Below are 41,930 nucleotides of genomic sequence, written 5' to 3'. Positions count from 1 at the left end.
GGCGCGCCGGGACAGCCCGGCGCCCCCATGGCGGCCGCGCCTCGCGGCGCTCCCGGCCAGCCCTCCCAGCCGGCGAGGCCGCCGGTCGATCCGCGCACGCTGCGCCCCACCTCCACGCAGGCGGTCGTCATCTCGCGGCCGCTCGTGCCGGTGCGGCGCGTGACGCCGCCGACGGGCGCGCGCCAGCAGTTCCCCGCGGCGCCGGGCCCGCGCGCGCTCGGCGAGGTCCGCGAGCTCAAGGTCGTCCCCGGCTCGCTCGGGCGCGAGCGCGAGTTCATCGACGTCTCCCGCGACAAGCGCCGCGGCCGGACCCCGGGACGCCCGGTGTCCGAGGAGCAGGCGAAGAGCCTCTCCGGCAAGGAGCTGCTCCAGGCCGCCATCACCGACCGCGCGTACATCCCGATCCGCGGCAAGAAGAAGAAGCCTACGAAGAAGGGGGCGAAGACGCAGATCACCGAGCGCGCCGAGCACAAGAAGGTCATCCGGGTCGAGGAGTCCATCTCGGTCTCGGAGCTGTCCCAGGCCATGGGCGTGAAGGCGTCCGACCTCATCCGCAAGCTGATGCAGGGCGGCACCATGGCGACCATCAACCAGCAGATCGACGCGGACACCGCGGCGTTCCTCGCCTCGGAGTTCGGGTTCACCCTCGAGAAGAAGGGCTTCGAGGTCGAGGAGTACATCCCCGAGATCGAGGTGGACGAGTCGAAGCTCGTCATCCGCCCGCCGATCGTGACCGTCATGGGCCACGTCGACCACGGCAAGACCTCGCTCCTCGACGCCATCCGCCAGGCGGACGTCGCCGCGGGCGAGGCGGGCGGGATCACCCAGCACATCGGCGCCTACTCGGTGCAGACGCCGCAGGGGCCGATCACCTTCCTCGACACCCCCGGTCACGAGGCGTTCACGGCGATGCGCCAGCGCGGCGCGCAGGTCACCGACCTCGTCGTCCTCGTCGTGGCCGCGGACGACGGCGTGATGCCGCAGACCATCGAGTCGATCAAGGCCGCCAAGGCCGCCGGGGTGACGATCCTCGTCGCCATCAACAAGATCGACAAGCCGGGCGCGTCGCCCGAGCGCGTCATGCAGCAGCTCACCGAGTACGAGCTCGTGGCCGAGCAGTGGGGCGGCACGACCATCATGCTGCCCGTCTCCGCCCGCACGAAGCAGGGCATCCCGGAGCTGCTCGAGTACATCGCGCTGCAGTCCGAGGTGCTCGAGCTCAAGGCCAACCCGGAGAAGCTCGCCTCGGGCCGCGTCATCGAGGCGAAGCTCGAGAAGGGCCGCGGCCCGGTCGCGACCGTGCTCGTCGAGGAGGGCACCCTCCGCGTCGGCGACGCGCTCGTCACCGGCATCCACTACGGCCGCGTCCGCGCGATGATGAACGAGCGCGGCGAGCAGGTGAAGGAGGTCCCGCCGGGCTATCCGGTCGAGGTCCTCGGCCTCTCCGGCGTGCCGATCGCGGGCGACGAGTTCGACGTCGTCGAGGACGAGAAGGCGGCGAAGGAGGTCGCGACTCACCGCGCCGAGAAGCAGCGCCAGAAGGAGCTCGGCACGACCCGCAAGGCGACGCTCGAGGATCTCTTCGCCAAGGCGAAGACGAGCGGCGCGAAGGTCCTGAACGTCGTCATCAAGGCGGACGTGCAGGGCTCCTCCGAGGCCGTGTCGCAGGCGCTCCAGAAGGCCGCCACGAAGAAGGTCGGGGTGAAGGTCCTCGACGCCGGCGTGGGCGCGATCACCGAGTCCGACGTCCTCACGGCGGCGGCCGGCACCGGCATCATCGTCGGGTTCAACACCAAGCCCGAGACGAAGGTCGAGCAGATCGCCAGCCAGCAGGGCGTGAAGATCCTCCTCTTCGACATCATCTACGAGGCGGTGGACAAGATCCGCGAGGAGATGGCCAACCTCCTCGAGCCCATCATCCGCGAGAAGCCGCTCGGCAAGGCGGAGGTGCGGGCGGTCTTCAACATCCCGAAGATCGGCGCCATCGCCGGCTCGGCGGTGACGGAGGGCGTCATCAAGCGGGCGGCGCACGTGCGGGTGCTCCGCGATCGGAAGGTCGTCCACACCGGCAAGATCGGGTCCCTGAAGCGCCTCAAGGACGACGTGCGCGAGGTGCAGTCCGGCTTCGAGTGCGGCATCGGGGTCGAGGGCTTCGGAGACGTGAAGCCGGGCGACATCATCGAGGCGTACGAGCTGGAGGAGATCCGCCCGTCGCTGGATTAGCCCGGGACCTCGGCGCTCGCGGCGGACTGGCCCTCCGTGGCCGGTCCGCCGGCCGTGCCCGACGCAGAGGCCCGAGCCGAGGTCGGGCGCGCGAGGAGCGAGCAGCGCAGCCGTACTGCTTCCGTACGGCGAGCAGCACAGCGACGAGCCCGCCCGAGATCGGCCGGGATCCTGCGTCGGAGCTCACATGTTCGTCGGAGTGTTGAGGCTCACCCTGCACCTCCCCGCGCCGGGGTCGCTCAAGTCGAAGCGGCACCTGGTGCGGTCCGCCATCGACCGGGTGAAGGCGAAGTTCAACGTCTCGATCGCCGAGGTGGGCGAGAACGACCTCTGGCAGCGCAGCGTCATCGGCGTGACCGCCGTGGGGAACGACCACGGGTTCGTCAACGAGACGCTCGACAAGGTCGCCAACTTCGTCGCGTCGATGCACGGCGGCCAGATCCAGCTCACCGCGCGCGACCTCGAGATCGTCGCGTACGGCGATCACCTCGGCCAGGACGGCGGCCGGACGCTGGCCGACGTCGAGGCGGAGCGCGAGGCGGAGGACGAGCAGGACGAGGGCTGGGTCGGCGACGACGCCGAGGGCGGGGAAGAGGACGAGGACGAGGAGACCCGATGAGCACGCACAGCCGGCCCGCACGCGTCGCCGAGGAGTTCCGTCACGGGCTCGCGGACGTGATCGCGCGCGGCCTCAAGGACCCGCGCGTCACGGGGTTCATCACCGTGACCGGCGCGAAGATGTCGCCCGACCTCAGGGAGGTCACGGCCTACGTGTCGATCCACGCCGAGGAGACGGAGCGGGCCCGCACGCTGGAGGGGCTCCAGGCGGCCGCGCCGTACCTGCAGCGCGAGGTCTCGCGCGGCCTCCGGCTCCGGCACACGCCGCACCTCCGGTTCGTCTACGACGAGTCGGTCGCGCGCGGCGATCGCATCGAGCGGCTCCTCAAGGAAGCGCGGGACAAGGACTCGCAGCGCGAGCCGTGAGCCGCTCCGGCGTCCTCGTCGTCGACAAGCCGGCTGGGCCGACCAGCTTCGACGTCGTGCAGCGCGTGCGGCGGCTCCTGGGGGCGGCGCGGGCCGGGCACGCCGGCACGCTCGATCCGGCCGCCACCGGCGTCCTCGCGGTGTGCGTCGGGGACGCGGTGAAGCTCCAGCAGTACCTCGCCGACGCCGACAAGGCCTACGAGGCGACGGTCGCGTTCGGCGCCGCGACGGAGACGGAGGACGCGGAGGGGCGGGTGATCGAGACGGGCGATCCGTCCGGGCTCGACGCGGACCGGATCCGCGCGGCGCTCGCGCGCTTCGTCGGCGAGATCGAGCAGGTCCCGCCCATGTACTCCGCCGTCCGCGTCCGCGGCCGCCGGCTCCACGAGGCCGCCCGCGCGGGCGAGTCGGTCGAGCGGGTGCCGCGGCGGGTCCGGGTGGACGCGCTCGAGCTCCTCGCGCTCGACGCGCCGGGCGAGCCGGGCGAGCCGGAGACCCCGCCGGCCGAGGGCGGGCCCGGGCCGCGGGTCCGCCTCGCCCGCCTCGCCGTGCGCTGCGGGAAGGGCACCTACGTGCGGACGCTCGCGGCGGATCTGGGGAGGGCGCTCGGCGTGCCCGCCCACCTCGCCGCGCTCCGCCGCACCGAGGCGAGCGCCTTTCGCGTCGAGGAGGGGATCGCCCTCGCGGAGGCGGAGGCCCTCGGGCGCGACGCGCTCGCCTCGAGGATCATCCCCATGGGGGACGCGCTGCGGGTGGTCCCGCCGGTCGCCGTCGACTGGCACGAGGCGCGTGACCTCGTACACGGCCGCGCCCTGGAGCGCGACGCGCCCGCCCCGCTCGTCCGCGCCCTGGCGCCGGACGGGCGGCTCGTCGCCATCTGCTCGCTCGGGGAGCGGGGGCTCAGGCCTCAGCGCGTCTTCCTCGGCCCCGGGGACCTCGGCGCGGCCCGCGCCGAGGAACGTTGACTCGTCCGGGCGGATGGCTTAAGACCCCGCTTTCACACGAACGCCCACTGTGGCCCGAGGCGCGCGCCTTCGCCCTCGCTGCGGTGGAGCGAACCCACGAAAGGAAGTCCCTATGGCGCTGGTGCAGGAGCGGAAGCAGGAGCTGGTGACGAAGTACAAGCGGCACGAGAAGGACACCGGCTCGCCCGAGGTTCAGGTGGCCCTCCTCACGGAGCGGATCGCCTACCTCACCGAGCACTTCAAGACGCACAAGAAGGATCACCACAGCCGCCGCGGCCTGCTGAAGCTCGTCGGGCAGCGCCGGCGCCTGCTCGACTACCTCCGCACGATCGACCAGGGTCGCTACAAGACGCTGATCGAGCAGCTCGGCATTCGCAAGTAGGCAGTGGAACCGAAGCGCCTCGGCAATCTCGCCGGGGCGCTCGCGCTTTCCGGCGACGGAGGCGCGGAGCAGGGCAACGCGCCCGCACGGGCCGGGGCCGCGACGAGACCGCGAGGTCGCTTCCGTTTCCGACTGGGCCGCCTCTCCACGGAGGGGCGGCGGAGTGAGGAACAGAGGCACCTCCCGATCCCGGCGGCGGCAGCGGCGCGCGCGGGACAACGCGGCGACGGACGCCAGGCGTCCTCGCGCGCAAGGAAGGTGCACATGAATCCGATCCAGAAGACCGCCCGCGTGGGCGACCGCGAGATCCTGCTCGAGACGGGCAAGGTCGCGAAGCAGGCGCACGGCGCCGTGTGGGTCCGCATGGGCGACTCGATCGTGCTCGTCACGGTCGTCTCCGCCGCGGAGAAGAAGGAGGGCATCGACTTCTTCCCCCTCACCGTCGACTACCAGGAGAAGCTCTTCGCCGCGGGGCGCATCCCCGGCAGCTTCTTCCGCCGCGAAGGGCGCCTGACGGAGAAGGAGACCCTCACCTCCCGCGTCGTCGACCGCTCCTGCCGGCCCCTGTTCCCCGAGGGCTACGGCAACGAGACGCAGATCATCGCGACGGTCATCTCGTTCGACCAGGAGAACGACACCGACGTCCTCGCGCTCACCGGCGCGTCCGCGGCGCTGCAGGTCTCCGACGTCCCGTTCAACGGCCCCATCGCCGGCGTCCGCGTCGGCCGCGTCGCCGGCCAGCTCGTCGCGAACCCCACGCTCGCCCAGCGCGCCGAGGCGGACCTCGACATCCTCATGGCCGCCTCGCGCGACGCGATCGTGATGGTGGAGGGCGGTGCGAAGGAGGTCTCGGAGCAGGTGATGGTGGACGCGCTCCTCTTCGGCCAGGCGGCCGTGAAGGAGCTGCTCGAGGCGCAGGAGGCCCTCGCGAAGGCGGCCGGCGACAAGCCGAAGCGCGCGTTCGAGCCGCCGAAGAGCGACGCCGCGCTGAAGGAGAAGGTCAAGGCGCTCACCTGGGAGAAGGTGAAGGAGGCCTACGCGCGCGACGAGAAGCACGACCGCTACGGCCGGCTCTCCGAGATCAAGAAGGAGCTCCTCCAGGCCCTCAAGGACGAGGCGGCCGGCGACGCGCAGAAGCTCGCCGCCGTCACGACCCGCGAGAAGGAGATCAAGGGCTACTACGAGGACGTGAAGTACGAGTACATGCGGAAGATGATCACCGACGAGCGCCGTCGCATCGGCGGCCGCGGTGAGGCGGACATCCGCAAGATCTGGTCCGAGGTGGGGCTCCTCCCCCGCGTGCACGGCTCGGCGCTCTTCACGCGAGGTGAGACGCAGGCGCTCGTCGCGACCACCCTCGGCACCGCCGAGGACGAGCAGCGCGTGGAGATGCTCACCGGGATGCACTTCCGGAAGTTCATGCTGCACTACAACTTCCCGCCGTTCTCGGTCGGCGAGGCGAAGTTCCTGCGCGGCCCGGGCCGGCGCGAGATCGGTCACGGCGCCCTCGCCGAGCGCGCGCTGCGCCAGGTGATGCCGGCCGAGGACAAGTTCCCGTACACGGTCCGCATCGTCTCCGACATCATGGAGTCGAACGGCTCGTCCTCGATGGCCTCGGTCTGCGGCGGCTGCCTGTCGCTCATGGACGCGGGCGTGCCCATCAAGGCGCCGGTCGCCGGCATCGCGATGGGGCTCATCAAGGAGGGCGAGAAGATCGCCATCCTCTCGGACATCCTCGGCGACGAGGATCACCTCGGCGACATGGACTTCAAGGTCTGCGGCACCGCCGAGGGCATCACGTCGATCCAGATGGACATCAAGATCGGCGGCGTGACCCGCGAGATCCTCGAGCGCGCGCTGGCGCAGGCGGCCGACGGGCGCAAGCACATCCTCGGCGAGATGGCGAAGGCGCTCTCCAAGCCGCGCGAGTCGATCAGCGCCTACGCGCCGCGCATCACGACCATCAAGATCCGGCCGGAGCGCATCAAGGACATCATCGGCCCCGGCGGCAAGACCATCAAGGACATCACCGCCCGCACCGGCACCTCGATCAACATCGAGGACGACGGCTCGGTGTCGATCGCGAGCCCGAGCCAGGACAAGGTCGAGGCGGCGATCAAGATGATCCGCTCGCTCACGCAGGAGGCGGAGGTCGGCAAGACCTACCTCGGCACGGTCCGCAAGATCGCCGAGTTCGGCGCCTTCGTGGAGCTGTTCCCGGGCACCGACGGCCTCATCCACATCTCCGAGCTCTCGGACAAGCGGGTGAAGAGCGTCTCCGACGTCCTCTCCGAGGGCGAGGAGGTGCTCGTGAAGGTCATCTCCGTCGACCGGGCGGGGAAGATCCGGCTCTCGCGCAAGGAGGCGCTCGCGGAGGCCGCCGGCAAGAAGCCCGAGGGCGCCGCCGAGACCAAGGGCGAGCCCGCCAAGTAGGGCGTGACGTACCGCGCGCCGGGGCCCCTCGGGCCCCGCGCCCGCGGGGGAGAGGCCGATGCCGGTGACGGTGAAGGTGCGGCGCGTGGGCCAGCGCGGTCCGCCGCTCGAGCTGCCCCGCTACGAGACCGACGGCGCCGCGGGGCTCGACCTGCGCGCCGACGAGCCGGTCGCGCTCGCCCCCGGCGAGCGGCGGCTCGTCCCCACCGGCCTCGCCCTCGAGATCCCGCCCGGCCACGAGGGCCAGGTGCGCCCGCGCTCCGGGCTCGCCGTGCGCCACGGCGTGGGGATGGTGAACGCGCCGGGCACCATCGACTCCGACTATCGCGGCGAGGTGTGCGTCGTGCTCGTGAACCACGGGCAGGCGCCCGTCGCGTTCGCGCGCGGCGATCGCATCGCCCAGCTCGTCATCGCGCCCGTCGTCCGGGCCGAGCTCGTGGTGGCCGGGGAGCTCTCCGGCAGCGGGCGCGGCGACGGCGGCTTCGGCTCGACCGGCCAGTGATCCCGAGGTGACCCCATGATCCCGCGCTACACCCGGCCCGAGATGGGCCGCATCTGGACCTCCGAGCGGCGCTACCGCATCTGGCTCGACGTCGAGCTCGCCGCCTGCGAGGCGATGGTCCGCCTCGGCCAGGTCCCGCCCGAGGACTACGAGGCGCTGCGCCGCGCGTTCGAGGGCTTCGAGTTCACCGCGGCGGACGTGGCCCGCATCGAGGAGATCGAGCGGACCGTCAAGCACGACGTCATCGCCTTCCTCACCTTCGTCGAGGAGCGGGGCGGCCCCGCCGCGCGCCACCTGCACAAGGGGATGACCTCCTCCGACGTGCTCGACACGACGCTCGCGGTCCAGCTCCAGGAGGCGACCGGGCTCCTCCTCGCCGGCGTGGACCGGGTGATGGCGGCGGTGAAGCGGCGCGCCCACGAGCACGCGCGCACGCCGATGATGGGCCGCAGCCACGGCATCCACGCCGAGCCCGTCACCTTCGGCCTGAAGCTCGCCGGCTGGTACGACGCCTGGAGCCGCCGCCGCGAGGCGATCGCGCGCGCCGGCAGGACCGTGGCGGTGGGCAAGATCTCCGGCGCCGTCGGTACGTTCGCGAACGTCGATCCGCGCGTCGAGGCGTTCGTGATGGAGCGGCTCGGCCTCGCCGGCGGCGAGGGCGCGGCCACGCAGGTCGTGAACCGCGACCGCCACGCCGAGCTCTTCACCGCCCTCGCGGTGGCGGGCGGGACCCTCGAGCAGCACGCGACGGAGGTCCGCCACCTGCAGCGCACGGAGGTGCGCGAGGCGGAGGAGCCGTTCACGGCGGGCCAGAAGGGCTCGTCGGCGATGCCGCACAAGCGCAACCCCATCCTCTCCGAGAACCTCACCGGCATCGCGCGCCTGCTCCGCTCCTACGCGCTCGCCGCCCTCGAGGACGTCGCGCTCTGGCACGAGCGCGACATCAGCCACTCGTCCGTCGAGCGGGTGATCGCTCCCGACGCCACCATCGCCCTCGACTTCGCGCTGCACCGCTTCGCCGGGATGATCGAGAACCTGCGCGTGTACCCCGAGCGGATGAAGGAGAACCTGGAGCTCACGGGCGGCCTCTACGAGGCGCAGCGCGTGCTCCTCGCGCTCGTCGGCAAGGGCGTGGCGCGGCAGGAGGGCTACGTCTACGTCCAGCGCAACGCCATGAAGGTCTGGGAGGAGAAGGTCGACTTCCGGACCGCGCTGAAGCGGGATCCGGACGTGAAGCGGGTGCTCTCCGACGAGGAGATCGACGCGTGCTTCGCGCTCGAGTACCACCTGAAGCACGTGGACACGATCTTCCAGCGCGTGTTCGGCGCGCCGTAGCCCGCGGCGATGGTGCGGATCGAGCGGAGCGCCGGCGGGCTGGTCCTCGCGTCTCGCCTCGCGCGGCCGCGCGTGCTCGCCGTCCTCGCCGCCGCGTTCATCCTCGGCGCCGCCGGCCTGCGGGGCGCCGCCCCGCGGGCTGCCCTCGGGCTCGCGGCGGTCGCCGCGCTGGTGGTCCTGCTGGGCGGCCGCTCGGTGCGGGCGACCTTCGCGCGCGGGCGGGTGCGGGTGAGCGGCGCCCCGCCGCTGCGCCGGCAGGACCGCGGGCTCGCCGAGTTCACGGGCGTGCAGATCGAGACGGTCGGCGAGGCGCGCGCGCGCCGCGCGGAGCGGCTCGCGCACGGCTACCGGGAGCGCAGCGGCTCGGCCGCGCCCTCCTGGCTCGTGCCCGCGCCGGCTCCCGGCACGAACGACCACCTCCGCCGCCTCGTCCTCCTGGCGCGCGAGGGCGAGCCGCTGCCGGTGACGACCTGGCTCGCGCCCGAGGATGACCTCGAGCCAGCGCGCGCCGAGGTCGCCGCGCTGTTCATCTAGCGGGGGCTGCGCCCCCGCCCCGACGAGCAGAGCGCGTCGTGTGCAGCCGGCCACATGGGTGACACTCTAGCCCGGCGACATGGGTGACACTGTTCACCGGTCGGCCGAGCGGCGCACCGCGCGCTCCGGGTGGGCATCGACGGGTCGGCGCGCGCGCGCCGGGAACGCTCCGGGCGGAGCACTGCGGGTGGCAGAGCGGTGAGCGTCACCGGGGGGGGCGCAGGGGTTCGGAAGCCCGGAAGTGCCGAGCTGCGAGTCGACGGTCAGCCGCGTGCCCATGCGAACCGGCTCTCCGTTCTGCCCGGAGGTCCGGCCAGCTCCGTGGCGGCCGCGAATCACGACGCCCACATTCCGAGCTGCATGACGGGGCGCAGAGGCGCAACGTCAGCGCGCGCGGGCGGCGTCGGCCCGTCGCTCGCCTCGCGGCGGAAGCGATCCATGTGCTCGCGCCCGAAGGTGCTCTCTGCGTGAAGCAGGTTGTGAGCTCGGCAGGCGAGCCGAAGATTCTCGACCGTGGGCGGTCCCCCGAGGGCGGCGGGCTGGATGTGGTCGAGCTCGAGCTTCCAGCGGCTGTTGCAGCGGCAGCCGTCCGGGCCGACCCAGGCGCAGCGCCCCCCGTCGCGCTTCCACACGGCGCGGCGCACTATCGCCGGGATCGTGGACCTCGCCGCCGACGGCTTGACCGCGGCCATATTCGCCGCTGCCTCATTCGAGGCGGCCTGCTTCGCGCCCTTCGTCTTCCGCTCCGGCGCGACCGCGCCCTTCCGCTTGCCGTGCTTCTCGATGGCGCAGCGGATCGCCTCGCGGAGCACCGCCGCGAGGTCGCCGTCCGGGACCTTGTGCGACAGGAGCGACCGGAGCGTCTCGAGGTCCTCCTTGCAGGCACGGTCGAGGGTGACCCGGAGCGACCAGTGGGTCTCCGAGACGGCGAGGGTCTCGGCCCTTCGCTTCGGCTGCGCGAGGATCGGTGGGGTCGCTGGGAGCGGACCGGTGGTGGGTCCCGGATCGAGAGCCGGCTCCGCGGGGCCGTGCGCCGTCGCCATTTCGGCCCGCTCCGATCCCGAGAGGGGCAGCGCTGCGCTCGCCGCGGCGGGGGCGCGCTCGGCCAGCTTGCGGAGGCCTGCGCGCGGAGCGGTGCGCGCCTGGATGGAGGCGACGAGGTGCTCGACCTCTGCCCGGGTCCTGAAGGCTGCGCGAGCGAGGAGGTCGTCCACGTTCTCCTCGGTGAGCACCTGGCCGAGGAGCGCCACGGTGGAAAGGCAAAGGCGCCCATCGCGCAGCGGAGCCTCGAGGACCGGGAAGCGGCGCAGCACGCGCATGGCCTGGATGCGCCGGCCTGCGGCGCCCTCCCGCAGGTGGAGCGCCTCCAGGCAGTAGCTCCAGAGAGACGCATGGCCGGCCTCGACGAAGGCGCGGCGCTGATCGAACTCGTCGAGGTGCAGGAGGAAGTCGACCTGGACGTTCCGTTCCTCTCCGGCGAGCTCGCGCAGGCGGATCGCGAGCGCGTTCGATTCGAGAGAAGCGGGGGCGAGCGCAGACATGGGGGTGCACCTCCAGTACATCCTTCGTAGCACGCGATTTCCGGAGCTCCGGAGACGCTCCAGGTCCGCGTCTGGCCGCCGTTCTCCGGCGCTCCCTCGTCAATGCCCCAAGGCGACCGGCGCGTGCTTCACGCGCGAGAATCGTGCGCGAGAGCGGCCTTTCCGCGCCGCCCGTATGCCCGAGGGCGATCGAGGCGAGAAGGCGTCAATGGGAAATGTTTCACCCGCCGCATCTGGGACGTCTTGCCTCGTCGCGAGAAGAGCCGCGGCACCGGGCGGCACTACCGCTGGCGATAGTTGTCGCCCAAGGTGAATACGGTCGACCTCGAGCTGCGGAAACGCCTTCGAGAAGTCCGCGCGCACCTCGCGCGAAGTCACGCCGTCGCCGCGCCCGGTTCGACACGACGAGACGCTCGCCTGCTCCGCCGCCTTCCCGCGTTCATCGGGGTCGAGCACGAGCGCGTGCGCCGACCCCGTCGATGCTCCGAATCCGTCATGCGCACGGAAGCCGTGGTCGAAACACCCGCCGCTCGTCCGGCGAGTACCCGCACTTGTGACGAATGATGAGGGCTTCGCCCCTCCCGCGCTTCGCGCGGGGCCCCTCCCGCGAAGGGCCGTTCGACTGTGCGACCACCCTCCCGTGCTGCGGCTAGGCTCTGCGACCCCGCCCCGGCGCGCGCGGGCGTGCCACGACGCGGGCGGCGAGCTCCTCGAGGTGCGCGAGGCAGGCGTGCGGGGCGCGCTGAAGGATCATGTGCGGCGCGTCGACCTCGACCACCTCCGCGTCCGGGCGCAGCGAGAGGAGCTCCTCGCCGACGTCGGTGCGGATGAGCCGGTCGCGCCTCGGCGAGAGCACGAGGATGGGCGCGTCGACCTGCAGGAGCGCGTCGCGCACGTCGACGCGGAGCGCCTCCATCGCGCGGAGCGCCATCACCTCGGGCGCCGTGCTCCCCACCGCCGCCTGCACCTCGCGGACGAGCGCGTCGGGCGCGTCCCAGCCGGTCATGAAGTGGCGGACGAGGAGGGCAGGCATCGGCAGGCCGAAGAGCCGGGCGCCGACGAGCCCGCGGATCGGGTGGAGGAGCGGGTGGAGCGGCCGGTGCAGGAACGTCGCGGCGAGCACGAGGCCGGCGAGGCCGCGCGGCCGCTCGGCCGCGAGCCGGATCGCGATGGGACCGGAGAACGACTCCGCCACCAGCAGGAACCGGCCGGGCGGAAGGGTCGCGCGGAGGCGATCGACGAGCGCGTCGTAGCCGAGCGGCGCGTCGGGAGGGAAGGGGACCACCACCGGCGCGATGCGCCGCGGCGCGGCGGCGAGGAGGGGCGCGAAGAGCCGGCCGCTCCCGTCGATGCCCGGGAGGAGGAGGGCGGGCAGGACGGCGCGAGGGCGCCGCGCCTCGCTCGCCACGCGCGTCGTCCGGCCCCGGCTCAAGCGCGGCCGGCTAGCCGAGGTAGCCCTTCGCGCGGAGGTTGCGCTGGATCCGCTCCTCGACCGAGCCCACGTCCGACGCGAACGTCTGGCCGGTGAGCCGCTCGAAGACCTCGATGTACTTCCGCGCCAGCATCACCCGCACGTCGTCGGAGAGCGCCGGGGGCGTGCCGTGGCCGGAGAACCCGTGCTCCTTGATGAGCCACTGCCGGATGTTCTCCTTGTCGAGCATCTCCTGCTCGGCGCCCTTGGCGAAGCGATCCTCGTAGCCGTCGGCGACCCAGTAGCGCGAGCTGTCGGGCGTGTGGATCTCGTCGATGACGACGAGCTTCCCGTCGATGGTGCCCATCTCGTACTTGGTGTCCACGAGGATGAGGCCGCGGCTCCGCGCCCACTCCTGCCCGCGCTGGAAGAGCCGCTCCGCGACGGCGGTCGCCTCGCGCCAGAGGTCCTTCGAGACGAGGCCCTGCGCGAGGATCTCCTGCTCGCTGATGGGCTCGTCGTGCTTGCCGTACTCCGCCTTGGTGGAGGGCGTGATGATGGGCCGATCGAAGCGCTGGTCCTTGCGGAGCCCCTTCGGCCACTCGATCCCGTAGGCGCCCGCCTTGCCGGCCTGGTAGTCGCGCCAGAGCGAGCCCGTGATGTAGCCGCGGATCACGATCTCGATGGGCAGCGGCTTCGCCCGCTTCACGACCATGACGCTCGGGTCGGGCAGGTCGACGACGTGCGTCGGCGCGAGGTCCTTCACCTTCTCGAACCAGAAGGCGGTGAGGCGGGAGAGCACCTCGCCCTTGAACGGGATCGTGCCGAGCACGTGGTCGAACGCGGAGATGCGATCGGTCGTGACCATCACGATCTCGTCGCCGCGGGCGTAGTTGTCGCGCACCTTGCCGCGGTACAGCTCGCCGAGCGCGGGCAGGTCGATCTGGCGGAGGGTGTGGGGGAGCTGAGCGCGGAGCTTGTCGTCCGGGATCATGGGCGGGATGTTATACGTCGCGCCCTCACATGGAACCGGGAAAAGTACGGATCGTGCTTCACCGCCCGCAGAGCGCCGACAACATCGGCGCCGTCGCCCGGGCGATGAAGAACTTCGGCCTGTCGCGCCTCGCGATCGTGGCGCCGCCGTCCTGGGCGGGGCGTCCCCGCAGCGGGGGACCGGGCACCGCCCGGGAGGACGTCCTCGCGCGCGCCCGGCGCCTCGCGCGGCATGCGTCCGACGTCCTCGAGGCCGCCGAGGTCCACGCGGACCTGCGTGGCGCGCTCGGCCCCGCCTCCTGGACCTGCGGCACCACCTCGCGCGCGGTGGAGGGGCGCCCCTTCCTCGATCCCGCGGCCCTCGCCGCGGAGGTCGCCCGGCGGAGCGTCCAGGGTGAGGTCGCGGTCGTGTTCGGGCAGGAGCGGCGCGGGCTCTCCGACGCGGAGCTCGAGCTCTGCCAGGCGGTCTGCTCGATCCCGACCTCGCCGGCGTACGACTCGATGAACCTCGCGCAGTCCGTGGCGGTGCTCGCCTACGAGATCGGCCGGCCGCGGCAGGTTTCCACGCCGCAACCGGCCGCGGCGGAGCCCGCGCGGCACGCGACGCCAGCGCGGCACGCGACGATCGAGGCGCTGTGGGACCGCATGAGGGCGCTCCTCGGCGCCGCGGGCTACCTGAACCCGCAGAACCCGGAGCACATCCTCGCGGACCTTCGCCGCCTGCTCGCGCGCGCGGAGCCCACGCAGCGCGAGGTGGAGCTCCTCGTCGCGGCGGTTCGCGCGCTCGAGCGGACGTTGCGCGAGCGCGCGCGGTGAAGGAGCCGCCGGGCTAGGCCGAGGCGGCCGCGGCCTGGTTCTTCTTGCGGCTCTTCTTCCAGGCCTCGAAGTGCTCCTGGCAGAGCCCGTGCTCGACGACCTTCTTCTTGCAGTCGGGCTTCGAGCAGGTGTCGTAGCGTCCGGGCCGGCCCTCGAGCTCGCCGCGGCGGAACTGCTTGTAGTGGAAGAAGCAGAGGCCCTTCGCGCGGTAGGCGCGCTTGCAGCCCGCCACCGTGCAGGTCTTGGTGCCGCCGCCCTTCGCGCGAGGCGCGGCCTTCTTCGTCTTGGTCGTCTCGGCCATAGAGGGGCGCTAGATACCCGACCCGAGGTCGGATGGCAACTAGCGACCCTCGCCCGCGACGGCGGCCCGGGCCTGGGCGGCCTTCGCGCGCTCCTGCGCGGGGACCTCGGCGAGCGAGATCCGCAGCGAGCGCTCGGGCCCCTGGCCGCGGCGCGTCCTGACCTCGACCTCCCGGCCCACACCGGCCGTCGACACGTACCAGCGGAGCCTCGAGGGGGTGCGGACGTCGTGCCCCTGGAATCCGGTGATCACGTCGCCGACCTTCACGCCGGCGGCGGCGGCGGGCCCGCCGTTCGCGACCTCGGTCACCACCACGCCGCGGGTCTCGTCTCCGCGCGGGACCTCGCGGACCGCCACGCCGAGCCAGCTCCGCACCACGCGGCCGTGGTCGCGCAGCTGGCCGATGATCTCCTTCGCCATGTTGATGGGCACGGCGAAGCCGATCCCCTGGCCGGTCGCGTTCACCGCCGTGGCGATGCCGATCACCTCGCCGCGCAGGTTCAGCACCGGGCCGCCCGAGTTGCCCGGGTTGATCGACGCGTCGGTCTGGATGAAGTCGTACGTGCCGGGACGGCCGAGCGGCGCGATGTCGGTCCGGCCGGTGTGGCTCACGATCCCGAGCGTCACGGTGTGGTCGAGCCCGAAGGGGCTGCCGATCACGAGCACCCACTCGGCCACGGCGACGTGGTCGGAGTCGCCGAGCGGGACGAACGCCAGCGGCCGCTTCACCTCGATCTTGAGGAGCGCGACGTCGGACTCCGCGTCGACGCCGACCACGCGGGCGGGCACGCGGGGCGTGTCCGAGCCGAAGTCGACCTCGACCCCCTCGGCGCCCTCGACCACATGGGCGTTCGTGACGACCCAGCCGTCGCGGTGGATGACGAAGCCGGAGCCGATCCCCTTGCGCGGGCCCTCGTTCAGCTTCTCGAACAGGTCGCGGAGCTCCTCGTCGTTCGCACCCGGCGGCGGCGCCTGCGTGGTCACCACCCCGACCACCGCGGGGATCGCCGCCTCGGCCAGCCTGGAGAGATCCGGGAGCCCCTGCGCGGCCTGCGGCACCACCTGCGGAGCCTTCGCCTCGGTGTACAGGGGGCGTGCGGCGTCGCCCGGTCCCGCCGCCACCCACGCCGCCGCCACGAGCGCCGCCCAGGACATGACCACCTCACACCCGCGAAGCGCGGGCTCCCGAACAAGGTGGGGACCGCGCCGGAGGCGGCGCAAGGAGGCGAAGCTGGGGGTCGTCCGCGCGTCCGGCGCGCGCGCCGCGGCGCGGCCGCTAGGGGTGGGCCCGGAGCTCGTCCTGGAGGACGCGATCCAGCGCGCGCCGGTCGGCCTCGGTGTGAGCCTCGCTGGGCCGCGTGCGGGACGGTCCCTGCGCGACGCGAGCCTGCGAGCGGGCGGTCGGCCGGCGGTCGGCCGGCGGCTTCGAGCCGAAGTGGCCGGCGAGCTCGTCCCAGCCGCGCTCCACGAAGACCGGGAAGCTCCCGGCGCGGTCCCAGCGTGCCGCGAGCGTGCGGCCGCCGACGGGCACCCAGAGCCACAGCGCCGCGAGCACGGCGCCTGCGAGGACCAGCTTCGCGAGGAGGCGGAGCATGCGAACCGGGTAGCACGGGGGCCGCCGGCGAGCGAGTTTTGGGCGAGCACCCGTGGGGGCGGCTCGCGCGGAGCCCGGTCGATGGGGTCGCGTCACGACGCGCGCGCTGGCGCCGGCGCAGGCCGCCCGCGTGCGCCGCGGCGGCGACGGGATCGAGAGGTCCTTCGCCTCAGCGCAGGTAGGGGGCGAGCTCGGCGGCGTCGTCCACGAGCACGGTCGCGCCCGCCCCGGCGAGCTCCGCGCGCGACCCGAGCCCCCAGGTCACCGCGACGACGGCCACGCCCGCGGCGCGCGCGGTCGCGACGTCCACGCGGCTGTCGCCGACGAACACGGTGTCGGCGGGCGCGGCCCCGACCTCGGCCATGATCTCGAGGGTCCCGGTGGGATCCGGCTTCCGGGGCGCCTCGTCGCCCCCGACGATGGCGACGAAGCGATCGGCGACGCCGAGCCCGGCGAGGATCTTGCGAGCCATCGCGCCCGGCTTGTTCGTGTGGACCGCGAGCGCGCGCCCGGCCGCGGACAGCGCGGCGTCGAGCCCGGGATAGAGCCGCGTCCGTTCGAGGCAGTGCGCCTCGTAGTGCTCGCGCCAGAGGACGAGCGCCGGCTCGAGGAGCTCGTCGTGCGGGGCGATCGCGCGGGCGAGGAGCAGGCGCGCCCCCTCGCCCACGAACCCGCGGATCTCGTCGCTCCTGCGGGCCGGCAGGCCGAGCGCGGCGAGCGCGTGGTTCACCGAGGCCGCGAGGTCGTCGATCGAGTCGACGAGCGTGCCGTCGAGATCCAGGATCGCGAGGCGGGTCAACGCGTCCCCGCACCGCCGTCGAGGATGGTGAACTCCACGCGCCGGTTCTTCGCACGCCCGAGCGCGGTCTTGTTGGAGGCGACCGGGTGGTCCTCGCCGTAGCCCGTCGGCTCGAGCCGCTCGCGCGCGACGCCCTTGCCGGCGAGGTAGCGCGCCACGGTGCGGGCGCGCCGTTCGGAGAGGTCCTTGTTGTACGCGTTCGAGCCCACGTCGTCGGTGTGGCCCTCGACGCGGACGCGGCGGAGCTCCGGGTGCGCCGCGAGGATCCCGCCGATCGCGTCGAGCACGGGGAACGACTGCGACCGCAGGGTGTCGCGCCCGGTGTCGAACTGGATCGCGTCCTTGAGCGAGAGCCGCTCGGTCTCGATCTCGACGAGCGGCTCCTGCTCGCCCACGGGGCAGCCGTCACGCGTCGCCGGGCCGGGCACGGTGGGGCAGCGGTCCTCGCGGTCGGGGATCTCGTCGCCGTCGCGATCGGGGCAGCCGTCGAGCTCGGCCGGGCCCGGCTCCGCGGGGCAGGCGTCGCGCGCGTCGGGGACGCCGTCGCGATCGCGATCCGGCTCGCCGGCGTCGCCCGTCCGCGCCGTGTCGAGGGCGAAGCGGATCCCGCCGAAGACGCGCCACGACTCGCGCCCGTAGCCGGCTGCGCCGAGGCCGGTGCCCCCGCCGAGCTCCACGGCGACGCGATCGGAGAGGAAGGCGCGGAGCCCCGTGCGCGCGGAGAGCGGGGCGCGGTGGCGATCCGTCGAGAGGTCGTTGCCGCGCGGCCAGCCGCCGCCCACCTCGGCGATCGCGCGCCACTGCCGCGCGGCGCCGGGAGCGGTGAGGTCGTAGGACCCGCCGAGGGACCAGGTCGGCCCGTCGTTCACCACGAGCTGCGCCCACTGGCCGCGCTCGCGGAGGACGTAGCCGACCTGGGCGTCGAGCCGCGCGCGGCCGAAGGCGCGGGTGAGCACCACGCCGGGAACGGCCATCGGCCCCTCGCCCGTGAAGGCGGTGCGGTCGCCGGTGGGCGCGCGCAGGTCGAGGAGCGCGGCGACGCCGATCCCGAGCGGCGCGCTCGCCGCCTCGAGCAGGGCGAGCTTCGCGACGAGCCGGACGTCGCCGAGCGCGCTCCGCGCGATGGGGGCGACGAGCGGCCCGGTCACCCCGCGGTCCTGGAGCAGCGAGAGATCCGATCGCTGGTAGAGCGCGACGGGCAGATCGAGGCCGAGCTCGAGCCGACCGAGCGACGCGGCGGCGAGCAGGTGCGCGGAGAGGCGCGAGGCGAGGGCGTCCTCGCGCGCGTCGCCGAGCTGGAGCGCGAGCAGCCCGTCGGTCCAGTCGAGGAGGAGAGCGGCGCCGATCCGCCCGCGCGGCGCGGTCGCCGCGGTCTCGAGCGTGAAGCCGCCGTCGAGCGACAGCGCCGGGCGCGTGGGGTCCGGGTCGAACCCGCGGGCAGTGGGGTCGTCGGCCGGGGCCGCCGGGACGGCAGCGAGGAGCGCTGCGAGCGCCAGGACAGGTCGGACGGTGCGCATCCGGCGAGCTTAGGCGAACCGTGCGAGGAGGCAAGCCGACGTCCGCCCACATGCGCGCCCGCAGAGCGCACAGCGCCCCCGGACCTCGCTCGCTCCGGCGCGCGGCGTCGTCGCCTCAGGCGGCGGACGGCGCGCGCGCGGCGGCGGCCCGGCGGCGCAGGACCGCGACGAGCGCGTCGTGCACGGCGGGGTCGATCTGCGTCCCGCGAAGCTCGGCGAGGAGCGGGAGCGCGTCTCCCTCCGCGAGCCCGGACTGGTACGGACGGGTCGTCGTGCAGGCGTCCCAGGTGTCGGCGGCGTTCACGATGCGGGCGACGAGCGGGATCTCCTCGCCGCGCAGGCGGTCCGGGTAGCCGTCGCCGTCCCAGCGCTCGTGGTGTCCGCGGATGGCGGGCACGGCGCTGCGCAGGAACTCGACGCCGGCCACGATCTCGGCGCCGGTCACGGGGTGGACCTCCACGAGCGCGCGCTCCTCGGGCGTGAGCGGCGAGCGCTTCGCGAGGATCGCGTCGGGCACGCCGATCTTGCCGATGTCGTGCAGGATCCCGCCGTACACGAGGGCGGCGACCGTCTCCCGCGGCAGGCCCAGCTCGCGGCCGATCTCGGCGGCGAGCTCGGCCACGCGCTCGGAGTGACCGCGCGTGTAGGGGTCCTTCGCGTCGATGGCGGAGGCGAGGCTCCGCAGGGTGTCGAGGTAGCCCGCCTCGAGGTCGTGGATGAGCCGGCGGTTCTCGGCGTCGTAGCGCGCGAGCTCCCGCGACATGTGGTTGAAGCCGAGGGCGAGGTCGCCGATCTCGTTGTGCGCGCGGACCGCGACCTCGCGCCCGAAGCGGCCGCGCGCGATCTCGAGCGCGCCGCGGACGCACTCGGCGATGGGCCGGGTGACGCTCCGCGCGACGAGGGCCGAGAGCACGGCCGCGACCACGAGGGCGCCGGCGGACGTGGCGACGCTCGCGGCGTCGAGCTGTGCGTGACCGCGGGCGAGGAGCCCCACGACGAGGGAGGCGGGCGCGGCGGCCGCGCACGCGACGAGGAGCAGGAGGGTGCGCTGGAGCCTCATGCGGTGGCCGTGGCGCGGGCGAGCGCCCGCGCCAGGCTCCGGCGGGAGACGGGCTTCTCGAGCACCACGGCCACCAGGTCGGCCCCCTCGAGCCCGCGCGCGCTGCCGTCCGTCACGGCGGTGAGGAGCACGGCCGGCGCCGCCACGCCCGCGGCCCGCATGGCGCGGAGCGCGTCGAGGCCGGAGAGGCGCGGCATGAGGAGGTCGAGCACGAGCACGTCCGGGCGCTCGCGCGCGGAGAGCGCCACCGCCTCCACGCCGTCCGTCGCGGCGACCACCGCGTGGCCGAGCTCGGCGAGGAGATCGGAGACGAGCGCGCGGATGAGCCCGTCGTCGTCGGCGATGAGGACCTTCACGGGCGGGGGAGGATAGCACGGGCGGGCATCACGGCCCGAGGCCCACCCACACCGACCCGTCGTCGTACACCTCGCGCTTCCAGATCGGCACGTCCTGCTTCAGCCGCTCGATGCAGGCCTCGCAGGCGCGGAACGCCGGCGTGCGGTGCGCGGCGGCGCAGGCGATGACCACCGCCGCCTCTCCCGGCGCGAGGGCCCCCACGCGGTGCACGATGGCGACCTCGACGCCGTGCGCGCGCGCCACCTCGGCGCCGATCTCCGCGAGCTTCCGCTCCGCCATGGGCGCGTACGCCTCGTACTCGAGCCGGACCACCCGCTTGCCGTGCGACTCGCCGCGCACCGCGCCGGTGAACGTGACGACGCCGCCGCGGCCCGGGCCCGAGACGGCGTCCACCACCTCGGCGAGCGTGAGCGGCCGGTCCACCACCTGGAAGCGCGGCGCGCCGCCCGAGACGGGGGGCACGATGGCGACCTCCGCCCCGTCGCGCAGCGGCGCGTCGTCCGGGGCGAACTCCTGGTCCACCGCGATCCGGCAGCGCGGCAGGATGCGGGCGAGGGCCGGGTGGGCGGCCTCGAGCGCCCGGCGCAGCTCCGCGACGGAGGCGGGCGCACGCTCGAGCGTCTCGCGGGAGGCGCCGGCCGCCTCGCGGGCGCCGGCGAAGTAGAGGATCTGGATCGCCATCGGGTCTAACCTAAAGCACGGTTCGCGGTCCGCGATCACCTTCGAGGCCGCGCGCCGCGCCGCCGGTCGGGGCCGCGCGCCGGCCGGCCGCCCCAGGCAAGACCCCGCGGTCCAGGGCCGCCCTCACCGGCCGAGGAGCCGCGCCAGGTCGCCGAAGACCGTCACGGCGATGATGAGGACGAGGAGCGCCACGAAGCCGGCGAGGTGGACGTAGCTCTCGACCTTCTCGTTCACGCGCCGCCGCGTGATCATCTCCCACGCCAGGAACACCAGCCGGCCGCCGTCGAGCGCGGGGAGGGGCAGGAGGTTCAGGATCGCGAGGACGATCGAGATGGTCCAGACGAGGGCGAGGAAGGGCTCGGCGCCCTGCCGCGCGCCGCGGACGAGCTCCTGCGCGATGCCGACCGGCCCGGAGAGCTCCGCGCGCTGCTTGCCGGAGAACATGCTCCCGAACGCGGCGAGCTGCGCGCCCGCGGCGGCGTTCGTCCGGCGGAGGCCCTCCACGAGCGCGCCCGCGGGGCCGCGCCGCACCGCGACCTGCGCCTGCGCGAACCCGACGCGGCCCACGCCCCCGTCGTCGCGCGGCGTGATGGGCAGCGAGCGCCGCTCGCCGCCGCGCTCGAGCTCGAGCACGATCGGCTCGCCGGGGTGGCGCTGCAGCTCGGCCACGAGCGCGCGGAACGAGTCGACCGGGGCGCCCGCGACGGAGAGGATACGGTCGCCGGGCTCGAGGCCCGCCACGGCCGCCGGCATGCCCGGCATGAGCGCGCCGACGCGCGGCGCCGGGTCGGGGGCGCGGAGGCCGATGGTCGCGAGGAGCGCCGCCGCGACGACCACCGCCGTGACGTAGTTCGCCGCGGGGCCGGCGACGATGACGAGGAAGCGCCGCCAGGCGGCCTGGTTCGCGTAGGCGGTGGGGTCGTCCGGCGCGACGTCGTCGCCGGGTGACATCCCGGCGATGCGCACGTACCCGCCGAGCGGCAGGGCGGAGATGGCGAACTCCGTCTCGCCACGCCGGAACGACGCCACGACCGGCCCGAAGCCGACGCTGAAGCGCTCGACGCGCATGCCCGATCGGCGCGCGGCGAAGAAGTGCCCGGCCTCGTGCAGGATGATGAGGAGCGACACCGCCAGGACCGCGGCGGCGATGGCGAGGACGGTGCTCACGATTCCGCTCCCTCGCCGAACTCGTCGGCCTCGAACACCTCGACCTCCGTCTCGGGCTCCTGCCACGCGCGCGCGGGGAGCCCGGCCTTGAGACAGCAGCGGGAGAGGAACGTCTCCGCGTCCCAGCCCTGCTCGAGCGCCACCTTGGGCAGGAGCGCGCCGCGATGCCAGCCTCGCCGGACGAGGACCCCGTGCGTGCCCACCTTCACGGCCCGCCGGTCGTCGAGCCGGTGGGGCGGGGTGAGGACGGACACCGCCACGCGCAGCTCGGCGATCTCGTCGGGGCGCAGGGGCGGGAAGCGCGGGTCCTCCTTCGCGGCGGAGACCGCCATGCGCGCGACCGTCGCGGCGAGCGAGCCCTCCGGGCGGAACGTGCCGACGCACCCGCGCAGCGCGTCGCCGACGTGGAGGGTGACGAACGCGCCGCGCGCCTCGGCGAGCGATCCCGAGTCGGGGAGCGCGGGGGCCGGGGCGACGCCGAGGTGGCCGAGGATCGAGCCGCGGGCGATGCCGAGGAGCGCCGCGCGCTCCGTGGGGGAGAGCTCGCTCATGGACGCCGCCGCGCGCCGGTGAGCAGGTAGGTGCGCGCGTCGCGCAGGATCTCCGCGTGGTCGAAGGCGAGCGGAGCGGGGAGCGCGTCCCAGGGGAAGGCGCGCGCCTCCTCCGCGTCGTCGGCGCCGGCGGGGTCGCCCGAGGCGCGCCCGAGGAACACCGCGCTCACCGTGTGGCGGCGCGGATCGCGGCGCGGGTCGGAGTAGACGTAGAGGAGCTCCTCGAGCCGGACCTCGAGCCCGGTCTCCTCGCGAGCCTCGCGGATCGCCGCCGCCTCGAGCGTCTCGCCCACGTCCACGAAGCCGCCGGGCAGCGCCCAGCCGGGCGGCGGGAACTTGCGGCGGACGAGGACGACACGATCGCCGGGGAGGAGGACGACCACGTCCACCGTCGGCGAGGGGCTCTGGTGCTCCGGCATGGGCGAGACCTAGCGCGAGGGCGGGCGGGGGGTCAAATCGTGAAGGGCCAGGGCGGCGCTCACCGGGGCGTGACGATGAGGGGCGGCGCGCCGGGAGAGGGCGGGGCGCCTGCCGGCTCGCCGGGCCCCGGCGCGAGCGGGAACGCCTTCTCCACGAGGAGCCGCGCGAACGGCACCGCGTGCGGTGGCGCCCCCGCGACGAGCGCCCGGGCGGTCGCCGCGGCGGAGCGGGCGTGGGCGACGTCCCCCCGCGCCTCGAGGTGCTCGGCGACGGCGAGCAGGCGGCTCGCGTGCCGGCGGCGCCGCCCCTCGTCGAAGTAGGCGTCCACGGCGTCCGCCACCACGCGCGCCATCTGCTCGGCGCGCTGCCGGTCGTCGATGTACAGCGGCGACACGCCGACCTCGTCGAGCTTCGCGGCGACCTCGCGCAGGTAGCCCTCGTCGGCGAGCCAGCCGCGGAGGAGCGGCAGGTCGTGGAGCTTCGCCGAGGCGGCCACCGCCTCGCGCTCCTCCTCGTCGGCGAGGGGTGGGAACCGCGCCGCGGGGTCGGCGAGCGGCGCGGCCGGGCCGAGCTGCGCGAGCCACAGGTCCGCGCCCTCCGGCACGCGCTGCCCGCTCGCGTCGTTCAGCGCCCGCGCCGCGGCGACGAGAGAGCGGGCCCGCGCGCGGTCGATCTCGCCGACGCCCATGGCCGCGCCGCGCTCCACGAGCCCCTTCGCGAACGCCCGCCACTCCTTGCGTCCGAGGAGCCCGACCTGGAGCTCGACGAGCCCGCGCACGTCGGACACGACCGCCTGCGCGACCTCGATGCCCTTGCCCGGCACGTTCCGGGGGAGCCACACCGCGCGCTCTCCCTGCCCGTCGATCGCCGAGGCGTAGACGGGCAGCGGCGGCTCGGCGGGCGCGGCGGGGGCCACCGCGGGGGCGCGCGGCGGCTCGGGCACCGCGACGCCTCGCGAGCGCAGGACGTGCAGGCTGCGCTTCGCCTCCTTCGCGACCTCCTTCCCCGAGTGACCGGCGAGCGCCGCGAGCACGTCGGCGCGCCCGGCGACGAGCGACGCGCGGCAGAGCGCCGCGGCGAGCGGAGGCGGCAGGGTCGCGATCTCCTCCGGCTTCGCGCGGGAGAGGCCGAGGAGGAGCCGCGAGGCGCGGCCGGCCTCCTCGCGCGGCACGCCGGCGAGCGTGGCGATCTCCTGGCTCTCCACGTTGGGATCCCGGAGGAGCGCGAGCAGCCGGTCGACGTCGAGGGTCGTCATCGAGGGCAATGTAGCGGCGGGTCCGGGGGCGATCCACCTCGTGTCCTGCCCCGGGCGAGTGCGCCGCGGGCGGCCGCGCCCTCCTGCCGCGATCGGCCTTCCGCGTTGACACCGCTCGGGAGGCCTCTCTACGCTGCATCCGGTTCGCGGCCGCCTGCGCGGTACGTCACCCACGGAGGTTCACACATGATGAAGACCCTGCTCGCGGCGATGGCCGCGCTCGCCCTCCTCGCGGCGCGACCTGCGTCGGCGTGCGACGGCGACTGCAAGAACTGCCCGCAGCATGCCCAGGCCGCCGCTGCCGGCGAGGGGAAGAAGGGCGCGGAGGCCGCGCCTGCCGCCCAGTGTCCCTGCGCCAAGGAGGGCAAGGCGTGCAAGTGCGGCGAGAAGTGCCAGTGCCCGCACTGTGCCGCCCACAAGGGCCCCCCGAAGAAGGCGGAAGAGAAGAAGAGCTAGCCCGGACGTCGCCGGATCCGAGGCCGACGGCCGCTCCGGAGACGGGGCGGCCGTCGCACGTCTCGAGCGCGGGTACGACGCCGTGTATCGCTGAGGGCGCGCGGGCCGTCACCGCTTCCCGCCGAATCCCTTCAAGAGCCCCTCGACCGCGTCGCGCCCGCGCTCCACCTGCTTGCGGGCGCCCTTCACCGCCTCGTGCGCCTCCCCTCGCGCGAGGTTCGCGACCGCTGTGTCCGCTCGCACCGAGACGCTGGGCGACTCGAGCGTGCCGCCGAGCGCGAGCGGGACCTCGAGCATCTGCGGCAGCGGCAGGCCGCCCGGGACGACGCGGGCGAGCGCCGCCTTCGGGACGGAGGACGTGCCCTCGAGCGCGAGCCGGCCGTCGAGGCCCACGCGACCGCCGAGCGCGAGCTTCCCGAACGGCGTGTCGACGGTCACGGGCGCCCTCGCCACGAGGAACCCGTCCTTCACGTCGAACTCGCCGGCGAGGTTCTTGAACTCGGTGCGCCCCTTCGCGCCGCTCACCTCGCGGGCCGCGCGGCCGCGGCCGAGCTGCTCGAGCCCCCGCGCCACGCCGCCGAGCACCGCGTCGCCGAGGTCGGTCGTGACGAGCGCGCCGTCCTTCACGGCGAGCGCGGCGAGGCCGGTGAGCGCCTGGCGCAGCTTCGCCCAGTCCGTCCCCTTGCCGACGACGTCGAGCGTGCCGTCCAGCTTGCCCGTCAGCGGCTGCGCGCCGGCGAACGCCTGCAGCGCGCCGCCCAGATCGAGCGCCGAGAGCTTCGCGGCGAGCCTCCAGGTCGGGACCTTCTCCCCGAGCGCGATGTGCGTGCCGGCCCCCGAGACCCGGCCGCCGAACACGGCCGCGTCGAGCTCCTCCACGGTGAGCACGCCCTTCACGAGGCTCACGCGGGCCTTCACGTTCTTCGCCTGGAGCCGGCCGCTCCTCACCTCGGCGAGGGCGACCGTTCCGCGGACGCTCGCGGCGCGGAGCCGCTCGCGCATCGCGGCGGGCACCAGGTCGCCGCCGCGCGGCGGCGCCGCCTCCGCCTTCTCCGGCAGGAGGCCCATCACCGCGTCGAGATCGAGCAGCGAGCCCGTCACGACGAACCAGGCCGCGAGCGGCGGCGTCGCGACGGAGGCGTGGCCGCCGAGGTCCACGCCGGGGCCGCGGAGCGTGAGCTCGGTGAGATCCACGCGCGAGGCGGCGGGCCGCGCCGGCGACCAGGTCGCGAGCGCGCGGAAGTGGCCCGACGCCGGCTGGCCACGGAGCCTCACGTCCTTCAGCGCGCCGGAGCCGTCCACCTTGTAGGCCCGCCCCTCGCCGGTGGTGACCTTCGCCTCGAGGGTCGCCGTGCCGCCGCGGACGAGCGCCCCGAGCTCTGCGGGGAGCAGCGCGCGGAACCGATCGAGCGGGAGCGCGCCGATCTGGAGCCCACCCGTGATGAGCGGCCAGTCCTCCGGCCGCCGGGGCACCCCGTCCGGCAGGTGGTCCACCGAGAGCTGCGCGTGGAGGTTCTGCTGCGCGCTCGCGAACGCCGCCGCGACGCGCACCTCGAACGGGAGGCCGGGGCCGACGCCCGTCGCCTCGAGATCGAGCTGCTCGAGCGCGACGCCCGCGTCGTCCCGGCCCGCGCTCCGGTCCACGAGCCGGATCGCCGCCCCCATGATCCGCACGCGCTCCACCACGACGCGCGTCGCCGCCCCCGCGGCCTGCGCCGGCTCCGCGGCGGTCTCGGGCTTCCCTTCGCCGAGCCCCTCGTAGTTCCAGGTGCCGTCCTTCGCGCGGACGAGGTTCACGGTGGGCTTCACGAGCACGACCGAGCGGACCTCGACGTCCTTCCCGAGCGAGCGGAGGAGCGGCCACAGGCCGAGGTGCACGTCGAGCGACTCGGCGGCGACGAGCCCCGGCTCGCCCGCGCGGCCCGCCACGGTGAGGCCCCGCAGCGCGACGCGGGCCTCGGGGAGGAGGTGGAGCTTCGCGGTCGTGACGGCGACCTCCCGGCCGAGCGCCCGGGACGCCTGCGAGAGCACGAGATCCGCGACGCGCCTCGTGACCGCGGCGGAGTCCACGAGAAGGAGGAGCGCGGCGACGAGCAGGACGAGGAGCCCCGCCGCGGCGCCCGCGATGAGAAGGAGCCTGCGCGCGACGGGACGCCCGCCGGTCGCCATGGTGGAAACGTCTGCTCCCGCTGGCGGGACCGCAAGGGGCGCGGCGCGCGGCTGCCCGGGCGGGAGCGTGCAACGGCGGCTCCCGTGGGGAATGCTTGGGAGGTGACTCGTGCCCAGGGATCGGCCGTCCTCCCCACCGCCCGCGGCGCCGCGGGCGCTCCGGGCGGCCGCCGCGCCGGCCGCGCGACGCTCCGCTTCGTGGCCGAGCAGGCGTTCACGCGGGCCGCGGGGGCGCCGCTCGTGGGCGGCAACGCGGTGCGTCTCCTTCGCGACGCCGGGGAGAACTTCCCCGCGTGGCACGAGGCCATCGCGGCCGCGCGGGAGAGCGTGCTCTTCGAGGCGTACATCTTCGCGGACGACCGGGTCGGCCGGCGGTTCGCGGAGCTCCTCGCGGAGAAGGCGCGCGCCGGCGTGCGCGTGCGCGTCCTCCACGACTGGCTCGGCGGGATCGGCGAGGCCTCGTCGCGCTTCTGGCGCCGGCTCGCGGACGCGGGGGTCGAGGTCCGCACGTTCAACCCGCCGCGCCTCGACAGCCCCATCGGCTGGATGGGGCGCGATCACCGCAAGAGCATCGTCGTCGACGGGCGCGTCGGCTTCGTCACCGGGCTCTGCGTCGCGGAGCGCTGGGCGGGCGACCCGGCCCGCGGCGCGGAGCCGTGGCGCGACACCGGCGTGGAGGTGCGAGGGCCGGCCGTGGCGGATCTCGCCCGCGCGTTCGCGCAGGTCTGGGACGAGGCGGGAGCGCCGCTCCCGGACGAGGAGCTCCCGGACCCCGCTCACGTGGCCGCGGCGGGCGAGGTGGCGTTGCGCGTCGTCGCGAGCGAGCCCGCGACGGCCGGGCTGTACCGGCTCGACCAGCTCGTCGCGGCGATGGCGCGCCGCTCCCTCTGGATCACCGACGCGTACTTCGTGGGCACGGCGGCCTACGTGCAGGGGCTCCGCGCCGCCGCGCACGACGGCGTGGACGTGCGGCTCCTCGTGCCGGGCGACTCGGATCTCGGCCTCGTGAAGCGCCTCTCGGTCGCGGGCTACCGGCCGCTGCTCGAGGCGGGGGTGCGGATCTTCGAGTGGAACGGGGCGATGCTCCACGCGAAGACCGCCGTCGCGGACGGGCGCTGGGCGCGCGTGGGATCGTCGAACCTGAACCTCTCCTCCTGGCTCGCGAACTGGGAGCTCGACGTCGCGATCGAGGACGAGGGCTTCGCGCAGCGGATGGAGGACGCGTACGAGGAGGACCTCGGGCGCGCGACGGAGATCGTGCTCGACGCGCGCCGCCGCGTGCAGCCGGTCCGTCCCGTACCGCGCCTGCGCCGGCCGCGACCGCCGGGACGGCGGCGCCGCCGCGAGGGCTCGGCGGTCGCCGCGGCCGGCGCGCTCCGCATCGGCAACGCGGTGGGCGCCGCGCTCGGCGGCTATCGCGTGCTCGGCCCCACCGAGGCGCGCGTCCTCGCCGTCGCCGCGGGCGTGGTCCTCGCGCTCGGCGCGGTCGCCGTACTCTGGCCGCGCGTCATCGCGACGCCGCTCGCGGCCCTGGGCCTGTGGCTCGGGATCTCGCTCGCCGCGCGGGCGTGGCGGCTGCGGCGGCACGGGGCGGGCACTCCCACCCCCGTGGAGCGCTCCGCCGAGGAGGCCGCCGTGGCCCGGCGCGCGCTCGCCGGGGAGGCCGACCCGGACCGCGCCCGCGAGGACGCGGGTCGCGACGCGCGCGCCTGAGCAGCTCAGCCGGTCGCGATGGCGTCGTAGCCCCGCCCGCTCAGCTGGAGCAGGCAGAGCCCGTGCCCGAACGGATCGGCGAGGAGCGCGAGCCGGCCCCACGCGTGCGCCTGCACGTCGCCCTCCTGGGTCGCGCCCGCGGCGAGCGCGCGGCGGAGCGCGGCGTCGAGGTCGGGCACGACCACGTCGAGGTGGACGGGGGTCCAGTGCCGCGCGAAGTCCCGCACCTGCGCGGACGCCGCGCTCGCCCGGCTCCCGGGCGCCTTCGCGAGGAGGTCGATCGGGCACGGGCCGCCCAGCATCTCGACGCCCCCCGCCCCGAAGCGGCGACCGGGAAAGAGCGAGAGCGCCTCCGAGTAGAACCGGACGGCGCGCTCGAGGTCGGGGACGTCGACGCAGATGCGGAGCTCGGTCATCCGGGACGTGTAGCGCGAGCGCCGGGCGCGCGCCCGCTCAGCGCGCCGCCCGCGGGTGTCCGGCGCGCCCGAGGATCGCGTCCATCTCGTCCATCACGCGGTTCATCTCGTCCATGGCGGCGGCGAACGGCGCGGAGGTGGTCATGTCGACGCCCGCGTCCTTCAGGAGGTCGATCGCGTAGCGCGACCCGCCCGCGGAGAGCATCGCGAGGTAGCGGTCGCGGGCCGCGGTCCCGCCCGTCGCCGCCTCCTCGCGGATGGCCTTCGCGAGCGAGGTGGAGGCGACGAGGCTCGTCGCGTACTGGAACACGTAGAAGTCGTAGTTGAAGAAGTGGGGGACCGAGGCCCACTCGACGCCGTAGCGCGCGTCGACGCGGCAGAGGCCCTGGGCGTGCCCGTAGTACTTGCGGACCAGCTCGAGGTAGAGCGCCGAGAGCGCCTCCCCCGAGAGCGCCTCGCCCTTCTCGGCGCGCTCGTGCACGGCGAGCTCGAACTCCGCGAACATCGTCTGGCGGAAGAGGGTGGTGCGGAGCGTCTCGAGGTGCCGGCCGAGGAGGAAGAGCCGCGTCGCGTCGTCCTTCGTCCGGTCGAGGACCCGGTGCAGGAGCAGGTTCTCGTTGAGCGTCGAGGCGACCTCGGCGACGAAGGTCGGGTAGTCGTACTTGGGGAACGGCTGGGCCCTGGCGGCGAGGGCCGAGTGCATGGTGTGGCCGGACTCGTGCGCGAGCGTGGAGACGTCCTCCCACTGCCCGTTGAAGTTGAGGAGCTGGTACGGGTGGACCGCGTACACGCCCATCGAGTACGCGCCCGAGCGCTTCCCGGGGCGGGGGAGGAAGTCGGTCCAGCGGCCGTCGAGCGCGCTGCGCAGCGCCTCGACGTAGGGCGCGCCGAGCGGCGCCACCGCCTCGAGCGTGAGGGCGACGCCCTCGGCAGGCGTGTAGCGCCGCTCGACGTCCTTCACGAGCGGCGCGTAGAGGTCCTCGTAGCGCAGCTCCGAGAGGCCCAGCATGCGCTTGCGGAGCGCGAGGTAGCGGTGGAGCGTGGGGAGGCTCCGGTTCACGTCGGCGACGAGCTGGTGGTAGACCGCGGGCGGGATGTTGGCGGCGAAGAGCGCCGACTCGAGCGACGACCGGAAGCCGCGCACGTCCTTCTCGAAGCGGTGCGCCTTCACCTGCGCGTCCATCGCCGCGCCCAGGGTCCGCTCGTAGGTCTTCACCGCGTCGAAGAAGGCCCGGAACACCTTCTCGCGGTCCGCCGCCGACGGCGCCGTGCGCGCCCGCTGGTAGCCCGCGGGATCGAGGCGGACCGCCTCGCCCGTGGAGAGCCTCACCGTGGGCCAGGGGATGTCGGCGTTCGTCAGGACGCCGTGCACCGCGGGCGCCGCGCCCTCGAGCTCACCCGCCTGCGCGACGATCCGCTCCTCCCGCGGCGAGAGGGTGTGGTCCTTCCAGCGGAGGAGGTCCGAGAGGAAGAAGTCGAACTGGGCGAGGCGCGGGTCCTCCTTCAGGAACGCCTTCACCTTCGCCGCGTCGACGGCGAGGAGCTCCGGGCGCACGAACGAGGCGGCCGCCTCCAGCTCGACGCCGAGCCGCTCCGCCTCCTGCCTCAGCTCCCGCGGGCGCGCCGCCTTGACGTCGCCGTCGCTCCTCAGCATCGCGTAGGCGAAGAGCCGCTCGTACCGCTCGCGGAGCTGCGCGAGGTCCGCGAGGCCGTCCGCGAGCGCCTTCGCGGAGGCGCCCAGGCGCCCCTCGTGCCGCCCCCGGAACCCCGCGACGTCCTTCCCGAGCGCGGCCTTCGCCTCGGACCAGGCGGCGTCGGAGGGGTAGAGCGCGGTGAGGTCCCAGCGGAGCGCCTCGGGGTCGCGCGTCTCGGCGGAGCGCGGCGACCGAGGGCCGGGAGGCGCGGTCTTCCGGGTGGCCGCGGCGGACGTCGGCGCGGCGGCGAGGAGGAAGAGCAGGGCGATGATGGGGCGCATGAGTCTCCCATTGCAGGGGGCAGGGCGGCTGCGCAACGGAGGGCGCGAGGGGCGCGATGTGACGACAGGTCGCGTCAGCGAAGAAAGGAGCTTCGTCTCAGGAGCGCGATTCTACGCCCCCACCCGCTGCACTTCTCGGGCGCCCGTACGGGCGCAGCGGCCGTCACGGACGTCCGTCCGGACGGAGGCGGATCACGAAGGCGTCGAGGCTCCCGGCATTCGGCGCGGCCACGTCACCGCTCGTGCTGCCCGCCACGTACGCGTCGCCCGCACCGTCGATCGCGATTGCCGATACGACGCTCCCGAAAGGACCGTGGCTGCGCGTCCACAGCTCCGAGCCTCCCGCCGAGAGGCGCACGATCATGATCGTCCCGGACGGCCCGGACGCGCCGACCCAGAAGCCCGCCGCCGGGTCGGCGGCCACCGCCGAGACGAGGGTGATGCCTTGCGCGGGTGCGGGCGTCCAGGTCCACCTCGGCGCGCCGGCCGGATCGAACGCGGCCACCCACGGCCGCGTGGTGCCGGTCGATCCCACGCCGTGCCCCGCGACGGCCGCGACGCCGTCCGCGCCCACCCCCACGCCCGTCGGCACGTCGAGGTCGCTCGTCGCCAGGGTGCGCATCCACTCGACGCCTCCGCTCGCGTCGAGCTTGGCGAGGAACACGTCCGACGTGGTGGGCACCGCGGGGTCCGTGGCCTGTCCGGCGACGTACGTGTTCCCCGCCGCGTCCACCGTGAGCGCCACCGGACGGTCCTCGAGCGGCGTCGCGAGGGCCACCTCCCAGACCACCTCACCGCCGGCCCCGTATTTCGTGACGAGCGCGTCGCCCTGCCAGTCGAGCGAGGCGGCGATGACGATGCCGCCGGGCCCCCCCGTGACGAGGGAGTAGACGACGCCAGGCGACCGCTCCCAGACGACCGTGCCGTCGCGCGCGACCTTGCGCACGAAGGCGCCCGACGTGCCGTCCAGGTCCCACCCCGCGTACGTCACGCTGCCCGCTCCGCCGGCGGCCGCTGCGACGATGTTCGTGCCCGGCGCCGACCACGGTCGAACGGGGAGGACCGAGCCGTCGCGCGTGACGGTCGCGACGAAGCTCTCGAAGAGACCGGGCCACGGCGCGAGGAGAAGGTCGAAGCTGTGGCCGATGAGGTGCAACTCCCCTTCGCGATCGAGCGCGATCCCGTGGGCCGTGTCCTGCCCCTCCCACCCGAGCTGCCGCGCGCCGCTCCATGACGGCAGCGCCGGAGCGTCAGGGCCGCAGCGAAACCGGGCCCGGCACTCCGTCTGGCCACGATCGAACCTCACCAGCACGCGCGCGCCGGCGCTCGTCTCGGTGCGGCACGTCGCGTCGCCGCCCGGCTCGCCCCCCAGCGCGACGCACGCCGCCCGCGAAGCGACCGGCACCACGACGAGCTCCTCCGCGCTGCGTCCGACCGGCAGGGTGAGTCCGGCCAGGAGCCGCGAGCCGAACGTCCAGGAGGATGGGCCCGCCCGCACGGCGGGGTCGCCGTCGAGCCCGGTCACCACCGAGGGCGCGTCGGCGACGTTCGTCACCGCGACGCGGAACACGAGGAGCGCTGGATAGGCGTCGACGTCGAGGACGGTCGCCGCGGGCGCGATCATGAGGGGCCGGCCATCCATGCCGATCGCCGGCTTCCCGTGCAACGGTGCGGCGAGGCCCACGCCGAGCTCGCACGTGAGGTCGTGCGCCGCGGCGGACCCGGCGAGCAAGAGCGACGCGATCGCCAACGTCCACCCTCGAGCCATCTCCGCCTCCCTCAGAAGTGCAGCGACGCCTGCGGGACGAGCAGGAGCGCCCCGGTAGAGGGGTCGCGCTGGAGCGACCGCGCGAGATCGAGCTGGATGACGAGGCGGCACCGTCCGGCGTCGACCTCGTCCGCGTCGAACGTGAAGGAGAGCGGGGCGGCGCACACGTCCAGCTCGCCGGACAGGGCCCCGCCGGCCACGCGCGCCGACTCGATCGCGAGGGTGGCCGTGACCGGGCCCGACGCCGGGAGCGGCACGTCCCCGACCCGGAAGCCGTCGCCTGCTGCGAGATCGAACGCGGCGGCGGGCGCCCCCGCCGCGCGGACGCCCACGCGGAACGACGCCACGAGCCCCGTGTGCGCCGCGGCGATCCACAGCGAGGCCGCGCCGCCGCAGCGCGCGGCCACCGCCGGCGGCTCGAGCGGGGGGATGCCGCCGCCCGACGGAGCGCCGCCCCCACCCGGAGCGCCATCCCCAGCGGGGGATCCTGGCGCGGGCGCCGCGCCCCGATCCTGCCCCGTCCCACACGCCGCCAGCAGCGCGGCGATCGCCGCACCCCACGCCCTCGACCTCATCGCAGCCCCCACCCGCGACGCGCCGGTGCATCGCCCCTGGGTGAAGGTCGCCATCCGGGAACCCGGGCGCCAACGTCACGCGCGGGGGGCACTCCATCACGCAGGCGACCGGGCTCGTCGTCCCTAGGGACCTGGAGGCCTTCGGGCCCTACGCCCCCACCCGCTGCACGCCCCTCGCCGCGCTCTGCCCCGGCGCGCGACGTGCGCGCTGGCGGTGCGCCTCGAGCACCTTCCCGAGGTACTGCCCGGTGTAGCTCTCCTTCACCCCGGCGACCTCCTCGGGCGTGCCCTCGGCGATGACGAGGCCGCCGTCGGCGCCGCCCTCGGGGCCGATGTCGATGATCCAGTCGGCGCACTTGATGACGTCGAGGTTGTGCTCGATGACGACCACCGTGTTGCCGGCGTCGACCAGCCGGTCCAGCACGGCGAGGAGCTTCTTCACGTCCTCGAAGTGGAGTCCGGTGGTGGGCTCGTCGAGGATGTAGAGCGTCTTGCCCGTGCCGACGCGGGCGAGCTCGCGCGAGAGCTTGATCCGCTGCGCCTCGCCGCCGGAGAGGGTGGGGGAGGGCTGGCCGAGCTTGAGGTAGCCGAGGCCGACGTCCTCGAGCGTGGTGAGGATGCGCGCGATCTCGCGGTGGTGCTCGAAGAGCGACTTCGCCTCGGTGATGGAGAGATCGAGCACCTCGGCGATGTTCTTGCCCTTGAAGGTGACCCGGAGGGTCGCCTCGTTGAAGCGCTTGCCGCCGCACACCTCGCACGGCACGAGCACGTCGGCGAGGAAGTGCATCTCGACGAGCTTCATGCCGTCGCCCTGGCACGCCTCGCAGCGTCCGCCCTTCACGTTGAAGCTGAAGCGGCCGGGCTGGTACCCGAACGCGCGCGCCTCGGGCGTCTGCGCGAACACCTCGCGGATGGCGTCGAACACCTTCGTGTAGGTCGCCGGGTTCGAGCGCGGGGTGCGGCCGATCGGCTGCTGGTTGATGTCGATGACCTTGTCGATGTGCTCCCAGCCGGTCAGCGCCTGGTGCTTCCCCGGGACCTCGCGCGTGCCGTACAGGTGGCGCATCAGCGCGGGGCGGAGGATCGCGTTCACGAGCGTGGACTTGCCCGCGCCGGAGACGCCCGTGACCGCGGTGAAGCGGCCGAGCGGGAACGAGGCGGTGAGGTCCTTCAGGTTGTTCTCGGTGGCCCCGGAGATGGTGATCGCGCCCTTGTCCTCGCTGCGGCGCCGCTCGGGGACGTAGATCTCCTTGCGCCCGGAGAGGTACGCGCCGGTGAGCGAGTCGGGATCGCGCTTCACCTCCGCCGGCGTCCCCGCGCTCACGATCTCGCCGCCGTGCGCGCCGGCGCCCGGGCCGAAGTCCACGAGCCAGTCCGCCTCCTCCATCGTCTCCTCGTCGTGCTCGACGACGATGACCGAGTTGCCGACGTCGCGGAGCCGCTTGAGGGTCGCGAGGAGCTTGCCGTTGTCGCGCTGGTGCAGCCCGATCGACGGCTCGTCGAGGATGTAGATGACGCCGGTGAGCTCGGAGCCCATCTGCGAGGCCAGGCGGATGCGCTGGCTCTCGCCGCCCGAGAGCGACGGGCCGGGGCGGTCGAGCGTGAGGTAGCTGAGGCCCACGTCCAGCAGGAACTTGAGCCGGTTCTTGATCTCCTTCAGGAGCTCGTCGGCGATCTTCGCCTCGCTCCCCTTGAGATCGAGCGAGCCGAGCCACGCGTGCGCGTCCTGGATCGTGAGCCGGGAGAGATCGACGATGCCCTTGCCGCGGATGCGCACCGCGCGGCTCTCGGGCTTGAGCCGCTCGCCGCCGCAGGTGTGGCAGGGCTTGTCCGAGAAGTAGCGCATGTAGTGGCGGCGCATCGCCTCGGAGCCCGTCGCCTTGAGCCGGCGGTAGAGCTGGTTCACGACGCCCTCGAACTCGATGCGCCAGGAGCGCCCGCCATTCGACGCACCCTCGGTGCCGTAGAGGATGACGTCGCGGTGGAGCTTCGGCAGCTTCGCCCAGGGCAGGTCGAGGTCGATCTTGAGCGAGCGCGCGAGGTGCTCGACGAACTCGAAGGTCCAGCCTTCGCCGCGCTCCATGCCGCTCGCCCAGGGCTCGACCGCGCCCTGGCGGATCGTGAGCGAGGGGTCCGGGATGATGAGGTCCGCGTCCATCTCGGCCCGCGTCCCGAGCCCCTGGCAGTCGGGGCACGAGCCGAGCGGCGAGTTGAACGAGAAGTTCTGCGGCGCGAGCTCGCCGAAGCTGAGCCCGCAGGCGTGGCAGGCGTTGAGCTCGGAGAAGAAGCGATCGTGCTTCTTGTACTCCTCGGGATCCCCCGCCCCGACCCGCTGCTCCTTGTCCGCGTCGGCGACGACGAGGGTGCCCTTCCCCTCGCGGAGCGCGGTCTCGATCGAGTCGGTGAGGCGGGAGCGGATCCCCTCCTTCACCACCAGGCGATCCACCACGAGCTCGATGTCGTGCTTCAGCTTCTTGTCGAGGACGAGCCGGTCGGTGAGCTGGTGGATCATCCCGTCGACGCGCACGCGCGCGAAGCCGCGCTTGGCGAGGTCGGCGAGGAGGTCCCTGTACTCGCCCTTGCGGTTCTGGACGAGCGGGGCGAGCACGAGGATGCGGGCGCCCTCCGGGTACTGGACGATCGCCTCGACGATCTGCTGGGCCGTCTGCTTGCCGACGGGCCGGCCGCACGAGGGGCAGTGCTGGAGGCCGATCGAGGCGTACAGCACGCGCAGGTAGTCGTGGACCTCGGTGATGGTCCCGACCGTGGAGCGCGGGTTGTTCGAGGCCGCCTTCTGCTCGATGGAGATCGTGGGCGAGAGCCCGCGGATGGTGTCGTACTTGGGCTTCTCCATCTGCCCGAGGAACTGGCGCGCGTACGACGAGAGGGACTCGACGTAGCGGCGCTGCCCCTCGGCGTAGAGGGTGTCGAACGCGAGCGAGGACTTCCCGGACCCCGAGACGCCGGTGAACACCACCAGCTTCTTCTTCGGGATCTCGAGAGCGACCGACTTGAGGTTGTGCTCGCGCGCGCCCTTGACTGAGATGAATTCGGGCTCGCTCATGTGGCGCGTTGTCTAACGGAACGTGGCTCTTTTGGCCAGCCGCGTTGTCCCCCGGCGAGGCGTCGTGGACCCGACCCGGCGACGCGGCCGGAGCGGCGGACGGGCGCCGCCTTCCCCCGCCGGGACGATGGTGATAGACGCGGATTCCCGTGAGTTCCGCTCCCCCGCAGCCCTCGCGCTCGCCCGGCGCCGCGCCCCTCGCGCCCGCCACGGCCGGGCCTGCGACCGGGCCCACGGCCGGTGCGCTCTACCCCGTGCGTCCGGGGGAGCGGGCGATGGCCCGCGCGCGGCTGCTCCTCTTCGGCGCGGGGGTCTTCTTCGGGCTGTCCGCCGTGCTCGCGCGCGTCGCGACGCAGGCGGGGATGAACGGCGGGCAGGTCACCTTCGCCCGCTTCGTCCTCGGGATGGCGTTCGTCGGCGGGATCTTCGTCGCGCGTCCGGGCACGTTCCGCCCGCGCCGCAAGGCGCTGCTCGTCTCGCGCGGCTTCTTCGGCGGCATCGCCGCGCTCCTCTACTTCCTCTCCATCGAGCGGATCCCCGCGGGCGAGGCGACCCTCCTCAACAACACCTTCCCGATCTGGGCGGTGCTCCTCTCGCTCTTCGTCCTGAACGAGCGCCCGACCATCCACCTCGGCGTCGGCCTCGCGCTCGCGAGCGCGGGCGTGTTCCTCGTCCTCGGCGGCGGCGGGGTGAGCCTCGGGCTCGGGGTGGGCGAGATCCTGGGCATCGTCTCCGCGGTGTGCGGCGGCGCGGCGGTGACCTCCATCCGCGCGCTCCGGACGACGGACAACGCACCGACCATCTTCTTCGCGTTCGCCGTCGGAGGCGCCGCGGCCTCGCTGCCGTACGCGTTCGCGCCGTGGCCGAGCGCGCCGCTCGCCTGGCTCGCCCTGGCGGGCGTGGGCGTCGTGGCGTTCCTCGCGCAGCTCTTCATGACCGAGGCGTACGGCGCGCTGTCCGTGCCGGAGGCGGCGCTCTGGCAGCAGCTCACGCCCATCGCGAGCTACCTCTGGGCGCTCACCATCGGCGAGCGGATCGGCGGCTGGACGCTCGTGGGCGTGCTGCTCGGGGTGGCCGGGATCGTCTACGGGTCCGTGCTCGGCCACCGGCCTCGCGAGGCGCGCTCGCCGGAGGCGGCGCTCGCCGCCGGGCTCCCCGCGGAGGAGCCATGAGCGAGGGGGGCGGGCGGCGGCCGGGGGCCCCGGCCTCGCCCTCCCGCGGCGCCGGCACGAAGTTCCGCGCGCGCCTGCTCCTCCTCGGCTCCGCCGCCTCGTTCGGGCTCATGGCCGTCCTCGCGCGGCTGCTCTCCACGCGCGGGGAGACGTTCAGCGCAGGGCAGCTCACCGTCGTGCGGTTCGTGGTCGGCGCGGCGGTGTCGCTCGTGGCGTTCCGCGTCCGGCCCGGGCTCTACCGGCCGCACAACCGGCGGCTCCTGTGGACGCGCGGCGTGTCGGGCGGCATCGTCGTCGTCCTCTACTTCCTCGCCCTCCAGCGCATCCCCGCGGGCGAGGCGGGGATGCTCTACAACCTCTTCCCGGTCATCGCGACGGTGCTCTCGATCCGCACGTTCGGGGAGCGGCCGACGATCCACCTCCTCCTCGCGCTCCTCCTCGCCACCTTCGGGGTCGCCCTCGTGCTCGGGAACGGCTCCCTCCGGCTCGGGCTCGGCGCGGGCGAGGCGCTCGCCGTCGGGGCGGCGGTGTTCGCCGCGCTCTCCGCGGTGGTCATCCGCGCCATGCGCGCGACCGACAACGCCGCGACGATCTTCTTCTACTTCTCCCTGGGCGGGCTCCCCGTCGCGCTCCCCTTCGCGCTCGGGCCGTGGCCCACCGCGCCGGGGCCGTGGGCCATCGCCGCCGTGATGGGGCTCGCCGCGTACTCCGCGCAGGTGCTCATGACGGAGGCCTACGGCGCGCTCAGCGTCGGGGAGGCGGCCGTCTGGCTCCAGCTCACGCCGCTCGCGCAGTACCTGCTCGCGGCGGTGCTGCTCGGGGAGCGGGTGTCCGCGGCGGGCGGCCTCGGCATGCTCGTCGGCGTCGCCGGCGTGGCGTATGGCACGGTGCTCGGACACCGGCCGCGCAGCGCGGTGTCGCCGCCGCGTCCGGGCGTTCCGCGCTGAGCGCCCGCCATCGCCGGGCCAGTTCAGGGCCCTCCCGGCGACGCGGCGCGGCATGGGCAGCCCGAAGCGCGCCGCCCCGCCCGGGTCCGGCGGTCGGAGGGTGAACCCGGGTACAACGGGGGACCACCCGCCACGACACGGAGAGTCACGATGAAGAAGCTCGCCGCCGCCGCCCTCGCGCTCGCCGTCGCGCTCCCCGCCCACGCGAAGAAGGTCGCCGGCGTGGACTTCCCCGAGACCATCGAGGTCGCGGGCAAGGCGCTCAAGCTGAACGGCGCCGGGCTGCGCAAGAAGTTCATCATCAAGGTCTACGCGGGGGGCCTCTACCTCACCGAGCCCTCGCGCGACGCGGACGCCGTCATCGCCGCCGACGCTCCGAAGCGCGTCCGCATGGTGTTCCTGCGCGACGTGACGAAGAGCCAGATCATGGACGCGTACCGCGACGGCTTCCGCGCCAACTCGGGCGGCCCGAACCTCGACGCGCTCCTCCAGCAGCTGAAGACGATCGAGCCGGCGATCCCGAACATGCGCGAGGGCGGGGAGATGTTCGTGACCTACGTCCCCGGCCAGGGGACGATCGTCGGGGCGGCGGGCGGGAAGCCCGTGACCGTTCCGGGCAAGGACTTCGCCGACGCGATGTTCCGCAACTGGCTCGGGCGCGAGCCCGCCGACGGAGATCTGAAGAAGAGCATGCTGGGCCGGTAGCGGCTGCTGGGCGCGGCCCTCCTGCGCCCTGGCGGGGCCGCGCGGGCTCCGGTATGCGAAGGCGCATGCCCGGGCTCGATCCGTTCACCGAGGACCACCAGGCGTTCCGGCGCACCGTCCGCGAGTTCTGCGAGCGCGAGCTCGCGCCGCACGCGCGCGCCTGGGACGCGGCCGCCGAGTTCCCGCGCGCCCTCTTCCGCACCTTCGGGGAGCTGGGCTTCTTCGGGATCCGCCACCCGCCGGAGTGGGGCGGGTCCGGGCTCGACTGGTGGTACGTCGTCGCGTACGCCGAGGAGCTCGTCCGCTGCCGCAACGCGGGGCTCGCCATGGCCATGCTGGTCCACGGCGAGATGGCCATCCCCGTGATCGCCGATCTCGGCACGGACGAGCAGAAGCGCGAGTTCCTCGCGCCCGCGATCCGCGGCGAGCGCATCGCGGCGCTCGCGATCTCCGAGCCGGACGCGGGCTCCGACGTGGCGGCCCTCCGGACGACCGCGCGGCGCGACGGCGACGACCTCGTCGTGAACGGCGCCAAGACGTGGATCACGAACGGCGCGCGGGCGGACTTCCTCACGCTGGCGGTCCGCACCGGCGGGCCGGGCCACGAGGGCCTGTCGCTCCTCCTCTTCCCGACCGACACGCCCGGGTTCCAGGTCTCGCGCACGCTCGAGAAGGTGGGGAACCCGTCCTCCGACACGGCGCTCCTCTTCTTCGAGGACTGCCGGGTCCCGGCGCGCTGGCTGCTCGGCGAGGAGAACCAGGGCTTCTACCACGTGATGGCGAACTTCCAGGGCGAGCGGCTCGTCGCCGCGGTGCAGGCGGTGGCCGGGATGCAGCTCATGGTGGAGGACGCGCTGCGCTACGCCGGCGAGCGCAGCGCCTTCGGCCGCCCGCTCGCGCGCATGCAGGTGTGGCGGCACAAGCTCGCCGAGCACCTCACGGCCATCGAGGCGGCGCGCTGGCTCACCTACCGCGCCTGCGATCTCCTCCAGCGCGGCGAGCCGGCGGTGAAGGAGATCTCCATGGCGAAGCTCTTCGCCTGCGACCTCGCCCAGCGCGTCGCCTACGACTGCATGCAGCTCCACGGCGGCATGGGGTACGTGCTCGAGACCGACGTCGCGCGCGCCTGGCGCGACGTCCGCGTGATGACCATCGCCGGCGGCACCTCCGAGATCATGAAGGAGATCATCTCCCGCGCCGCCGGGATGTAGCGCGGCGAGGAGGCAACGCCATGCCCGACGCCCTCGTGGTCCTCGTCACCGCGCCGTCCGCCGAGAAGGCCGCGGAGCTCGCGCGCGCCCTCGTCGAGGAGCGGCTCGCCGCCTGCGGCAACGTCGTCCCGGCCATCCGCTCGATCTACCGCTGGGAGGGGAAGGTGCAGGACGAGGCCGAGGCGCTCCTCGTGCTCAAGACCACGCGCGGACGCTTCGAGGCGCTGCGGGAGCGCGTGCTCGCCCTGCACCCCTACGACGTGCCGGAGGTGCTCGCCCTGCCCGTGGAGGCGGGGAGCGCGCCGTACCTCGCCTGGCTCGCCGGGGCGACGCGCGAGACGGGTGAGACGTGAGCGAGGTCGCCGGGGGACGCCACGCGCCTCACTTCTTCCGGAAGAGCGCCTCGAGCGCGTCCCGCGGATTCTCCTCCGCCGGCGCCGGGGCCTCTCCGAACAGCGCCCCGAGCTGATCGCGCGCGGCCCGCGAGCTCTTGCGGCGGCGCGAGGCGCCGTCGCCGAGCTGGAACAGGTCGCAGGCGTTCGAGGCGATCTTGTCGATGATGTGCTCGGCGTGGGGCTCGCGGCACTCGTGCGCGGAGCCCTCGTCGTAGTGGCGGCAGTCGATGCAGCAGTGGAGGTCGGCGTCGCACTCGGGGCAGGTGGTCCGACGTCCCACCGGGCCGTCGATCCGGAGCGTCGCCCCGCACGCGTGGCAGCTCGTCGGCATGCGGTTATCATAAGCCCCCGGGGGGGACGGGCGCATCGATGCAGAAGCCCATCCCGTATGGCCGCTACGTCCTGCTCGATCGCATCGCGATCGGCGGCATGGCCGAGGTGTACGTGGCGCTCCGGCGCGACGACGCCTCCGCGCGGCTGTACGCCCTGAAGCGCATCCTCCCGACGCTCGCGGAGGACGGCGAGTTCATCCAGATGTTCCTCGACGAGGCGCGGCTCGTCGTCCAGCTGGACCACCCCGGCGTCGTGCCCATCCACGAGCTCGGGAAGCACGGCGAGGGGTACTACATCGCGATGGAGTACGTGCCCGGGCGCGACCTTCGCGCGCTCGTGCAGCGCACCCGGGCGCGAGGCGGGCTGCCCGTGCCCCTCGCGGCCTACCTCGGCTGGCGCGTGGCGGACGCCCTCGATCACGCCCACCGCAAGCGCGACGCGCGCGGCACGCCGCTCCAGATCGTCCACCGGGACGTGTCGCCCGCGAACGTGCTGCTCGGCTTCGACGGCTCGGTGCGGGTCATCGACTTCGGCATCGCCCAGGCGGCGCTCCGGACGCGCCGCGACGCCGCCCTCCGCGGCAAGTTCGGCTACATGAGCCCGGAGATGGCCTCGGGCGGGCCGGTCGACCGGCGCTCCGACGTCTTCGCCCTCGGGGTCGTCCTGCACGAGCTCCTCACCGGCGCGCGGCTCTTCACCGGCCCCTCGGAGCTCGCGGTCCTCGAGAAGGTCCGCCGCGCGGAGGTGCCGGCGCCCTCGCGGGTGAACCCGGCCGTGCCGCGGGGGCTCGACGCCGTCGTGCTCCGGGCCCTGGCGCGCGATCCGGCGGAGCGCTTCGGCTGGGCGAGCGAGCTCCGCGACGCGCTCGTGCCCTGGACGCACGCGGGCTCGCCCGCCGGCGATCCCCCCGCGCTGGCGCGCTTCATGGCGCTCGCCTTCCCCGACGAGCTCCGGCGTGAGCTCGACCGCGTCGAGGAGCTCCGCCGGACCGATCGCGCGCCCGCCGAGGAGGTCTCCCCGCCCGAGAAGACCCAGGTCATCGCGCTCAGGCTCGACGAGCTCCCCGCGTCCCCGGTGGTGGACGAGCCTGGCGCCCGGCCCGCGCGGCGGGGCAGGCGCGTCTCGCGCGCGGCCGCGGCGATCGGCGCCGCCGCGGGCCTCGCCTTCGCCGCCTCGCTCGTGCTCGCCGCGACCTCGCCCTCGCCGGCCC

Annotated in this window: 40 protein-coding genes; 18 read left to right on the top strand and 22 right to left on the bottom strand. The window is 74.2% G+C overall.

Annotation, left to right across the window (positions count from 1 at the left end; genetic code table 11):
- From infB to MNY60_RS14585, 9 genes are all read left to right on the top strand, one after another.
- Window positions 1-2,223 (top strand): translation initiation factor IF-2 (infB, locus tag MNY60_RS14625; RefSeq protein ID WP_242360937.1); only part of this gene is annotated, 2,223 nt, incomplete at its 5' end.
- Window positions 2,224-2,410: 187 nt separating this feature from the next.
- Window positions 2,411-2,842 (top strand): DUF503 domain-containing protein, encoded by a 432-nt coding sequence (locus MNY60_RS14620; RefSeq protein WP_242338957.1) that lies wholly within the window; start codon window positions 2,411-2,413, stop codon window positions 2,840-2,842.
- Window positions 2,839-3,207, top strand: a complete 369-nt coding sequence (rbfA, locus tag MNY60_RS14615; RefSeq protein ID WP_242338955.1) for a 30S ribosome-binding factor RbfA — start codon at window positions 2,839-2,841, stop codon at window positions 3,205-3,207. The genes MNY60_RS14620 and rbfA overlap by 4 nt, the downstream gene beginning before the upstream one ends.
- On the top strand, window positions 3,204-4,172 hold the full coding sequence (gene truB / locus MNY60_RS14610) for a tRNA pseudouridine(55) synthase TruB (RefSeq protein ID WP_242338953.1): 969 nt from the start codon (window positions 3,204-3,206) through the stop codon (window positions 4,170-4,172). Before rbfA ends, truB begins: the two co-directional genes overlap by 4 nt.
- 112 nt (window positions 4,173-4,284) lie before the next feature.
- On the top strand, window positions 4,285-4,554 hold the full coding sequence (gene rpsO, locus MNY60_RS14605; protein WP_242338951.1) for a 30S ribosomal protein S15: 270 nt from the start codon (window positions 4,285-4,287) through the stop codon (window positions 4,552-4,554).
- A gap of 264 nt (window positions 4,555-4,818) precedes the next feature.
- Window positions 4,819-6,987, top strand: coding sequence for a polyribonucleotide nucleotidyltransferase (gene pnp, locus MNY60_RS14600; RefSeq protein WP_242338949.1), 2,169 nt, complete (start codon window positions 4,819-4,821; stop codon window positions 6,985-6,987).
- Window positions 6,988-7,045: 58 nt separating this feature from the next.
- Complete coding sequence (dut, locus tag MNY60_RS14595; protein ID WP_242338947.1) at window positions 7,046-7,489, top strand: dUTP diphosphatase; 444 nt, start codon at window positions 7,046-7,048, stop codon at window positions 7,487-7,489.
- 15 nt (window positions 7,490-7,504) lie between these two features.
- A complete protein-coding gene (gene purB, locus MNY60_RS14590; protein WP_242338945.1) occupies window positions 7,505-8,824 on the top strand; it encodes an adenylosuccinate lyase in 1,320 nt (439 codons plus the stop codon).
- A 9-nt stretch (window positions 8,825-8,833) separates the two neighbouring features.
- Window positions 8,834-9,358 (top strand): hypothetical protein, encoded by a 525-nt coding sequence (locus tag MNY60_RS14585; RefSeq protein ID WP_242338942.1) that lies wholly within the window; start codon window positions 8,834-8,836, stop codon window positions 9,356-9,358.
- Between the two features lie 335 nt (window positions 9,359-9,693).
- Here MNY60_RS14585 and MNY60_RS14580 read toward each other — a convergent pair whose 3' ends face one another.
- The 3 genes from MNY60_RS14580 to MNY60_RS14570 form a co-directional block, all read right to left on the bottom strand.
- On the bottom strand, window positions 9,694-10,899 hold the full coding sequence (locus MNY60_RS14580; protein WP_242360935.1) for an HNH endonuclease: 1,206 nt from the start codon (window positions 10,897-10,899) through the stop codon (window positions 9,694-9,696).
- 649 nt (window positions 10,900-11,548) lie between these two features.
- On the bottom strand, window positions 11,549-12,331 hold the full coding sequence (locus MNY60_RS14575) for an alpha/beta fold hydrolase (RefSeq protein ID WP_242355575.1): 783 nt from the start codon (window positions 12,329-12,331) through the stop codon (window positions 11,549-11,551).
- A gap of 10 nt (window positions 12,332-12,341) precedes the next feature.
- Window positions 12,342-13,304, bottom strand: a complete 963-nt coding sequence (locus MNY60_RS14570; protein WP_242355573.1) for a phosphoribosylaminoimidazolesuccinocarboxamide synthase — start codon at window positions 13,302-13,304, stop codon at window positions 12,342-12,344.
- Window positions 13,305-13,357: 53 nt separating this feature from the next.
- Between MNY60_RS14570 and MNY60_RS14565 the strand changes: the two genes are divergently transcribed.
- Window positions 13,358-14,119: an RNA methyltransferase gene (locus MNY60_RS14565; RefSeq protein ID WP_242360933.1), complete on the top strand. Its 762-nt coding sequence runs from the start codon at window positions 13,358-13,360 to the stop codon at window positions 14,117-14,119.
- Window positions 14,120-14,132: 13 nt separating this feature from the next.
- On the opposite strand, the gene MNY60_RS14560 is transcribed toward MNY60_RS14565, so the two are convergent.
- The 12 genes from MNY60_RS14560 to MNY60_RS14500 all read right to left on the bottom strand — a co-directional run bounded on the left by MNY60_RS14560 (window position 14,133) and on the right by MNY60_RS14500 (window position 23,821).
- Window positions 14,133-14,420, bottom strand: a complete 288-nt coding sequence (locus MNY60_RS14560) for a hypothetical protein (RefSeq protein WP_242355572.1) — start codon at window positions 14,418-14,420, stop codon at window positions 14,133-14,135.
- A gap of 39 nt (window positions 14,421-14,459) precedes the next feature.
- Window positions 14,460-15,575 carry a S1C family serine protease gene (locus MNY60_RS14555; protein ID WP_242338930.1) on the bottom strand — a complete coding sequence of 372 codons (1,116 nt, stop codon included), beginning with the start codon at window positions 15,573-15,575 and terminating at the stop codon, window positions 14,460-14,462.
- A gap of 121 nt (window positions 15,576-15,696) precedes the next feature.
- Window positions 15,697-16,014 (bottom strand): hypothetical protein, encoded by a 318-nt coding sequence (locus MNY60_RS14550; protein ID WP_242338928.1) that lies wholly within the window; start codon window positions 16,012-16,014, stop codon window positions 15,697-15,699.
- A 169-nt stretch (window positions 16,015-16,183) separates the two neighbouring features.
- Complete coding sequence (locus tag MNY60_RS14545; protein ID WP_242360931.1) at window positions 16,184-16,813, bottom strand: HAD family hydrolase; 630 nt, start codon at window positions 16,811-16,813, stop codon at window positions 16,184-16,186.
- Window positions 16,810-18,330, bottom strand: a complete 1,521-nt coding sequence (locus tag MNY60_RS23875) for an OmpA family protein (RefSeq protein WP_277957019.1) — start codon at window positions 18,328-18,330, stop codon at window positions 16,810-16,812. The genes MNY60_RS14545 and MNY60_RS23875 overlap by 4 nt, the downstream gene beginning before the upstream one ends.
- A gap of 115 nt (window positions 18,331-18,445) precedes the next feature.
- Window positions 18,446-19,390 carry an HD-GYP domain-containing protein gene (locus tag MNY60_RS14530; RefSeq protein ID WP_242338923.1) on the bottom strand — a complete coding sequence of 315 codons (945 nt, stop codon included), beginning with the start codon at window positions 19,388-19,390 and terminating at the stop codon, window positions 18,446-18,448.
- Window positions 19,387-19,746, bottom strand: coding sequence for a response regulator transcription factor (locus MNY60_RS14525; RefSeq protein ID WP_242338921.1), 360 nt, complete (start codon window positions 19,744-19,746; stop codon window positions 19,387-19,389). The genes MNY60_RS14530 and MNY60_RS14525 overlap by 4 nt, the downstream gene beginning before the upstream one ends.
- 28 nt (window positions 19,747-19,774) lie before the next feature.
- On the bottom strand, window positions 19,775-20,428 hold the full coding sequence (gene moaD, locus MNY60_RS14520; RefSeq protein WP_242338919.1) for a molybdopterin converting factor subunit 1: 654 nt from the start codon (window positions 20,426-20,428) through the stop codon (window positions 19,775-19,777).
- Window positions 20,429-20,551: 123 nt separating this feature from the next.
- Entirely contained in the window at window positions 20,552-21,595 is a 1,044-nt protein-coding gene (locus MNY60_RS14515; RefSeq protein WP_242338917.1) for an RIP metalloprotease, read from the bottom strand.
- Complete coding sequence (amrA, locus tag MNY60_RS14510; RefSeq protein ID WP_242338915.1) at window positions 21,592-22,146, bottom strand: AmmeMemoRadiSam system protein A; 555 nt, start codon at window positions 22,144-22,146, stop codon at window positions 21,592-21,594. Before amrA ends, MNY60_RS14515 begins: the two co-directional genes overlap by 4 nt.
- Window positions 22,143-22,565, bottom strand: coding sequence for an NUDIX hydrolase (locus MNY60_RS14505; protein ID WP_242338914.1), 423 nt, complete (start codon window positions 22,563-22,565; stop codon window positions 22,143-22,145). Before MNY60_RS14505 ends, amrA begins: the two co-directional genes overlap by 4 nt.
- A 59-nt stretch (window positions 22,566-22,624) precedes the next feature.
- Window positions 22,625-23,821, bottom strand: coding sequence for a hypothetical protein (locus MNY60_RS14500; RefSeq protein WP_242338912.1), 1,197 nt, complete (start codon window positions 23,819-23,821; stop codon window positions 22,625-22,627).
- 186 nt (window positions 23,822-24,007) lie between these two features.
- Between MNY60_RS14500 and MNY60_RS14495 the strand changes: the two genes are divergently transcribed.
- Window positions 24,008-24,277 carry a hypothetical protein gene (locus tag MNY60_RS14495; RefSeq protein WP_242338910.1) on the top strand — a complete coding sequence of 90 codons (270 nt, stop codon included), beginning with the start codon at window positions 24,008-24,010 and terminating at the stop codon, window positions 24,275-24,277.
- A 108-nt stretch (window positions 24,278-24,385) separates the two neighbouring features.
- Here the strand turns inward: MNY60_RS14495 and MNY60_RS14490 are convergent, their stop codons facing one another.
- Window positions 24,386-26,446: an AsmA family protein gene (locus MNY60_RS14490; RefSeq protein WP_242360928.1), complete on the bottom strand. Its 2,061-nt coding sequence runs from the start codon at window positions 26,444-26,446 to the stop codon at window positions 24,386-24,388.
- A gap of 102 nt (window positions 26,447-26,548) precedes the next feature.
- Between MNY60_RS14490 and MNY60_RS14485 the strand changes: the two genes are divergently transcribed.
- Window positions 26,549-28,159 (top strand): phospholipase D-like domain-containing protein, encoded by a 1,611-nt coding sequence (locus tag MNY60_RS14485; RefSeq protein WP_242360926.1) that lies wholly within the window; start codon window positions 26,549-26,551, stop codon window positions 28,157-28,159.
- 5 nt (window positions 28,160-28,164) lie between these two features.
- Here MNY60_RS14485 and MNY60_RS14480 read toward each other — a convergent pair whose 3' ends face one another.
- The 5 genes from MNY60_RS14480 to uvrA form a co-directional block, all read right to left on the bottom strand.
- A complete protein-coding gene (locus MNY60_RS14480) occupies window positions 28,165-28,575 on the bottom strand; it encodes a VOC family protein (RefSeq protein WP_242355560.1) in 411 nt (136 codons plus the stop codon).
- 37 nt (window positions 28,576-28,612) lie between these two features.
- A complete protein-coding gene (gene pepF / locus MNY60_RS14475) occupies window positions 28,613-30,550 on the bottom strand; it encodes an oligoendopeptidase F (protein ID WP_242360924.1) in 1,938 nt (645 codons plus the stop codon).
- A gap of 163 nt (window positions 30,551-30,713) precedes the next feature.
- Window positions 30,714-32,300 carry a hypothetical protein gene (locus MNY60_RS14470; RefSeq protein WP_242360922.1) on the bottom strand — a complete coding sequence of 529 codons (1,587 nt, stop codon included), beginning with the start codon at window positions 32,298-32,300 and terminating at the stop codon, window positions 30,714-30,716.
- A gap of 29 nt (window positions 32,301-32,329) precedes the next feature.
- Window positions 32,330-32,725: a hypothetical protein gene (locus MNY60_RS14465; protein WP_242338898.1), complete on the bottom strand. Its 396-nt coding sequence runs from the start codon at window positions 32,723-32,725 to the stop codon at window positions 32,330-32,332.
- Between the two features lie 316 nt (window positions 32,726-33,041).
- Window positions 33,042-35,957: an excinuclease ABC subunit UvrA gene (gene uvrA, locus MNY60_RS14460; RefSeq protein ID WP_242338896.1), complete on the bottom strand. Its 2,916-nt coding sequence runs from the start codon at window positions 35,955-35,957 to the stop codon at window positions 33,042-33,044.
- A 275-nt stretch (window positions 35,958-36,232) separates the two neighbouring features.
- Here uvrA and MNY60_RS14455 point away from each other — a divergent pair, with 275 nt between their 5' ends.
- From MNY60_RS14455 to cutA, 5 genes are all read left to right on the top strand, one after another.
- On the top strand, window positions 36,233-37,129 hold the full coding sequence (locus tag MNY60_RS14455; RefSeq protein WP_242338895.1) for a DMT family transporter: 897 nt from the start codon (window positions 36,233-36,235) through the stop codon (window positions 37,127-37,129).
- Window positions 37,126-38,076, top strand: coding sequence for a DMT family transporter (locus MNY60_RS14450; RefSeq protein ID WP_242338892.1), 951 nt, complete (start codon window positions 37,126-37,128; stop codon window positions 38,074-38,076). Before MNY60_RS14455 ends, MNY60_RS14450 begins: the two co-directional genes overlap by 4 nt.
- Before the next feature lie 150 nt (window positions 38,077-38,226).
- Complete coding sequence (locus tag MNY60_RS14445; RefSeq protein WP_242338889.1) at window positions 38,227-38,781, top strand: chalcone isomerase family protein; 555 nt, start codon at window positions 38,227-38,229, stop codon at window positions 38,779-38,781.
- A 65-nt stretch (window positions 38,782-38,846) separates the two neighbouring features.
- On the top strand, window positions 38,847-39,992 hold the full coding sequence (locus MNY60_RS14440; protein ID WP_242338887.1) for an acyl-CoA dehydrogenase family protein: 1,146 nt from the start codon (window positions 38,847-38,849) through the stop codon (window positions 39,990-39,992).
- A gap of 20 nt (window positions 39,993-40,012) precedes the next feature.
- Window positions 40,013-40,345: a divalent-cation tolerance protein CutA gene (gene cutA, locus MNY60_RS14435; protein ID WP_242338885.1), complete on the top strand. Its 333-nt coding sequence runs from the start codon at window positions 40,013-40,015 to the stop codon at window positions 40,343-40,345.
- A gap of 28 nt (window positions 40,346-40,373) precedes the next feature.
- On the opposite strand, the gene MNY60_RS14430 is transcribed toward cutA, so the two are convergent.
- Window positions 40,374-40,718 (bottom strand): hypothetical protein, encoded by a 345-nt coding sequence (locus tag MNY60_RS14430; RefSeq protein ID WP_242338883.1) that lies wholly within the window; start codon window positions 40,716-40,718, stop codon window positions 40,374-40,376.
- Between the two features lie 38 nt (window positions 40,719-40,756).
- Between MNY60_RS14430 and MNY60_RS14425 the strand changes: the two genes are divergently transcribed.
- A partial coding sequence (locus MNY60_RS14425) for a serine/threonine-protein kinase (RefSeq protein ID WP_242360920.1) occupies window positions 40,757-41,930 on the top strand: 1,174 nt, incomplete at its 3' end.

Source organism: Anaeromyxobacter sp. SG17 (assembly GCF_022690695.1).
Classification (GTDB): Bacteria; Myxococcota; Myxococcia; order Myxococcales; family Anaeromyxobacteraceae; genus Anaeromyxobacter; species Anaeromyxobacter soli.
This window is presented reverse-complemented; position numbering and strand designations above follow the sequence as displayed.

Excerpts from the sequence above, each read along its gene's own strand:
- MNY60_RS14495 (WP_242338910.1), top strand. The coding sequence starts at position 24,008 with ATGATGAAGACCCTGCTCGCGGCGATGGCCGCGCTCGCCCTCCTCGCG.
- pepF (WP_242360924.1), bottom strand. The coding sequence starts at position 30,550 with ATGCGCCCCATCATCGCCCTGCTCTTCCTCCTCGCCGCCGCGCCGACG.
- MNY60_RS14530 (WP_242338923.1), bottom strand. The coding sequence starts at position 19,390 with ATGAGGCTCCAGCGCACCCTCCTGCTCCTCGTCGCGTGCGCGGCCGCC.
- moaD (WP_242338919.1), bottom strand. The coding sequence starts at position 20,428 with ATGGCGATCCAGATCCTCTACTTCGCCGGCGCCCGCGAGGCGGCCGGC.
- purB (WP_242338945.1), top strand. The coding sequence starts at position 7,505 with ATGATCCCGCGCTACACCCGGCCCGAGATGGGCCGCATCTGGACCTCC.
- cutA (WP_242338885.1), top strand. The coding sequence starts at position 40,013 with ATGCCCGACGCCCTCGTGGTCCTCGTCACCGCGCCGTCCGCCGAGAAG.
- MNY60_RS14440 (WP_242338887.1), top strand. The coding sequence starts at position 38,847 with ATGCCCGGGCTCGATCCGTTCACCGAGGACCACCAGGCGTTCCGGCGC.
- MNY60_RS14585 (WP_242338942.1), top strand. The coding sequence starts at position 8,834 with ATGGTGCGGATCGAGCGGAGCGCCGGCGGGCTGGTCCTCGCGTCTCGC.
- pnp (WP_242338949.1), top strand. The coding sequence starts at position 4,819 with ATGAATCCGATCCAGAAGACCGCCCGCGTGGGCGACCGCGAGATCCTG.
- MNY60_RS14430 (WP_242338883.1), bottom strand. The coding sequence starts at position 40,718 with ATGCCGACGAGCTGCCACGCGTGCGGGGCGACGCTCCGGATCGACGGC.
- MNY60_RS14505 (WP_242338914.1), bottom strand. The coding sequence starts at position 22,565 with ATGCCGGAGCACCAGAGCCCCTCGCCGACGGTGGACGTGGTCGTCCTC.
- MNY60_RS14455 (WP_242338895.1), top strand. The coding sequence starts at position 36,233 with ATGGCCCGCGCGCGGCTGCTCCTCTTCGGCGCGGGGGTCTTCTTCGGG.
- MNY60_RS14445 (WP_242338889.1), top strand. The coding sequence starts at position 38,227 with ATGAAGAAGCTCGCCGCCGCCGCCCTCGCGCTCGCCGTCGCGCTCCCC.
- rbfA (WP_242338955.1), top strand. The coding sequence starts at position 2,839 with ATGAGCACGCACAGCCGGCCCGCACGCGTCGCCGAGGAGTTCCGTCAC.
- MNY60_RS14560 (WP_242355572.1), bottom strand. The coding sequence starts at position 14,420 with ATGGCCGAGACGACCAAGACGAAGAAGGCCGCGCCTCGCGCGAAGGGC.
- MNY60_RS14570 (WP_242355573.1), bottom strand. The coding sequence starts at position 13,304 with ATGATCCCGGACGACAAGCTCCGCGCTCAGCTCCCCCACACCCTCCGC.
- MNY60_RS23875 (WP_277957019.1), bottom strand. The coding sequence starts at position 18,330 with ATGCGCACCGTCCGACCTGTCCTGGCGCTCGCAGCGCTCCTCGCTGCC.
- MNY60_RS14500 (WP_242338912.1), bottom strand. The coding sequence starts at position 23,821 with ATGACGACCCTCGACGTCGACCGGCTGCTCGCGCTCCTCCGGGATCCC.
- rpsO (WP_242338951.1), top strand. The coding sequence starts at position 4,285 with ATGGCGCTGGTGCAGGAGCGGAAGCAGGAGCTGGTGACGAAGTACAAG.
- MNY60_RS14490 (WP_242360928.1), bottom strand. The coding sequence starts at position 26,446 with ATGGCGACCGGCGGGCGTCCCGTCGCGCGCAGGCTCCTTCTCATCGCG.
- dut (WP_242338947.1), top strand. The coding sequence starts at position 7,046 with ATGCCGGTGACGGTGAAGGTGCGGCGCGTGGGCCAGCGCGGTCCGCCG.
- amrA (WP_242338915.1), bottom strand. The coding sequence starts at position 22,146 with ATGAGCGAGCTCTCCCCCACGGAGCGCGCGGCGCTCCTCGGCATCGCC.
- MNY60_RS14620 (WP_242338957.1), top strand. The coding sequence starts at position 2,411 with ATGTTCGTCGGAGTGTTGAGGCTCACCCTGCACCTCCCCGCGCCGGGG.
- MNY60_RS14480 (WP_242355560.1), bottom strand. The coding sequence starts at position 28,575 with ATGACCGAGCTCCGCATCTGCGTCGACGTCCCCGACCTCGAGCGCGCC.
- MNY60_RS14555 (WP_242338930.1), bottom strand. The coding sequence starts at position 15,575 with ATGTCCTGGGCGGCGCTCGTGGCGGCGGCGTGGGTGGCGGCGGGACCG.
- MNY60_RS14580 (WP_242360935.1), bottom strand. The coding sequence starts at position 10,899 with ATGTCTGCGCTCGCCCCCGCTTCTCTCGAATCGAACGCGCTCGCGATC.
- MNY60_RS14450 (WP_242338892.1), top strand. The coding sequence starts at position 37,126 with ATGAGCGAGGGGGGCGGGCGGCGGCCGGGGGCCCCGGCCTCGCCCTCC.
- uvrA (WP_242338896.1), bottom strand. The coding sequence starts at position 35,957 with ATGAGCGAGCCCGAATTCATCTCAGTCAAGGGCGCGCGCGAGCACAAC.
- MNY60_RS14550 (WP_242338928.1), bottom strand. The coding sequence starts at position 16,014 with ATGCTCCGCCTCCTCGCGAAGCTGGTCCTCGCAGGCGCCGTGCTCGCG.